At 36.3% G+C, this 55,932-nt stretch carries 68 protein-coding genes and 3 pseudogenes (2 of these 71 running past the window's edge); 20 read left to right on the top strand and 51 right to left on the bottom strand.

The window, feature by feature from the left end:
* A protein-coding gene (gene yqiS, locus QRY57_RS20625) for a phosphate butyryltransferase (protein WP_026590001.1) crosses the window boundary here: on the bottom strand, window positions 1–705 show its 5' portion. It extends 195 nt beyond the left edge of the window; only the first 705 of its 900 coding nucleotides appear in the window; it begins with the start codon at window positions 703–705; its stop codon lies beyond the left edge, outside the window.
* 195 nt (window positions 706–900) lie between these two features.
* Window positions 901–2,973 carry a sigma-54 interaction domain-containing protein gene (locus QRY57_RS20630; RefSeq protein WP_090687446.1) on the bottom strand — a complete coding sequence of 691 codons (2,073 nt, stop codon included), beginning with the start codon at window positions 2,971–2,973 and terminating at the stop codon, window positions 901–903.
* A gap of 138 nt (window positions 2,974–3,111) precedes the next feature.
* Between QRY57_RS20630 and QRY57_RS20635 the strand changes: the two genes are divergently transcribed.
* Window positions 3,112–3,345: a DUF2627 domain-containing protein gene (locus QRY57_RS20635; RefSeq protein ID WP_026589999.1), complete on the top strand. Its 234-nt coding sequence runs from the start codon at window positions 3,112–3,114 to the stop codon at window positions 3,343–3,345.
* Between the two features lie 38 nt (window positions 3,346–3,383).
* Here QRY57_RS20635 and QRY57_RS20640 read toward each other — a convergent pair whose 3' ends face one another.
* Window positions 3,384–4,112, bottom strand: a complete 729-nt coding sequence (locus tag QRY57_RS20640) for a glycerophosphodiester phosphodiesterase (RefSeq protein ID WP_286015993.1) — start codon at window positions 4,110–4,112, stop codon at window positions 3,384–3,386.
* A gap of 50 nt (window positions 4,113–4,162) precedes the next feature.
* On the opposite strand from QRY57_RS20640, the gene QRY57_RS20645 reads away from it, so the two are divergent.
* Window positions 4,163–4,309 (top strand): YycC family protein, encoded by a 147-nt coding sequence (locus QRY57_RS20645; RefSeq protein ID WP_286015994.1) that lies wholly within the window; start codon window positions 4,163–4,165, stop codon window positions 4,307–4,309.
* 322 nt (window positions 4,310–4,631) lie between these two features.
* On the opposite strand, the gene spo0A is transcribed toward QRY57_RS20645, so the two are convergent.
* The 14 genes from spo0A to accB all read right to left on the bottom strand — a co-directional run bounded on the left by spo0A (window position 4,632) and on the right by accB (window position 19,229).
* Complete coding sequence (gene spo0A, locus QRY57_RS20650; protein WP_026589997.1) at window positions 4,632–5,426, bottom strand: sporulation transcription factor Spo0A; 795 nt, start codon at window positions 5,424–5,426, stop codon at window positions 4,632–4,634.
* Between the two features lie 293 nt (window positions 5,427–5,719).
* Window positions 5,720–7,021, bottom strand: a complete 1,302-nt coding sequence (gene spoIVB / locus QRY57_RS20655; RefSeq protein ID WP_026589996.1) for a SpoIVB peptidase — start codon at window positions 7,019–7,021, stop codon at window positions 5,720–5,722.
* Between the two features lie 117 nt (window positions 7,022–7,138).
* Window positions 7,139–8,878, bottom strand: a complete 1,740-nt coding sequence (recN, locus tag QRY57_RS20660; protein ID WP_286015995.1) for a DNA repair protein RecN — start codon at window positions 8,876–8,878, stop codon at window positions 7,139–7,141.
* A gap of 263 nt (window positions 8,879–9,141) precedes the next feature.
* Window positions 9,142–9,591, bottom strand: a complete 450-nt coding sequence (gene argR, locus QRY57_RS20665) for an arginine repressor ArgR (protein WP_017150893.1) — start codon at window positions 9,589–9,591, stop codon at window positions 9,142–9,144.
* Between the two features lie 142 nt (window positions 9,592–9,733).
* Window positions 9,734–10,573: a TlyA family RNA methyltransferase gene (locus QRY57_RS20670; RefSeq protein WP_208018206.1), complete on the bottom strand. Its 840-nt coding sequence runs from the start codon at window positions 10,571–10,573 to the stop codon at window positions 9,734–9,736.
* A gap of 3 nt (window positions 10,574–10,576) precedes the next feature.
* Window positions 10,577–12,469 (bottom strand): 1-deoxy-D-xylulose-5-phosphate synthase, encoded by a 1,893-nt coding sequence (gene dxs, locus QRY57_RS20675; RefSeq protein ID WP_026589993.1) that lies wholly within the window; start codon window positions 12,467–12,469, stop codon window positions 10,577–10,579.
* A 365-nt stretch (window positions 12,470–12,834) separates the two neighbouring features.
* Window positions 12,835–13,728 carry a polyprenyl synthetase family protein gene (locus tag QRY57_RS20680; protein ID WP_286015996.1) on the bottom strand — a complete coding sequence of 298 codons (894 nt, stop codon included), beginning with the start codon at window positions 13,726–13,728 and terminating at the stop codon, window positions 12,835–12,837.
* Window positions 13,728–13,958, bottom strand: a complete 231-nt coding sequence (xseB, locus tag QRY57_RS20685) for an exodeoxyribonuclease VII small subunit (protein ID WP_026589991.1) — start codon at window positions 13,956–13,958, stop codon at window positions 13,728–13,730. The genes QRY57_RS20680 and xseB overlap by 1 nt, the downstream gene beginning before the upstream one ends.
* The gene (xseA, locus tag QRY57_RS20690; protein ID WP_286015997.1) at window positions 13,948–15,306 is read right to left on the bottom strand and encodes an exodeoxyribonuclease VII large subunit; all 1,359 of its coding nucleotides are present in this window, start codon (window positions 15,304–15,306) and stop codon (window positions 13,948–13,950) included. The genes xseB and xseA overlap by 11 nt, the downstream gene beginning before the upstream one ends.
* Window positions 15,307–15,332: 26 nt before the next feature.
* Window positions 15,333–16,193, bottom strand: coding sequence for a bifunctional methylenetetrahydrofolate dehydrogenase/methenyltetrahydrofolate cyclohydrolase FolD (folD, locus tag QRY57_RS20695; protein ID WP_208018203.1), 861 nt, complete (start codon window positions 16,191–16,193; stop codon window positions 15,333–15,335).
* A 23-nt stretch (window positions 16,194–16,216) separates the two neighbouring features.
* Window positions 16,217–16,609, bottom strand: a complete 393-nt coding sequence (gene nusB, locus QRY57_RS20700; protein ID WP_026589988.1) for a N utilization substance protein NusB — start codon at window positions 16,607–16,609, stop codon at window positions 16,217–16,219.
* Between the two features lie 346 nt (window positions 16,610–16,955).
* On the bottom strand, window positions 16,956–17,348 hold the full coding sequence (locus QRY57_RS20705; RefSeq protein ID WP_026589987.1) for an Asp23/Gls24 family envelope stress response protein: 393 nt from the start codon (window positions 17,346–17,348) through the stop codon (window positions 16,956–16,958).
* Between the two features lie 23 nt (window positions 17,349–17,371).
* Window positions 17,372–18,724: an acetyl-CoA carboxylase biotin carboxylase subunit gene (gene accC / locus QRY57_RS20710; protein ID WP_026589986.1), complete on the bottom strand. Its 1,353-nt coding sequence runs from the start codon at window positions 18,722–18,724 to the stop codon at window positions 17,372–17,374.
* Window positions 18,725–18,740: 16 nt separating this feature from the next.
* Complete coding sequence (gene accB / locus QRY57_RS20715; RefSeq protein ID WP_026589985.1) at window positions 18,741–19,229, bottom strand: acetyl-CoA carboxylase biotin carboxyl carrier protein; 489 nt, start codon at window positions 19,227–19,229, stop codon at window positions 18,741–18,743.
* A gap of 591 nt (window positions 19,230–19,820) precedes the next feature.
* Here accB and QRY57_RS20720 point away from each other — a divergent pair.
* The gene (locus QRY57_RS20720) at window positions 19,821–20,018 is read left to right on the top strand and encodes a DNA recombination protein RecO (RefSeq protein ID WP_286015998.1); all 198 of its coding nucleotides are present in this window, start codon (window positions 19,821–19,823) and stop codon (window positions 20,016–20,018) included.
* Between the two features lie 38 nt (window positions 20,019–20,056).
* Here the strand turns inward: QRY57_RS20720 and QRY57_RS20725 are convergent, their stop codons facing one another.
* The 9 genes from QRY57_RS20725 to QRY57_RS20765 are packed head-to-tail and all read right to left on the bottom strand — an operon-like array spanning window position 20,057 to window position 25,547.
* On the bottom strand, window positions 20,057–20,683 hold the full coding sequence (locus QRY57_RS20725) for a SpoIIIAH-like family protein (RefSeq protein WP_286015999.1): 627 nt from the start codon (window positions 20,681–20,683) through the stop codon (window positions 20,057–20,059).
* Window positions 20,684–20,695: 12 nt separating this feature from the next.
* Window positions 20,696–21,361 (bottom strand): stage III sporulation protein AG, encoded by a 666-nt coding sequence (spoIIIAG, locus tag QRY57_RS20730; RefSeq protein ID WP_286016000.1) that lies wholly within the window; start codon window positions 21,359–21,361, stop codon window positions 20,696–20,698.
* Window positions 21,351–21,983 (bottom strand): stage III sporulation protein AF, encoded by a 633-nt coding sequence (spoIIIAF, locus tag QRY57_RS20735; RefSeq protein WP_286016001.1) that lies wholly within the window; start codon window positions 21,981–21,983, stop codon window positions 21,351–21,353. Before spoIIIAF ends, spoIIIAG begins: the two co-directional genes overlap by 11 nt.
* A 12-nt stretch (window positions 21,984–21,995) precedes the next feature.
* Window positions 21,996–23,168, bottom strand: coding sequence for a stage III sporulation protein AE (gene spoIIIAE, locus QRY57_RS20740; protein ID WP_026589981.1), 1,173 nt, complete (start codon window positions 23,166–23,168; stop codon window positions 21,996–21,998).
* A 10-nt stretch (window positions 23,169–23,178) separates the two neighbouring features.
* Window positions 23,179–23,562 (bottom strand): stage III sporulation protein AD, encoded by a 384-nt coding sequence (gene spoIIIAD, locus QRY57_RS20745; protein ID WP_081810938.1) that lies wholly within the window; start codon window positions 23,560–23,562, stop codon window positions 23,179–23,181.
* Window positions 23,563–23,585: 23 nt separating this feature from the next.
* On the bottom strand, window positions 23,586–23,789 hold the full coding sequence (spoIIIAC, locus tag QRY57_RS20750; protein ID WP_000020914.1) for a stage III sporulation protein AC: 204 nt from the start codon (window positions 23,787–23,789) through the stop codon (window positions 23,586–23,588).
* A 13-nt stretch (window positions 23,790–23,802) separates the two neighbouring features.
* Window positions 23,803–24,318, bottom strand: coding sequence for a stage III sporulation protein SpoIIIAB (gene spoIIIAB / locus QRY57_RS20755; protein WP_090687459.1), 516 nt, complete (start codon window positions 24,316–24,318; stop codon window positions 23,803–23,805).
* Entirely contained in the window at window positions 24,312–25,238 is a 927-nt protein-coding gene (gene spoIIIAA / locus QRY57_RS20760) for a stage III sporulation protein AA (RefSeq protein WP_286016002.1), read from the bottom strand. The genes spoIIIAB and spoIIIAA overlap by 7 nt, the downstream gene beginning before the upstream one ends.
* Window positions 25,239–25,265: 27 nt before the next feature.
* Entirely contained in the window at window positions 25,266–25,547 is a 282-nt protein-coding gene (locus QRY57_RS20765) for a YqhV family protein (RefSeq protein WP_026589977.1), read from the bottom strand.
* 196 nt (window positions 25,548–25,743) lie between these two features.
* Between QRY57_RS20765 and QRY57_RS20770 the strand changes: the two are divergent.
* Window positions 25,744–26,290: pseudogene (locus QRY57_RS20770) on the top strand (GNAT family N-acetyltransferase).
* Window positions 26,291–26,343: 53 nt separating this feature from the next.
* Window positions 26,344–26,655 (top strand): hypothetical protein, encoded by a 312-nt coding sequence (locus QRY57_RS20775; protein ID WP_286017915.1) that lies wholly within the window; start codon window positions 26,344–26,346, stop codon window positions 26,653–26,655.
* 37 nt (window positions 26,656–26,692) lie between these two features.
* Here QRY57_RS20775 and efp read toward each other — a convergent pair whose 3' ends face one another.
* The 4 genes from efp to QRY57_RS20795 all read right to left on the bottom strand — a co-directional run bounded on the left by efp (window position 26,693) and on the right by QRY57_RS20795 (window position 29,316).
* A complete protein-coding gene (gene efp / locus QRY57_RS20780) occupies window positions 26,693–27,250 on the bottom strand; it encodes an elongation factor P (protein WP_026589975.1) in 558 nt (185 codons plus the stop codon).
* Between the two features lie 20 nt (window positions 27,251–27,270).
* On the bottom strand, window positions 27,271–28,332 hold the full coding sequence (gene pepQ, locus QRY57_RS20785) for a Xaa-Pro dipeptidase (RefSeq protein ID WP_286016003.1): 1,062 nt from the start codon (window positions 28,330–28,332) through the stop codon (window positions 27,271–27,273).
* Between the two features lie 5 nt (window positions 28,333–28,337).
* A complete protein-coding gene (gene aroQ / locus QRY57_RS20790) occupies window positions 28,338–28,778 on the bottom strand; it encodes a type II 3-dehydroquinate dehydratase (RefSeq protein WP_026589973.1) in 441 nt (146 codons plus the stop codon).
* Between the two features lie 73 nt (window positions 28,779–28,851).
* The gene (locus tag QRY57_RS20795) at window positions 28,852–29,316 is read right to left on the bottom strand and encodes a YqhR family membrane protein (protein ID WP_026589972.1); all 465 of its coding nucleotides are present in this window, start codon (window positions 29,314–29,316) and stop codon (window positions 28,852–28,854) included.
* A 243-nt stretch (window positions 29,317–29,559) separates the two neighbouring features.
* On the opposite strand from QRY57_RS20795, the gene QRY57_RS20800 reads away from it, so the two are divergent.
* The gene (locus QRY57_RS20800; RefSeq protein ID WP_286016004.1) at window positions 29,560–30,480 is read left to right on the top strand and encodes a DUF1385 domain-containing protein; all 921 of its coding nucleotides are present in this window, start codon (window positions 29,560–29,562) and stop codon (window positions 30,478–30,480) included.
* Window positions 30,481–30,562: 82 nt separating this feature from the next.
* Window positions 30,563–30,964, top strand: coding sequence for an SA1362 family protein (locus tag QRY57_RS20805; RefSeq protein WP_026589970.1), 402 nt, complete (start codon window positions 30,563–30,565; stop codon window positions 30,962–30,964).
* Between the two features lie 16 nt (window positions 30,965–30,980).
* Here the strand turns inward: QRY57_RS20805 and QRY57_RS20810 are convergent, their stop codons facing one another.
* The 3 genes and pseudogenes from QRY57_RS20810 to QRY57_RS20820 all read right to left on the bottom strand — a co-directional run.
* Window positions 30,981–31,637 carry an HAD family hydrolase gene (locus QRY57_RS20810; RefSeq protein WP_035414365.1) on the bottom strand — a complete coding sequence of 219 codons (657 nt, stop codon included), beginning with the start codon at window positions 31,635–31,637 and terminating at the stop codon, window positions 30,981–30,983.
* Window positions 31,638–31,741: 104 nt separating this feature from the next.
* Window positions 31,742–32,170, bottom strand: coding sequence for a transcriptional regulator MntR (gene mntR, locus QRY57_RS20815; RefSeq protein WP_016116280.1), 429 nt, complete (start codon window positions 32,168–32,170; stop codon window positions 31,742–31,744).
* A gap of 193 nt (window positions 32,171–32,363) precedes the next feature.
* Window positions 32,364–32,669: pseudogene (locus QRY57_RS20820) on the bottom strand (spore photoproduct lyase family protein); the annotation flags it as partial.
* Window positions 32,670–32,903: 234 nt separating this feature from the next.
* Between QRY57_RS20820 and QRY57_RS20825 the strand changes: the two are divergent.
* On the top strand, window positions 32,904–33,746 hold the full coding sequence (locus QRY57_RS20825) for a hypothetical protein (RefSeq protein ID WP_286016005.1): 843 nt from the start codon (window positions 32,904–32,906) through the stop codon (window positions 33,744–33,746).
* 29 nt (window positions 33,747–33,775) lie between these two features.
* Here the strand turns inward: QRY57_RS20825 and QRY57_RS20830 are convergent, their stop codons facing one another.
* The gene (locus tag QRY57_RS20830; protein ID WP_026589966.1) at window positions 33,776–34,612 is read right to left on the bottom strand and encodes a lipoate--protein ligase family protein; all 837 of its coding nucleotides are present in this window, start codon (window positions 34,610–34,612) and stop codon (window positions 33,776–33,778) included.
* A 170-nt stretch (window positions 34,613–34,782) separates the two neighbouring features.
* Here QRY57_RS20830 and QRY57_RS20835 point away from each other — a divergent pair, with 170 nt between their 5' ends.
* Window positions 34,783–35,166 carry a rhodanese-like domain-containing protein gene (locus QRY57_RS20835; RefSeq protein WP_026589965.1) on the top strand — a complete coding sequence of 128 codons (384 nt, stop codon included), beginning with the start codon at window positions 34,783–34,785 and terminating at the stop codon, window positions 35,164–35,166.
* A 29-nt stretch (window positions 35,167–35,195) separates the two neighbouring features.
* Here QRY57_RS20835 and QRY57_RS20840 read toward each other — a convergent pair whose 3' ends face one another.
* Window positions 35,196–35,741 carry a DNA polymerase III subunit delta gene (locus tag QRY57_RS20840; RefSeq protein ID WP_286017916.1) on the bottom strand — a complete coding sequence of 182 codons (546 nt, stop codon included), beginning with the start codon at window positions 35,739–35,741 and terminating at the stop codon, window positions 35,196–35,198.
* Between the two features lie 330 nt (window positions 35,742–36,071).
* Between QRY57_RS20840 and QRY57_RS20845 the strand changes: the two genes are divergently transcribed.
* The 6 genes from QRY57_RS20845 (at window position 36,072) to QRY57_RS20870 (ending at window position 40,499) form a co-directional block, all read left to right on the top strand.
* On the top strand, window positions 36,072–37,049 hold the full coding sequence (locus tag QRY57_RS20845) for a LacI family DNA-binding transcriptional regulator (RefSeq protein ID WP_026589963.1): 978 nt from the start codon (window positions 36,072–36,074) through the stop codon (window positions 37,047–37,049).
* Window positions 37,050–37,142: 93 nt separating this feature from the next.
* Entirely contained in the window at window positions 37,143–37,724 is a 582-nt protein-coding gene (locus tag QRY57_RS20850; RefSeq protein WP_286016006.1) for a TetR/AcrR family transcriptional regulator, read from the top strand.
* A gap of 72 nt (window positions 37,725–37,796) precedes the next feature.
* The gene (locus QRY57_RS20855) at window positions 37,797–38,129 is read left to right on the top strand and encodes a DMT family transporter (protein WP_026589961.1); all 333 of its coding nucleotides are present in this window, start codon (window positions 37,797–37,799) and stop codon (window positions 38,127–38,129) included.
* Between the two features lies 1 nt (window position 38,130).
* Window positions 38,131–38,445 carry a DMT family transporter gene (locus QRY57_RS20860; RefSeq protein ID WP_286016007.1) on the top strand — a complete coding sequence of 105 codons (315 nt, stop codon included), beginning with the start codon at window positions 38,131–38,133 and terminating at the stop codon, window positions 38,443–38,445.
* A 15-nt stretch (window positions 38,446–38,460) separates the two neighbouring features.
* Complete coding sequence (locus tag QRY57_RS20865) at window positions 38,461–38,715, top strand: DUF3975 family protein (RefSeq protein WP_286016008.1); 255 nt, start codon at window positions 38,461–38,463, stop codon at window positions 38,713–38,715.
* 554 nt (window positions 38,716–39,269) lie between these two features.
* The gene (locus QRY57_RS20870; protein WP_098019289.1) at window positions 39,270–40,499 is read left to right on the top strand and encodes an IS110 family RNA-guided transposase; all 1,230 of its coding nucleotides are present in this window, start codon (window positions 39,270–39,272) and stop codon (window positions 40,497–40,499) included.
* A gap of 546 nt (window positions 40,500–41,045) precedes the next feature.
* Here the strand turns inward: QRY57_RS20870 and QRY57_RS20875 are convergent.
* The 5 genes from QRY57_RS20875 to gcvT form a co-directional block, all read right to left on the bottom strand.
* A complete protein-coding gene (locus QRY57_RS20875) occupies window positions 41,046–41,237 on the bottom strand; it encodes a hypothetical protein (RefSeq protein ID WP_026589958.1) in 192 nt (63 codons plus the stop codon).
* Window positions 41,238–41,307: 70 nt separating this feature from the next.
* Window positions 41,308–41,532, bottom strand: a complete 225-nt coding sequence (locus QRY57_RS20880) for a DUF3929 family protein (RefSeq protein WP_286016009.1) — start codon at window positions 41,530–41,532, stop codon at window positions 41,308–41,310.
* Window positions 41,533–41,800: 268 nt separating this feature from the next.
* On the bottom strand, window positions 41,801–43,276 hold the full coding sequence (gcvPB, locus tag QRY57_RS20885) for an aminomethyl-transferring glycine dehydrogenase subunit 2 (protein ID WP_286016010.1): 1,476 nt from the start codon (window positions 43,274–43,276) through the stop codon (window positions 41,801–41,803).
* Window positions 43,273–44,616, bottom strand: a complete 1,344-nt coding sequence (gene gcvPA / locus QRY57_RS20890) for an aminomethyl-transferring glycine dehydrogenase subunit 1 (RefSeq protein WP_208018189.1) — start codon at window positions 44,614–44,616, stop codon at window positions 43,273–43,275. The genes gcvPB and gcvPA overlap by 4 nt, the downstream gene beginning before the upstream one ends.
* Window positions 44,617–44,636: 20 nt before the next feature.
* The gene (gene gcvT / locus QRY57_RS20895) at window positions 44,637–45,737 is read right to left on the bottom strand and encodes a glycine cleavage system aminomethyltransferase GcvT (protein WP_026589954.1); all 1,101 of its coding nucleotides are present in this window, start codon (window positions 45,735–45,737) and stop codon (window positions 44,637–44,639) included.
* Window positions 45,738–46,086: 349 nt separating this feature from the next.
* Between gcvT and QRY57_RS20900 the strand changes: the two genes are divergently transcribed.
* Window positions 46,087–47,769: a DEAD/DEAH box helicase gene (locus QRY57_RS20900; protein WP_286016011.1), complete on the top strand. Its 1,683-nt coding sequence runs from the start codon at window positions 46,087–46,089 to the stop codon at window positions 47,767–47,769.
* Window positions 47,756–48,568: a YqhG family protein gene (locus QRY57_RS20905; protein WP_286016012.1), complete on the top strand. Its 813-nt coding sequence runs from the start codon at window positions 47,756–47,758 to the stop codon at window positions 48,566–48,568. Before QRY57_RS20900 ends, QRY57_RS20905 begins: the two co-directional genes overlap by 14 nt.
* A gap of 13 nt (window positions 48,569–48,581) precedes the next feature.
* Here QRY57_RS20905 and QRY57_RS20910 read toward each other — a convergent pair whose 3' ends face one another.
* Window positions 48,582–48,728, bottom strand: coding sequence for a hypothetical protein (locus QRY57_RS20910; RefSeq protein WP_000064866.1), 147 nt, complete (start codon window positions 48,726–48,728; stop codon window positions 48,582–48,584).
* A 91-nt stretch (window positions 48,729–48,819) separates the two neighbouring features.
* A complete protein-coding gene (locus QRY57_RS20915; RefSeq protein WP_026589951.1) occupies window positions 48,820–49,047 on the bottom strand; it encodes a hypothetical protein in 228 nt (75 codons plus the stop codon).
* An 84-nt stretch (window positions 49,048–49,131) separates the two neighbouring features.
* Here QRY57_RS20915 and QRY57_RS27035 point away from each other — a divergent pair, with 84 nt between their 5' ends.
* Both QRY57_RS27035 and QRY57_RS20920 read left to right on the top strand, forming a co-directional pair.
* Window positions 49,132–49,239, top strand: coding sequence for a GTP pyrophosphokinase (locus tag QRY57_RS27035; protein WP_307802265.1), 108 nt, complete (start codon window positions 49,132–49,134; stop codon window positions 49,237–49,239).
* 354 nt (window positions 49,240–49,593) lie between these two features.
* Complete coding sequence (locus QRY57_RS20920; protein ID WP_026589950.1) at window positions 49,594–50,226, top strand: VC0807 family protein; 633 nt, start codon at window positions 49,594–49,596, stop codon at window positions 50,224–50,226.
* 166 nt (window positions 50,227–50,392) lie between these two features.
* Here the strand turns inward: QRY57_RS20920 and QRY57_RS20925 are convergent, their stop codons facing one another.
* From QRY57_RS20925 to comGA, 9 genes and pseudogenes are all read right to left on the bottom strand, one after another.
* Window positions 50,393–50,593 (bottom strand): YqzE family protein, encoded by a 201-nt coding sequence (locus QRY57_RS20925; protein ID WP_026589949.1) that lies wholly within the window; start codon window positions 50,591–50,593, stop codon window positions 50,393–50,395.
* A 35-nt stretch (window positions 50,594–50,628) separates the two neighbouring features.
* The gene (locus tag QRY57_RS20930; protein ID WP_286016013.1) at window positions 50,629–51,126 is read right to left on the bottom strand and encodes a shikimate kinase; all 498 of its coding nucleotides are present in this window, start codon (window positions 51,124–51,126) and stop codon (window positions 50,629–50,631) included.
* A gap of 156 nt (window positions 51,127–51,282) precedes the next feature.
* Complete coding sequence (comGG, locus tag QRY57_RS20935; protein ID WP_208018185.1) at window positions 51,283–51,669, bottom strand: competence type IV pilus minor pilin ComGG; 387 nt, start codon at window positions 51,667–51,669, stop codon at window positions 51,283–51,285.
* The gene (gene comGF / locus QRY57_RS20940; RefSeq protein WP_286016014.1) at window positions 51,666–52,127 is read right to left on the bottom strand and encodes a competence type IV pilus minor pilin ComGF; all 462 of its coding nucleotides are present in this window, start codon (window positions 52,125–52,127) and stop codon (window positions 51,666–51,668) included. Before comGF ends, comGG begins: the two co-directional genes overlap by 4 nt.
* Window positions 52,114–52,473: a competence type IV pilus minor pilin ComGE gene (comGE, locus tag QRY57_RS20945; protein WP_231503886.1), complete on the bottom strand. Its 360-nt coding sequence runs from the start codon at window positions 52,471–52,473 to the stop codon at window positions 52,114–52,116. The genes comGF and comGE overlap by 14 nt, the downstream gene beginning before the upstream one ends.
* A pseudogene (comGD, locus tag QRY57_RS20950) lies at window positions 52,412–52,855 on the bottom strand (competence type IV pilus minor pilin ComGD); the annotation flags it as partial. The gene comGE and the pseudogene comGD, both read right to left, overlap by 62 nt.
* Complete coding sequence (gene comGC, locus QRY57_RS20955; RefSeq protein ID WP_026589944.1) at window positions 52,852–53,154, bottom strand: competence type IV pilus major pilin ComGC; 303 nt, start codon at window positions 53,152–53,154, stop codon at window positions 52,852–52,854. The pseudogene comGD and the gene comGC, both read right to left, overlap by 4 nt.
* Window positions 53,155–53,166: 12 nt before the next feature.
* Window positions 53,167–54,207 carry a competence type IV pilus assembly protein ComGB gene (comGB, locus tag QRY57_RS20960; RefSeq protein WP_286016015.1) on the bottom strand — a complete coding sequence of 347 codons (1,041 nt, stop codon included), beginning with the start codon at window positions 54,205–54,207 and terminating at the stop codon, window positions 53,167–53,169.
* The gene (gene comGA, locus QRY57_RS20965; protein ID WP_208018181.1) at window positions 54,194–55,237 is read right to left on the bottom strand and encodes a competence type IV pilus ATPase ComGA; all 1,044 of its coding nucleotides are present in this window, start codon (window positions 55,235–55,237) and stop codon (window positions 54,194–54,196) included. The genes comGB and comGA overlap by 14 nt, the downstream gene beginning before the upstream one ends.
* A 204-nt stretch (window positions 55,238–55,441) precedes the next feature.
* Here comGA and QRY57_RS20970 point away from each other — a divergent pair, with 204 nt between their 5' ends.
* A protein-coding gene (locus QRY57_RS20970; protein WP_286016016.1) for a helix-turn-helix transcriptional regulator crosses the window boundary here: on the top strand, window positions 55,442–55,932 show its 5' portion. Its footprint extends 205 nt past the window's final position; only the first 491 of its 696 coding nucleotides appear in the window; the start codon lies at window positions 55,442–55,444; its stop codon lies off the right edge, out of view.

A 55,932-nucleotide genomic window follows, 5' to 3' on the forward strand; every position in this document is an offset into this window, starting at 1 on the left:
ACCTGCTACATCACTTACAATGCCTTTGTGTTCTGCTGCAATTTGTGATACAGCATTATCTAAAGCAAGTGGTCCATCAACGACACAATTTTTAATTTGTCCACGACGATTCATTTGTGTCAACATTGCTGCATCAATTGTTGCCTGCATTGCTGGATTAATAACTTCCACCGCTGCAACTGGAGCCACTTTCGGTAATTCAATTCCTATTGCCCGGGCAACTTCAACAGTATTTTGTATAATAGCAGCTTTTTGCTGTACATCAGGTGCAATATTCATCGCTGCATCTGTGACGAAAATAAAGCGATCATAATTTGGAACTTCAAATGCCGCTACATGCGATAATACGCTACCTTTGCGAAGTCCCCACTCTTTATTTAATACTGCTTTTAAAATACTTGCTGTTGGGATGTTCCCCTTCATAAGCACATCGGCTTCACCATTTCTTACTGCCTTAACAGAAAGTTCCGCAGCCTCGATATTTGATGATGCTGCAATCACTTGAACATGGTCTGAAGCTTGTAATCCATGCTCTTGTAACATACCCATAATTATTTCTTGATTTCCATATAGACGAAATTGAGCTAACTGTAATTGTATTGCTTTAACTACTGCCTCAATTACTTCATGATCTTCAGCTACTGCCACTGCCACAGTTTTTCTTGGCTTTCCGGCTGCTTGATCAATTAGGTTTTGCAACTTCATATTTTGTAATCAACCCTTTCCGTCGTCCCTCGTCTATTTAATAAGCAAATACCGTGCCAACTTTTTAAAGTGGTCATACCAATTATGAAAACGTATACAAAATGCAGTAAAATCAGTACTTTGAAAAATCACATAATATTCTGTCTTAAAATGTCGTTTTTTATATACCATGCAATAAATTGCATGGTACGCAATTTATTGCATGCTATTTTTTGCATGGTCATACTTTTCTAACTTATAATATAAATTTCGAACTGAAATTCCTAACGCTTTTGCCGTCTTTGTTTTATTCCCTTCAAATTCCTCTAAATATTCATGTATAATATTCCCTTCAAATTCTGTTACTAAGTGTTCAAGAGACCTTTCTTCTAATTTAGGTAGCAAACTAGTCCCCTTTACCTCCACTTGATCTCCCTTATGCAAAGAAGGTAAATGATGCACCTCAATATACATTTCATTATAGTTCATAAAAATAATGGCCCGTCCCAAAATATTTTCAAGCTCTCTCACATTCCCAGGCCAATCATACGATTGCAAATATTCAATAGCCGCTTCTGTTAACCCTTCTACATTACGGCCATAATCTTGGTTAATTTTTTGAATCAATCGTTCTGATATAACAGGAATATCTTCCTTCCGCTGACGAAGAGAAGGAATTTGGATCGGAATTTTATTTAAGCGATAATATAAGTCTTCTCGAAACTCACCTTCCAAAATTGCTTTTTCTAAATTTACATGTGTGGCTGCAATAACCCGAACATTAATAGGAATCGGTTTTGTCCCTCCCACCTTCACAATCTCTTTCTCCTGTAAAACACGCAGTAATTTCGCTTGTGTACTTGCAGAAACTTCTCCAATCTCATCTAAAAAAATACTCCCATTGTTCGCTTCTTCAAAAAAGCCACGTTTACCGCCTCTTCTCGCACCAGAAAATGCTCCTTCTTCATAACCAAAAAGTTCACTTTCTAATAGCGTTTCTGAAATAGCAGCACAGTTCACACGCACAAATTTATTGTACTTCCGATTACTCCCATTATGAATAGCATGCGCAAATAACTCTTTTCCAGTTCCTGACTCCCCTCGGAGCAATACAGTTGCCGGTGTATTCGCTCCAAGTTTTGCTTGTTCAATTGCGGCCATCGTTTCATCAGACGTCCCCACAATATCCTCAAAAGAATATTTTGCTTCGAGCGTTCGAATAATTTGTCTTGCCCGATTTAATTCATGCGTTAACTTTTGAATTTCTGACACATCACGAATAACACCAACGCTGCCCTTCAATATACCATCAACAATAACCGGTGCCACATTTACAACTACATCTCGTTTTTTCTGTCCAATCTTCATATGTATCCCCCGAACAGCTCTACGCGTCCGAAGTACTTTCATATGCATACTCTCGCCTTCTACAATATCAGTCGTCGCCGGTTTCCCAATAATGTCATCCTCGTTTAGACCGGTTAATTTTGTATAAGCAGGATTAATTACAAGACCTCTCCCCTTCTCATCTACAACAGAAATCGCTTCCTCAGACGAATGAATGATCGCTTCTAATAATGTTTGAATTTCTTTTAAATCTGTAACCTCTTCCGCCAAGTCTACAACTTCTGTAATATCTTTAAAAATTGCAAATGCCCCTTGAACCTCTCCGTCTTCTTTCAAAATAGGAATACGCGTTGTAATAATCTTCTTTCCATTCCCTAATGTCAATTCATGATTCACTTCTATTTGTTTCGTTCGTATAATGCGAAGTAATTTACTAGTCGGGATTACTTCGAAAATGTATTTCCCTACCGCTTCCCCGGACTTATAACCTGTTATACGTTCTGCACTTTTATTAAATAATTTTACATACCCTTCTGAATCAATCACGATCATTCCATCATGAGTGGAATTTAAAATTAAATTCCCTTGCTGCGTTTGTTCTTTTAATTTTTCAATTAGCTCTTCCTTCTCATGTGCCAACCTCGTAACAATCTTCGCAATATCTCCTGGTATCAAAAGGGTGTTTTCTCGTTTGCTTTCTAAAAGAACTTTATGTAATTGATAATCCCCTGTCATATCAAACATCACATCAATATCAGTTGCCAAAAAGGGCTCTATATTCGTTCCAATTGCAATATGTCGTTCTTTTGCAAGTTGCAATCCTTTCGCCTTTGGATTTATATCAATCATCCCTATAATCTCAAATATATTTGAACTCTGTAGCAAGCTCAAAATCGTACTTCCACCTTCGCCCGCTCCAATAATTAACACTTTTTGTTTCACACATTACACTTCCCCTCGAAGTATCTCTGCAAAATTTTGCACACCCTTATCTTACTCGTTCAGCCTCCTCTTGACAAACCCCCTTTTTATATAACATCATTTAATATATACAAAATTATCTGAAAAGGAGCATTACCTATGCAGCGTTACTTCGCTCTTCTCTTAGCACTTATTCCCATTTCATTAGCAGTGCTAGGGATAAAACTAATGAGAGATACTGTATTCGGTATCCTTTTATCTCCCATTCCTGTATTGTGGTTGCAATTTTTAATAGGTGTATTCTGCTTTGCAATCGGTTTTTATATCTTTGGCGGCTTCGTATTATACCGCGATCGTAAGCGAAATAAAGTTCAAGCCCGTTTTCGAAGATAAGTAAACATAAAAAATGAGACCTTCTTTCATTAAGGGTCTCATTTTTTCACTTGCAATAGTACTCTAGCAGTTTCTGGATAATCAGTAATAATTGCTGATATATTCATATCAAAATATTTACGCATGACCGTCTCATCATTTATCGTATACGGACGAACATCAACTCCACATTCCATTGTTAATTCAGCAATCGCATCAGGAAGGTAACGATAATTCGGATGAATAGCAGTAGCACCCATTTTTTGCGCATACGCCCACGGACTATGTAAACCTTCCCGATATAAAATAGCCGTTTGAATATCCGGGGCCATCATATGACACATCTTCATACTGTAATGATTAAAAGAAGAGAAAATGATTCGATCTTCTAAGGCAAACTTTCGTACAAGTGTTATAACCTCTTCTTCTAAACCATGATATGGAATTTTATTATTTTTTAATTCAATGTTAAGCAACAATGAATTAGATTGTAGCCATTCTAGCACTTCCTCCAGTAAAGGAATTTTGCAGAACCCTACTTTTTCAGAAAACTTGTAACTGGCATCTAACTTCCGTAAATCTTCATATAAATAATTTCGAACAGCACCCTTACCGTTCGTTGTACGATTGACCGTTTCATCATGAATAACAACGATTTTTTTGTCTTTTGTAAACTGTACATCCAATTCAATACCATCTGCTCGAAATGATTCCGCAGCTTCAAACGAAATCATTGTATTTTCTGGATACGTCCCCGTTGCACCTCTGTGAGCAAATACAAGAGTCATCCTCTCTCCCCCAATCTTATGCTATACTATACGAAAAAGGAGGTACTTCTATGAGACCATTACAAATTTCTCCAGACACTGCAATTCGCCTATCAAAAGCTCTAGGTGTTCCACTTGAACAAATTATGCATATGCCACAGCATATTTTAATTCAAAAGTTAGTTGAATTAGAAAAACAAAATAAAGATGAAGAATAATATAGTCCTGTTTTGCAGGGCTTTTTATTATAATACACTGTATTTTTCTCATTCGATTATATCATGTGAGAATTATTCAACAAATACCGTTGTAACTCACCCTACTTTTAATCATATAGACTAAAATACGAGAACTCACTGTTTATAACGTTTTTTAACTCCTCAAACACAAAAGATATACACTCTTCAACTTATCAAACTCTAATTCAAATGCAATCAAAAAACACCGCCTTTCATTAGTTTGATTTACAAGCCAATAAAAGACGGTGTTTGCTATATTACATTATCAATAAGTACAAAAAATCCTTTGCTATGTCTATCCTTAGCTAGCCTTATGTTCAAGCCTTAACTTATCTGCTACCATCGCGATAAATTCTGAATTCGTAGGTTTTGCTTTTGACATCGATACAGTATAACCAAATAAGGACGAGATTGAATCAATATTCCCACGACTCCACGCCACTTCAATTGCATGGCGGATTGCGCGTTCTACACGACTTGCTGTCGTATTATATTTTTTTGCAATATCCGGGTATAAAACTTTCGTAATAGAGCCAAGAAGCTCGATATCGTTATATACCATAGAGATCGCCTCTCGCAAATACATGTATCCTTTAATATGAGCTGGTACACCAATTTCATGAATAATGCTGGTAATACTCGCATCTAGATTCTTCGGTTTTCCATCTACTGTTGTTGCAGATCGGAAAGATGGTAGTGGACGTTTAATTGTAGTATTCGTTTTACCGCTTACTTGACGAATATGGCTCGTTAAATTTTCCATATCAAATGGCTTTAAGATAAAATAAGAAGCACCTAAATCAACTGCTTTTTTCGTTACATCCTCTTGTCCAAATGCTGTTAACATAATAACATTCGGCTGCCTTAGTCGTTCAATATGCCGCATTTTCTCTAATACCGCTAAACCATCTAAATGCGGCATAATAATATCCAAAACGAGTACATCTGGTTGTTTCTCTTTCAGTAAATTTAAACACTCTTGACCATTATAAGCGATCCCAATTACTTCCATATCATCTTGGGCAGCAACATAACTTTCTAACATTGATACTAGTTCCTTATTATCATCCACAAGACACACTTTAATTTTCTCCACAGCTTTTCCTCCCTTACCGAATCGATTCTCCCGACATGTGTAAGCTTCTAGGCTACATGAATTGTTCGACAATTGTGTGAAATTTCCCTTTTAAAGTTTCTTAATTTCCGATAAAATCACAAAAAAATATGTTTATCGTTCATTTATTTTCTTTCTTTACACATTCCATCATAGGTTTACAACGAAACGTTCACTCTTTTGTTTTATTTTACAACAAAAAGCAGCTCTTGCGGAGCTTTTACAAAATTTCAATGAATTTCTCAAAAAAAAAAAAAAAAGCAAACTGATGTTAGTCAGCTTGCTTTTTTCTCTTGCTCATAAATATTAATTCCTGCTTCATGTAACATCCATTCAATATGAACACCATACCCCGAAGTCGGATCATTCACAAATACATGTGTAACAGCACCAATCATTTTTCCATTTTGAACAATTGGGCTACCACTCATCCCTTGAACAATACCACCTGTTTTGGCCAACAAACGTTTATCTGTAACTTTTACAACCATTCCTTTTGTCGCTGGGAACTTTTGTGGTACCGTGCTTACGATTTCGATATCAAATGCCTCTACTTTGTCTTGATCGATAACTGTTAATATTTTTGCCGGTCCTTCTTTCACTTGATGAGATAAAGCAATTGGCATCGCCTCATCCATTATGCCATTTTTTATGCCTGTATTTAATTTACCAAAAATACCAAACGGACTATTTGTTGTAATATTACCAATTACTTCACGATCCGGTGAAAACCTTGCTAATTTTTCTCCTGGATTTCCATGACTACCGCGTTCGATAGAAGTAACTGTCGAACGAACAATCTGTCCGTCTTCTACTTGAATTGGTTTTTTCGTATCATTATCAGAAATAACATGCCCAAGTGCTCCATATTTCATGGAATCCGGATGAACAAACGTCATTGTTCCAATACCAGCAGCTGAATCACGAATATATAAACCAATTCGGTAAGACGACTCACCATTACCTTTTTCTGGTGTTAGTTTTGTACGAATATACTTACCATCTCGTAATAAAACAAGATTAATCGGTTCACCTGTTTGTCCACTGTCATGGATAAAAGGTGCCACATCACTCATTTTTTCAATTGTTTTTCCATTAATTTCAGTAATCATATCCCCAACTTGTACACCAGCCACTTCTCCAGGTGATACTTTACCTCTCTCTGTTTGAATTAAATGATGCCCAACAACAAGTACACCTTTTGTATTCAATTTTACTCCAATTGATTGGCCGCCTGGAATCACTTTAAAATCTTTCAATACTTTAACATTTACTTTTTTCACTGGAAAACCAGCAAGTTGAAAAACCATATCCGCTTCACCAGTTTGATGCGAATTTACCACAAGTCCGGATTTCTGTTCTTTATTTGAACTCACTGTAAAAACACTATGATTTGTCGATGAAGCCTGGAAAACTGGAAATGATGTTATTTCTGATTGTTGTCCCTCAAAAATAACAAGTTGCTTTGGGGATGAAATAAACGTACGAAGCGGTTTAAAACATCCGATAAAAACTAATGAAACAAGGAGACAAAGACCTATTATTTTTCGAAATTGCTCTAATTTCAATTTGTTCACTCTCCTCGCTCCTACCCACATTCAGCCTAACGACTTCATCTTTTAATTTCTCCTTGCAACGCTCTGTTTATAACCGGAAGAATTAAGAAATCATCATTTGAGCAAAAAAGCTATCCATTATTGGATAGCCTCTGCTGTCTGTTTAAAACGATGTGCTTGCATAAGTAACTCTTTAGCATGTTCCGTCGTTAAATCGGTAATTTCCACGCCAGAAATCATTCGAGCGATCTCCGTTACCTTATCCTCTGTACTTAATACAGCAACTGATGTAATCGTCCGATCATTTGCAACTTGTTTACGGATAAATAAATGTGAATCCGCCATCGATGCTACTTGAGGTAAGTGCGTAATACAAAGTACTTGTGAGTTTACAGATACACGATAAATTTTTTCCGCGATCGCTTGTGCTACCCGGCCACTCACTCCCGTATCTACTTCATCAAAAATGACAGATGCAACACCTTGGTGCTTAGAAAAAATACTTTTCAAAGCTAAAATAATACGGGATAATTCTCCACCAGAAGCTACTTTTGAAAGTTGTTTTAATGGTTCACCTGGATTTGTTGAAATATAAAATTCCACATGATCATATCCATCCATCGTACATTTCACTGGTATCCCGTCTACAAGCGGATCATCAATACTTCCTTCCCTTTTCGCAATCCTCACTTCAAATTTCGTTTTTTCCATATAGAGTTCTTTTAATTCTTGGTGGATTGCGTTCGTAAGGTGATCTGCCAGCTGATGACGCATATCACTCAACATCGTTGCTTCCTTTAAAACTACATTTTCTACTTCTTTTAATTTCTTTTTCGTCGTTTCAATATGTATATCTTTATTTTCAATTGTAAAAATTTCTTGTTCTATTTTATCAGCATACGCCAAAATCTCTTCTACAGTATTTCCATACTTTCTCTTTAACATACGAATTTCATTTAAACGTGTTTCAATTTCATCTAAGCGATTCGGATCATATTCCATCATATCTAACTTTTCCCGAAGCTGATAGGCAACCTCTTCTAACAAGTAATAACTATTAGCAATCGAATCATGATTCTCTTGATATGCCTCATCTAGGTGTGTAATACTTTCCATTTGTCCCATTGCATTTCGTACATGATCGAGCCCACCGCCATCTTCACTTAATGAACGGTATGCATCACCAAGCGCTTTATAAATTTTTTCGAAATTGGAGATTTTTAATCTCTCTTCCGTCAATTCATGTTCTTCATCAACCTTCAAATCTGCTTTACGAATTTCTTCATGCTGGAATTGAATTAAATCTAATCGATGTGCCATCTGTTGTTCATTCTCTGTTAGAGATTTGAGATGCCTCTTCAACTGCTCATACTCAGCGTATACACCTTGATATATTTCTAATTGGTTCACGATACGATCCCCATCAAAATGATCGAGCATAAACAAATGACGTTCCTCATTCATCAAATCTTGTGTTTCATGTTGTCCATGAATATCGACAAGTGTTTTCCCAATCTCTTTTAATATACTCAATGTAACAAGCTTACCATTTACACGACATACACTTTTCCCGTTCGCAGCAATATCCCGTTTTAAAATGATCATTCCATCTTCAATTTCAATATCTAGCTCTTCAGCTTTCGCAATACATGGATGCTTGTCATCCTCTATATAAAATAAACCTTCGATTTCAGCTTTCTCTGTTCCGTACCTAACAAACTCTGCTGAACCACGGCCACCAACAAGTAAGCTAATTGCATCAATAATAATTGATTTACCGGCACCTGTTTCACCACTCAAAACTGTTAAACCTTTTTGAAAAGAAATATTTAATGACTCAATAATAGCAAAGTTTCTAATCGATAATTCCGATAACAATGCTCCATTCACCTCGTTATAAACTAATCCTCTACTAAGGGCTTCCGCTGAGCACTTTTCGCTCAAGTAGTTATTACATGTATCATTTACTCTTCTAGCCCGCTCCATTGTACCAAACATTTGTTTTACGGGTCAATCCATCGATTCCCTAACTTCATTCTAACAAACACTATATTCCACTTTACATTTATCTATTTTTCCCATAACAAAAAAATATCTTGTTTACTTTTTGCTTAAAGCAAAAAATAAACAAGATTCTTTCTTTACAGCATATTTAAGAAACGATCTGATACAAAACCTGTATCTTCAGGCGTACGACAAATGATTAAGCAAGTATCGTCACCACAAATGGTTCCGATAATCTCATCCCATTCTAAATGATCAATAAGTGCTCCGAGCGCGTGCGCGTTACCAGGTAATGTTTTTAACACAAGCATATGTCCTGCTGTGTCTAACTTTACAAACGAATCGACGAGATTACGTTTTAATTTTTGCAACGGATTGAATCGTTGATCTGCTGGCAAGCTATATTTATAGCGACCATCATGTAATGGCACTTTCACTAAGTGCAACTCTTTAATGTCACGTGACACAGTTGCTTGCGTTACATTAAAGCCTTCATTACGTAAAATATCAACTAGTTCATCTTGCGTTTCGATTTCTTTATTCGCGATAATTTCTCTAATTTTAATATGGCGCTGACCTTTATTCATACATTTGCACCTCACACTATCTCTTACCATAGTTTAAACATTGGTATACTTCACTTATTTATGTTAACTTATAATCGTTTACTTGTACATAATTGTTTTTACAATCATTATACAATTCCAACAAAAAGAGGAACAACAATCGTTATTCCTCTTTCCCTTTTTGTTTTAAGACCTCATGAGCTGCTGTTACAACTTGCTCTACAGAAACTAGGGAATGATTTTCACCACTCTCACGCTCACCATGCCACGTTAAATGAATTAAAAACTCAATATTCCCGTCTCCACCCGTAATTGGAGAGAATGTTAAATTTTCAACATCATATCCTTCTTTTATTGCGAAATCAATGATCATTTCTACGACAGCTTCATGAACTTTACGATCGCGAACAATACCTTTCTTCCCAACCTGCTCTCTTCCGGCTTCAAATTGTGGTTTAATTAAAGCCGCAACATCACCATTTGGAGTCAATATTGTTTTTAAGACTGGCAAAATTAATTTTAATGATATAAATGAAACATCAATGCTAGCAAATTGCGGTAATCCACGCTCTAAATCGGTCGGTGTTACATAACGAAAATTCGTTCGTTCCATGACAACAACTCGCTCATCTTGACGAAGCTTCCAAGCGAGTTGATTGTACCCTACATCTAAAGCGTAAGATAACTTCGCACCGTTTTGCAGCGCACAATCTGTAAAGCCACCAGTTGATGAACCAATATCTAACATAATTTTATCTTGTAAATCAAGGTGAAAAGTCTCTAATGCCTTCTCTAACTTATAACCGCCACGGCTCACATATGGCATGACTTGTCCTTTTACCGTAATCGGTGTATCTTGTGGTATTTTTTCCCCTGGCTTATCGAGTCTCATTTCATTTGCATATACTAGTCCTGCCATAACAGCGCGTTTTGCCTTTTCGCGTGTTTCTATAAGCCCTCGTTCTACTAATAGTACATCTACTCTTTCTTTTTTTACACTCATTTGTTACGCCCTTTTTTGTTTTGATGGAATCATTGTATGAATACGGTCCACAACAGCATCTGTCGTTAAACCAATTTCTTCTAACAGCTTTGTAACACTACCGTGTTCAATGAAATAATCTGGAATACCCATTCGTTCAATTAAAGCACTATGATATCCATGCTCAGTAGCAAATTCTGCTACACCTGTACCAAATCCACCGATTAAACAAGCCTCTTCAATTGTTAAAATCGGCATATTTTTTCCTAAGAGTTCATGTAAATACGTTTCATCCATTGGCTTAATAAAACGAGCATTCACAACTTTCACTGAAACTCCAGCTTTTTCAAGACGCTCCGCTGCTTCCATTGCCATTGGAATCGTTGTACCAAATGTTAAAATTGCTGCTTGCGTACCTTCTTTTAATGTTTCCCATGTACCAATTGGAATCGCTTTGAATTCTTCATCCATTTGAACTCCAAGTCCATTTCCACGAGGATAACGCAGAGCAATTGGACCATCTTCATATTGCATCGCTGTATATACTAAATGCTGACCTTCATTTTCATCTTTCGGCATCATGAGTACCAAGTTCGGTAAATGACGTAAAAATGCGATATCAAATACACCTTGATGCGTTTCACCATCTGCCCCAACTAGTCCTGCACGGTCAATTCCAATAAAGACATTTAAATTTTGACGACATATATCATGAACAACTTGGTCATATGCACGCTGTAAGAAAGTTGAATATATTGCTAAGAACGGCTTCATTCCTTGCGTTGCCATCCCAGCGGCCATCGTTGTTGCATGTTGCTCAGCAATTCCAACATCAATCATACGATTTGGAAACTCTTTATGAAACTTTTCAAGCTTAGAACCAACTGGCATCGCTGGTGTAATCGCAACGATACGCTCATCCGTTCTTGCAAGCTTATGAACCGTATCACTTACAACAGAACTCCATGCTGGTGCAACTTCCTTCGGTTTCACAAAATCTCCCGATTCAATTTTATATGGCCCTGTTCCATGCCAAGTCCCAATGACATCACTCTCGGCAGGTTTATAACCTTTTCCTTTTTTCGTAATGACATGAACAAGCACTGGCCCTTTTGTTTTCTTTGCATATTGAAGCGTTTCAAACAAGTTTTCATAACTATGCCCGTCAACAGGACCTAAATATGTAAACCCTAACTCTTCAAAAAAGACACCTGATACAAGTAAATATTTTAAGCTATCTTTTACTTTTTCTGCCGTTGCTGCAACCTTCCCGCCAACTGCTGGAATCTTCTTAAGTAAATACTCGAGTTCATCTTTCACCCACTGGTATTTCCCAGCGGTACGTAAGCGACCAAGTACATTATGAAGTGCACCAACATTCGGCGCAATCGACATTTCATTATCATTAAGAATAACAATCATATCTGTTTTTTCATGTCCGATATGGTTTAACGCTTCTAAAGCCATTCCGCCCGTTAAAGCGCCATCCCCTATGATTGGTATAACACATTCTTTCGTTTTCTTTAAATCGCGCGCCAGAGCCATTCCCATCGCAGCAGATAATGAAGTTGAACTATGGCCTGTTTCCCATACATCATGCTCACTCTCGCAACGTTTTGGGAAACCACATAGACCTTTATATTGTCTTAATGTACCAAACTCTTTTGCACGCCCTGTTAAAATTTTATGCACATAGGATTGATGTCCTACATCCCATAAAAATTTATCGTTTGGACTATCAAATAATTTATGCAGAGCAATTGTGAGTTCTACTACACCTAAGTTAGGAGCAATATGTCCACCTGTTTGAGAAAGCTCTTCAATTAAAAACTTCCGAATATCCTCACTCAGTGCCTCTAGTTCGCTGATAGACATATCTTTCAAAAAACTAGGGTTTTGAATTTGCGTTAGATCCACATGGATCACTCACTTTCGTTTCATAATCTGTCAACATGTCAAATATTATAAAAAATATTTGTACAACACAAGAAATTCTTTACTGGTTTTCCTATTACACTCTATTCTACCCTACTTTAGCAAACAATTTTCCATCCTTCTCTACCTTCTAAGAAAGTGAATTATCCCTTTCTATTAAGAAGTGATTCGATTCAAAGGATTATTGATTGCAGCTTCTCTATACGATGAAAAAAGAGCCGCTAACACAAAGTGATAACGGCAACGTAATCTAAATATATTTTTGCCAATAACAAAAAAAGAAAAACCTTTTTCTACATTTATACCACAAAATGAAGAATGACTCAACAAATGAAAACGCTTCTATATTAGTTATTACGCTTTGCTATTAAATCACAAATGGATAATAAATATTCATCTTGTAATCGTAAAGATGCTATCGTATCTTTCGCTTTAGCAATTGTTTCTTCTAAGATACATTTTGCTTCATCTATCGTAAACAACGTAGTATATGTACTTTTTTCATTGGAAACATCACTACCTATTGGTTTTCCAATCTCTTCTTCTGTTCCTTCTACATCTAAAATATCATCGCGAATTTGAAAAGCCAGACCGATATATTTTGCAAATGCAAGTAGTTTTTCTTCTTGCTCTCTAGTTGCTCCTGCAAGTATAGCTCCCGCAAGTACAGCATACTCTAATAAACGCCCTGTTTTATGCCTATGAATATATTCTAATTCTCTAAGCAACAGTTGCTTTCCTTCCGCCTCCATATCCGCTACCTGTCCGGCAACCATTCCTTCTGGTCCAGCTGCTTTGGCAAGTTCAAGCGCAAGCCTTAGTTTTGTTTCTGCAGAAACATCTTGATGATCATACGCTGACACTACTTGGAAAGCATATGTTAATAAGCCATCTCCTGCTAAAACAGCCATCGCTTCACCAAACACTTTATGATTTGTTGGTTTTCCTCGTCTTAAATCATCGTCATCCATACATGGTAAATCATCATGAATTAACGAATACGTATGAATCATTTCAAGAGCACAAGCTGCTCCTATGCCCAGTTCTCTTTCTTTTCCAAAAGCTTGCAACGTTGCAAATAAAAGTAACGGACGAAGACGTTTTCCACCCGCTTCCAATGAGTATGTCATCGCTTCACGAAGTACATTTGGACATTGTAATTGATTTGCATAGCGTACAAGCTGCCCCTCGACGAAAGTTTTACTTTCTTTCACAAAAGCATCAAAAGCTACATATGCCACTATGCTTCATCTCCTACAGCCGTAAATGGGCTAAGTTCTCCATCTTCTCCCAGGATAACCGCCATTTGTTCTTGTACATCTTTCAACTTCTCATCACATAGCTTAGACAACTCCATACCTTCTTTAAAATATGAGATTGCCTCTTCTAAAGGAACATCACCTTGTTCGAGCTTAGAAACGAGATGTTCAAGCTGAGAAATTGCTTCTTCAAAGCTTAATTTATTTTCCATTGTTTAATTCACGCTCCTCTACGCCCGATACGTTACAATCTAAAACACCATCTTGTAATTGTACTGAAACAACGTCACCAAGACCGACATCTTTCACACTTTTTAACACTTGCTTTTTCTCGCTATACACAAGTCCATAACCTCTCATCATTACTTTCAGCGGACTTAATGCTTCTAGTTTTTGAGCCGCCCCCATAAATGCAAATTCTTTCGTTTGCAGTAATGTTTGCATTTCGCGTTGTAATTGCTTCTGCAATGTTTGTATTCTTGTCTTTGTTTGTAAAATCTTTTGAGAGGGATGATGCTTCTCCAAATAAAATGAAAGTTGTTTTAACTGATTTATCTTTTTCTCTATATAACGTTCTTTGGCTAAAATAAGCTGCTCAAGAGTGCGATCTAACTGTTCTTCTTTTTGTTCATACACTTGCTTTGGATAACGAAACGCATACGATTTTTGAAGTATTTGCAACTGTTCTTGCTTTTTATGTAACGTTTCTCGCATTGCTCTTTGCAGACGAAGGGTTCGTTGTAACACTTTCTCTTGTAATTCAAGTATATTAGGTACTGCAAGTTCTGCTGCTGCTGTTGGAGTTGGTGCACGTAAATCTGCTACAAAATCTGCAATTGTAAAGTCTGTTTCATGTCCAACTGCTGAGATGATTGGAATTTCACTTGTAAAAATCGCCCGTGCAACCATTTCTTCATTAAAGGCCCATAGCTCTTCAATAGAGCCGCCTCCACGCCCGACAATTAATACATCTATCTCCCGCATATCGTTCGCTGTTTGAATCGCTTGTACAATTGAAGGAGCCGCAAACTCCCCTTGTACAAGTACAGGAAATACAATCACATTGCCAATTGGATAACGACGTTTAATCGTTGTTATAATATCACGAATCGCTGCTCCCGTTGGTGATGTGATGACACCAATTGTTTTTGCATATGCAGGAATTGGCTGTTTATATACTTGTGAAAACAACCCTTCTTCCTCTAGTCTTACCTTTAATTGTTCATAAGCTAAATGAAGATTACCAACTCCATCAGGCTGCATGTCATTAACATAAATTTGATATGAACCACTTGCTTCATAGACAGAGATTTTCCCTTTTACAAGTACCTTCATTCCATCTTCTGGTCTAAACTTTATATTACGATTATGCCCCGCAAACATAACCGCTGCTATCCTTGCATTTTCATCCTTTAATGTGAAATACATATGGCCACGGCTATGATATTTAAAGTTTGAAATTTCTCCTTTTAACCAAACAGACTGTAAATGCGGGTCATACTCTATTTTTGTTTTTATATAGCGTGTTAATGCTGTAACGGTTAAATATTGCTTTTCCATCTCTCTCTCCTCATAGCCGATTCAAATTATTTACAAACAACCCCTGCACGTTTTGCAGATTCAACTGTATTATGAAGAAGCATTGTAATTGTCATTGGACCGACTCCTTTTGGTACTGGTGTAATATAGCCTGCGATATCCAGTACATTATCAAAGTCAACATCACCGCATAGTTTTCCTGTCTCTAGACGATTAACACCAACATCAATTACAACTGCGCCTTCTTTTATATAGTCAGCAGTTACCATTTTTGGTCTTCCAACAGCTACAATTAAAATATCCGCTAACTTTGATAATTCTTTTATATTTTTCGTTTTGGAGTGACAATATGTTACAGTCGCATTTTCATTTAAAAATAACTGTCCCACTGGTTTTCCAACAATATTACTTCTTCCAATTACAACAACATGTTTTCCTGTAATATCAAGATTTGTTTCTTTTACTAATTCAACAATACCATGCGGTGTACATGGAAGAAATGTATCTTGGCCTGTCATCATACGACCAACGCAGATTGGATGGAATCCATCTACATCCTTTTCAGGTGAGATTCTTTCAATGATAGCTTTTTCTTCAATATGTTTCGGTAAAGGTAGTTGCACTAATATTCCATTAATACGGTCATCTTCATTTAAGCGATCGATTTCAGCTAACAAACGCTCTTCTGTAATTGTATCTGGAAACTCAATTAGCTCTGAATAAATTCCAACTTGTTCACAGCCCTTTTCTTTTCCTTTTACATAGGAACGAGACGCTGGATCTTCTCCAACTAAAATAACAGCTAATCCTGGTACAATCCCTTGTTCTTTCAACTTCACAACTTCTTCTTTTAATTGTGCTCGTTTTTTCTCCGCAACTTCATTGCCTTTGATGATTACTGCTACCATTTTAAGATTCCCCCTTAAAGAAATTACAGTGTGTCTTTTATATTAGATAAAACGCCGTTTATAAAACGACGAGATTCCTCATCCCCAAATGTTTTGGCAATCTCAATTGCCTCGTTAATTGTTACATTATGCGGAATTTCTTCCATGTACTTCATTTCATACACAGCTAGACGTAAAATACTGCGATCCACAATACTAATACGTTCTAATTTCCACTTCTTTAAATTTTGACGAATTGCTTCATCAATCGCTTCTTTATGTTCTACAAAACCAACAACAAGTGATTCTAAAAACTCGTTTGTTTCTTCGCCTTCTTCTAGCGTATTTTCCACCGCTACTTTCGGCTCTAATTCACCAGTAATATCCATTTGATATAATGCTTGCATGGCTCTTTCTCTAGCCGTCCTACGTTTCATTGTAACTCTCCTTTATACTTCAAGTCTTTCCTTATGTTTTGTTATATTATTATAATTTATAAGCCGTCAATTTACTTACCCTTACAGTTTTCATTGATTTTTCAACTTTATAATACAATGATAATACCACAATTTATCGTTTCATACACGAGTTATAAGGCTGAAAAATAATAAAAAGATTAACTTCAAGTTCCATATCATATCACAATGTACGTTTTTTTAAAAAACGCATCATTTCTTACTTATTTTTTCTATTTTTGAAATAGTATAATAATTAGAGGGTTTTGTGTGTGAAGAAATGAAACAAGAAAAAAAGGTGCCTTTTTGACGAGGCACCTTTTCATTTTTACACTGGCTCGATTTCTGTTTTTTGCGTTTCGAATGTTACACCAACAATGTGAACATTCACTTCTTTTGGCTCAAGACCCGTCATTGTAAAGAGCGCTTGACGAATATTATCTTGAATTTTTTGTGCAACAACTGGAATTGCTACACCAAAATACATAACAACATAAACGTCAACAATAATATCTTCGTTTACTAATTCAACCTTTACGCCTTTACCATGATTTTTCTTTCCTAACTTTTCAACAACATCTGTAGCAAAGTTACCGCGCATTGCGGCTACTCCATCTACTTCAGCAGCTGCAATACCTGCAATTACCTCAATTACTTCTGGTGCAATTTCTACTTTTCCAAGGGTTGTATCTTGACCCATATCTAACATATGTTCAGCCATGAAAAAAACCTCCTTTAAATGTATCACTGCGTCACAAGTTCATGCTCTTCCAAAAATTTCGTATTAAATTCCCCTTTTATAAAATCAGGATGATCTAGCAATTGTAAATGGAATGGGATTGTCGTATGTACGCCTTCAATGACAAATTCACTAAGCGCTCGTTTCATTTTTGCAATTGCTTCTTCACGTGTTTTTCCGTGAACAATTAATTTCGCAATCATCGAATCATAAAAAGGTGGAATTGAATAACCAGGATAAACAGCTGAATCGACGCGAATACCAAATCCTCCTGGTGGTAAGTACATTTCTACTTTCCCTGGAGATGGCATAAAGTTTTTGGCAGGATTTTCCGCATTAATTCGACATTCAATTGCCCATCCACTAAATTGTACTTCTTCTTGCTGTAGCGATAGCTTTTCTCCTGAAGCAACACGAATTTGTTCTTTAATTAAGTCCATCCCTGTTACCATCTCTGTAACCGGATGTTCTACTTGAATTCGTGTGTTCATTTCCATAAAATAAAAGCTTTTCGTTTTATATTCATAAATAAACTCAACCGTACCAGCACCTGTATAATCAACCGCTACCGCTGCTTTTACCGCTGCTTCACCCATTTTCTCGCGAATATTCGCATCAAGAGCAGGAGAAGGGCTTTCTTCTAATAATTTTTGCAAACGGCGCTGAATTGTACAATCACGCTCTCCTAAATGAATCGCATTGCCATGTGCATCTGCCATTATTTGAATCTCAACATGGCGGAAATCTTCAACGTACTTTTCTAAGTATACACCAGGGTTCCCAAAAGCGGTACTAGCTTCTTGCTGTGTAATTTGAATCCCCTTTACAAGCTCCTCTTCATGACGCGCAACGCGAATACCTTTTCCACCGCCACCTGCAGTTGCTTTAATAATAACGGGATATCCAATTTGCTTTGCAAGCTCGATCGCTTCTTCTATGTTTTTTATAATTCCTTGTGAACCCGGTACAATTGGAACTCCTGCTTCTTTCATTGTATCACGAGCAACGTCTTTTGTACCCATTTTTGAAATTGCTTCGGGGCTAGGTCCGATAAAAATCAAATTACATTCACGGCATAGTTCTGCAAAATCAGCATTTTCAGCTAAAAATCCATAACCAGGGTGAATTGCATCACAACCTGTTAATTTTGCAACGCTTATAATATTCGTCAAATTTAAATAGCTTTCTTTTGATACCGTTGGCCCAACACAATACGCTTCATCTGCAATTTTCACATGAAGTGATTCTTTGTCCGCCTCTGAATAAATAGCAACTGTTTCAATATTCATCTCTTTACAAGCACGAATAATTCGTACAGCAATTTCCCCACGATTAGCTATCAATACTTTTTTTATCATCACAAAGACTCCCTTATTACGCTTTTACAAGAAATAGCGGTTGTCCATATTCAACAAGTTGTCCATTGTTGACAAGAATTTCAACAATTTCTCCATTTACCTCTGCTTCAATTTCATTAAAAAGTTTCATCGCTTCAACAATGCAAACGACTGTCCCTTCTGAAACACGATCTCCAACACTTACATACGGAGGTGTATCAGGAGAAGAAGAAGCATAGAATGTACCTACCATCGGTGATACGATTTTATGTAAATTCTCATCTTGAACGGCTTTCTTCTCTTCCTGCTTCGGTGCTTCTACTTGCGCCGCCGCTACCGCAGTTTCAATTTCTACAGCCTGTGTTTGTAGCGCTTGCTTCATAACTGGAGCAGTTTGCACAGAAACCACTTCATTACCGCGCTTTTTCATTTTAATTGTCGTGCCATCTTTTTTGTATTCAAATTCATCAATGTTAGAGCTATCAATTAATTTAATTAGTTCACGAACTTCTTGAATTTTAAACATGTAAAATCCACTCCCATACACTTGTTTGTCTCGTTTTTACAGCTACCAACATATATAAAACTGTTTCGGTTGTAAAAATACGATGATTCTACTAGAAAGCTTATTCCTATGACACTTACTAGATAAAAATATTTGTTATTCTCATTTTACGATAAATATTTTCAACATTCCAACTTTATATTTCTTTACAATAAATCGAAACTCCTGTAAGAATATTATTTCACGAAATGATTTATTACCTAGTAATAATACCAAGTTTCACTCAAAATTGGCAAGACCACTTCAGAAAAAACATGTTTTTTCTTTATTAAAACTACGAAATACAAAGCATATTTCTACTAATACATTTTGATTCTCCAACATATAAATCGCTACTACGAGGAACAAAGAAGGACCTGATCGCTTCTATGCACAGAAGAATTTTCTCCCTCAAAAAAGGTTTCTTTTTCATTTTTATGTACCCCTGCATTTGTTGATTTATCAATACATATTTTTACCAAATATTATTTTTTTATTTACAAGCCGTTCATCCTTCCTTCATATACGAATAGTATATTCAAAGTAAAATATCTTGTAGTGAGGTGCAGAAATATGATATGGCTCATCTTGTTCGTTCCAGCTGTATTGATATGGCTCATCGTCGTCTTCACTCATGTAAAATATGGAAATAGTAATCATCATTACCACGAACCTTTAATTTTTTACTCGCAGCGCATTTCTCCTTTTCCTATAGAAAAGATTGAAACAACACAAAAAGGTGACATAGAAAAAAGCTATCGAAAGCGATAGCTTTTTCTATTATTCTTGCTATTGATATATCATACATTTTATTTAACTGGGTCAAACTTGACACCTACATCTTTTAATCCCGCCTCAGCTCGAACAAGTTGGATAATCTTATTCGCTTCTTTCTGAGAATGCTTTGCAGCTTTTACTGTTACTTTAATATCATTTCCATCTGCTCTTACTAGCGCATCATTATAACCGCCTTGTGATTTAATAACTGTTTCAAGCAAACCTTCTTTTGTCTGCATCTTATCGATTGCGTTTAATTCATCTTTTGCTTTACTTATTTCTTCAGCGGAAGATTTTTCTGATTTCATAACATCTTGCAATTTTTCTTTTTGTGCACTACGCTGATCCTCTAATTGCATACGTAAGGCTGTAAAATTCTCATCACTTGATTGTACTGATACATTGCTTTCTTTTTTATTTGTTTCTTTTTTACTTGTCTCTTTTTTACCATCCTCTTTTTTATCTGTTTCTTTATTGGATGTTTCTTTTGTTGCTTCTTTCGTCACTTCTTTTTCAACACCTTGCTTTTCTTGTCCAACCTTTTCACCCGCTGTTGGTGTTGCAGTGTTCATCTTCTCAGGCGTTGTTACATAATAAACAGATAACACAACAACTAAACTTAGCATTGTTAATAACCAAACTGTTTGTTTTTTTAACACTTTATTTCCTCCCTAACTCTTTTTTGGTAGTACCGCAACGCGGTGTGATGGCACATCAAGCATACGTGTCACCGCTTCCTTCACCATCGCTTTAATTTGTATATTATCCACTCCTTTTGCTACAACAAGAACGCCTCGCACTTTCGGTTTCTCTGTTCGTAGTACAATTGGAGTTTCTTTATCACCTTCGCGTATAATCACTGTTTTTTCATCAGTAGATTCATCTTCAACTTGCCTTTTACCTCCAGTTTTATCTGTTTCACCTGTTGTTTGTGATCGTTTTACAATATTTTTTTCTAGTATTTTTTCTTCAGATGAATCCAAATTCACTTCAATAGACACATCTTTAACCCCTGTTATATCTTCTAATGCCGTTTTCAATTCTTGTTCATACGCTTTTTCATATTTTTCTACAGCTGACATATTATCGCTCTTTTTTTGCCCAAAGGTCGGTACATCTTTTTCGGTCTCTTGACTTGTCTTTTCTTTAAACACAGGTACTTCTTCTTTTTTAGGTTGAAAAAAATTACTAGAAAACATAAGCAACATTCCAAGTATAAGTAGGACAAGTAAAAACTTCGGTGTTACCTTTTTCCCCTTCTCCTTATCGTCTTTTTCGTCCCCTTTTAATAAGTTGCGAAAAAATGAGAATTTCGAATTTTTATCTTTATTGTCCATTTACTCTACCTGTCCTCCCTTCCATTTGAACTTGGATTTGTTTACCCTCTAGTTGCCACCTGCTTGAAAAAAACTCTTTCATTTCTATGTTTGTTTCTTCCGAAGTTTCTCGTGGTTCTTTCGTATTAATTTCAACTGGTTTTACTGTTTCAATTGCATCGCTTTTTTTCGGCTCCATTTCTTTTAATGTCACAATAACAGATTGAATATCCTTTGCTGTTTTTACTTCTTCTTTCGTTTCTGCTGCGATTACTTTTATTTCAGACACTGTCACGCCATACTTTTTCTCAAATTCTTTCCCAACTTCTTTTTTCATTTTGACAGCCATCTCTTCTAAACTATATGCACGTGTGAGGGCTTGTATTTCTTTTTTCTTTGTGTCAATTGAATTTTTTATTGATCCATCTGCTACGTATTTTTCTTGATTAAAATTTGTAATCACTTCATTTACATCTGTTTGCAATAATTTAAATAGCGGCGTTAAGATCAATACAACTAACAATAGACCCACAACAAACTTGACATACTTTTGCAAATTCGAGTTAGGAAGGATAAGATGAAGCATTGTCGCTAAGAGTAAAAATACGATAATATTTCGAATCCACTCTGTAATAAATTGCATATCTGTCACCTCCTATCGCATCATGAGAGTAATGTTCCCCGCAGCAATAATGATGGTAATGCTTAAAAAAAACATAAAAGATACGATAGATAAACAGGCAAATACATAAATAATACTTTTCCCAATAATGTCTAAACATTTAATAATAGCCCCTCCACCAACCGGCTGTAGTACCGCTGCAGCAAATTTATAAATAAATGCAATACAAAAGATTTGAATGGCTGGAAAAGCTGCAATTAAACATAAAATAATAAGCCCAATAATCCCTACCGTATTCTTTAACAATCCAGAAGCACTAATAACCGTATCTGCCGCTTCTGTGAACATCCGCCCTACCACTGGAATAAAGTTCCCTGTTACAAACTTCGCAGTTTTAACAGCAATGCCATCAGCAACTGCTGTTGCTGTCCCTTGCACAGATAATACCCCTAGAAAAATTGTTAGAAAGATACCAATGATCCCCACACTTACATTTTGCAAGAGCTTGGACAATTTCGTAACTTTATATTGATCACTCATTGTACTTACAATGCTTAAAATGGTCGCGAGTAATAAAAGTGGAAGTACAATATAGTTCATAAGTAGCCCACTTGTATTCATTAAAAAAATGATAATCGGATGGAAGAATGATACCGATACAACCCCGCCTCCTGTCGCTATGAGCGCTAAAAGAATAGGAAGTAGCGCCAATATGAAATCTACCATCGTTTGAATCGTTTCTCGCGCATATGTCATTACTACATAAAAACTATTTAAAGCAAAAATAATTAGTACCATGTATACAACTGCATCTGCAATTTTACTCACACTACTCTTTGAAAAAGCGGATTGTAACGACTGTAATAATGCACTAAAAATTGTGAGCATAATAAGCGTTCCAAGCAGCTTTCCATTTGCAATAAGCTCATGAAATAAATATTTTAATAGCCCTGTCATCCATTCTTTTATCGAAAATTCCTTTTCGCCCTTTACAAATTCCATAAAGCTTCCCTTTTGGCTTTCTGGTAAATAGCCTCCATATTTCGTGACAAGCCCGTCCCAATACTGCTTCACATCTTCTATCCCAAGCTTATCCAATTGCTGATCTACGACGTTTTTTTCTATAGGAGAAGCTTGTACAACAATTGGTAAAGAAAAGAAAAGGAAGCAAGCAAACAGCAGCTTTTTTCCAAGCCTTCGCAACATTCACTCCTCCTTATCCGGTAGGTAAGAAACCGAGAATGGTTTCAATGACAACCGTTAAAATCGGAATCGCCATAACAAGAATTAAAATTTTTCCCGCTAGTTCAATTTTTGATGCGATTGCACCTTGACCAGCATCTTTTGTAATTTGTGCTCCAAACTCGGCGATGTAGGCAATTCCAATAATCTTCAGCAGCGTCTCTACATAGACATTGCTCACTTTCGCCTCACTTGCAACTCTCTCAATCATTTTTAAAATGGAATGAATTTGATCAATTAGTAGCAGAAACATTACACTCGCAATGAACACAATAAATAAAGAAGTAATACTAGATTTATGTTGATTTAGCACAGCTGCTAAAAATGTCGCAACGAGGCCCAATCCGACAATTTGCAAGATTTCGATTCGAACCGCCCCCTTTACTGGAAAAGAAAGACACTTTTAATCTTGTCAAACAAAGTATTAATTAAAAATGCAACATGAAATAAAATAACGACAAAACCGACAAGAATCACCCAGTTTGCAATATCCTCCCGCTTTAACTCTTTTAGTACTGTATGAATGAAAGCTAAAACAATGCCGATTCCGGCGATTTGAAATATTAATCCAACATCGATGGACATCGCCCTTCCCCCCCTATAGCAGTAAAATTACGATAAGTAGCCCTGCTAATACACCCAAACTCTTTATCATCTTTTCATATTGAAGTTGTAGCGCTTTCGCTTCACCTTCTTCTCTTTCTAAATGTGTAATACATAAGCGAATATGTTTTTGCTGCGATTCACGGTCATGCTGTCCTAATGTTTCACCAAATTGTTGTAAAATCTCATATTCAGTTTGTTTAAATGCAGTGAGTTTCCAATTTTCTTGCAAACTATCAAGCCAAGCATCTCTAACTGTTTGCTCACCGCTATCTAATCGCTTTGAAAAACTTTGAAATATCCAATTTAAAGGCTTGGGCATTTGTTTAACTAAACGCTCTGCCGCTTCTGATAAAGGCGTATGTCCATACATGATTTCAGCTTCTAGCGATTGCAGTGCTGCCTTTAAAAGCCTAAGTTGACGTGGGCGTTCACTATACCTCTTAGCGTACGATAAACCAAAAAAAGTGGTAACCGCTACAATTAACACCGCACCAAAGATTTTTACCATACACTTTGAACCTTCCCTCGTTTTTGAACCGGTTTTCCATCTTTATCCTTTACTTGAGCAACTGTTCCAGGCCCCTTTGCTTTCGATAGTTCAATAAAGCGATCAAACACACCAAGTTCCATCACACCCTTTAAAGATGGCCTTTTCATTACATCATCAAAAGAAAATCCGTGAGCACTTATAAAAAGCTGAACACCTGCATGGACCGCCTCCATAATTGCTTCACTATCTTCTATACGCCCAATTTCATCCACTATTAATATATCCGGGCTCATGGAACGAATCATCATCATCATTCCTTCTGCTTTCGGGCATGCATCCAATACATCAACACGCGGACCAAATTCATATTGCGGAATCCCTTTTACACATCCGGCAATTTCCGAACGCTCATCAACAATCCCAACTTTACAAGATGGAATTTCATGAGAACGAACCCCTTGGCTCATACAACGTGCAACATCCCTTAGAAGTGTCGTTTTCCCTGTTTGTGGCGGCCCAATTACCATCGTATTTAGCCAACGTGTATCATACAAATAGGGCAGAAGCGGCTCAGCAATTCCAATTTTTTGACGTGCAATCCGAATATTAAATGACGACACATCCCGAATCATTTTCACTGCACTTTTCTCAGTAATTACTTTTCCAGCTAAGCCAATTCTGTGTCCACCGCGCAAGGTAACATATCCGCGCTTCAACTCCTCTTCCATCGTATAAATGGAATATTGACTCAGCTTATTCAACAAGTAGATAGCATCCTCTGCTGTAACAATATAGTCAGAAAAGAACACATCTCCATGTGCAATACACTCAAGTGGCCTTCCGATTCGAACTCGGATTTCTTCTAACTTGCTATATTGTTCACAGCCCTCAATGAACTGTCTCATCGTTTTTGGTAAAACCTCTAATACTTCTTTCATAGAATTCTCCCCACCATACTTGACTTACTATTTCAACACCGCAATAAAAATGCAGCCTATTCCAAGAGCGAGAAAAAAAAGCTTTAAAAAAGAAATCTCACTCGCAACGCTCGCAATTCCAATTGACATCGTTAAAATTAATACAGTCGGTCCAACAAATGCCAACATACCATTTATAAACAATGCTTTTTTTGCATCATTCACATAGAGCATAAGCAAAGCGGCGAATATTTCCGCGCTACCTGAAAACAACCGAAGCAAACCCATGACAAGCACGGATGTTTCCATTGCCGCCAGCCACTGTTTCATTCTCCCACCCTCTCTCCTAACAATTCCTTTACAAATAGCTGACAAAATCTTTAGGCTGAAAGATCATATTTGTACAACCATATGCAGAGGTTGTCTATTTCAGAAGTAAAAACATATTTTCTGTATTAAATTCCATAAAATTCCGAATATTCACATCTACTTATGTTATACTAAATGCAAGAAGGAGGGAGGGGGAATGCAACACGTAACATTAGTACCACTGGATTTACAATATGCAGAGATCCTTTTTACTTTATCAGGTGATGCACATGTGAAGGACCCCTAGGAATAAATGTAGATACCCCCGAGGATACAAAAGCATTTATTCGTTTTGCAATGAAAGAAGAACGAAAAGGGAAATCTCTATCCAGAATAATTATCAATGAAAAAAAGAAATAATTGGCATTACTTCTCTCAAACATATTGATCACCAAAAAAAGATATCTCATATTGGTAGTTGGCTCGGTTATCCTTATTGGGGGCAAGGTTACAATGAGGCTGCTAAAAAAGAAATATTTAAAATTGCATTTGAAGAATTAGATCTTATATATGTATTTTCCGGTGCAAAAACGGCGAATGTTCGTTCTTTAAAAGCGTAGGAAAAGTTACCTTATATTTCATTACATATGGAGGAGCAATTCCCAAAGGAACACGCTTTATTAGAAAAAGAAACAAAAGTTCCTTGTGTACTACATGCCGTATCTCGAAAAAAATTTTTAAGGTGGTTACAACAAAATGATTGATGCTGATAAGGAAGTTACTTTTTAAAAATAGAGAGGTGATTAAAATGAACCTTATGCGTGCTCTTTACATAATTATATTGGAAGTAATCGGTATTTTTTTATTTTCTAAAATAGTAGATTGGTCATTTATGGAGGTATTCTTCCTAAGTAGTCTGAGTATATTTGGAGTTTCTTGGCTCACTACTTTAAATATGAACCGCAATGCGAATATGGATCACGCAGTATATAAGGGATTGACTGGCGTAGAGACAGGAGAAATAAGGTCATTTCAGATCAATTGGAATCCTTTCACATTCGGAACATCCATTCTTGTAGTGATTAGCCTTATTATAAGCGTTATTTATTACTTACCTTATTTCATATAGAAAAAGCACCCGTGATCATCACGAGTGCTTTTTCTAACTATGCACGAGAAACGTATTTACCTTCACCTGTGTTGATGATCAGCATTTCGCCTTCGTTAATGAAGATTGGTACTTGTACAACAAGACCAGTTTCTAATGTAGCTGGTTTTGTTACGTTAGAAGCTGTGTCACCTTTAATACCTGGCTCTGTTTCAACAACTTTTAACTCTACAGTATTCGGAAGTTCAACCCCAAGTACTTCGCCTTGGTATGTCATAATAGCTACTTCCATATTTTCTTTTAAGAATTTTAGCTCGCGCTCGATTTGAGTTTCACCAAGTTCGATTTGCTCATAAGTTCCGTTATCCATGAATACGTGAGACTCACCGCTCGCGTATAAGTATTGCATACGACGGTTTTCGATATGTGCTTTTTCTACTTTTTCACCTGCACGGAATGTTTTTTCTTGAACAGAACCTGTGCGAAGGTTACGTAATTTAGAACGAACGAATGCAGCACCTTTACCTGGCTTTACGTGTTGGAAATCTAGAACTTGCCAAAGGCCATTGTCCACTGAAATTGTTAAACCTGTACGAAAATCATTTACTGAAATCATGCAAAAAATCCTCCTGTGTATTACAAAATAATAAGTTCTTTCGGAGACTTCGTGATCACTTCATTACCTTCGCTTGTTATGATGATATCGTCCTCGATACGCACACCACCAACACCCGGAATATAAATACCTGGCTCTACTGTTACAGCCATACCAGGCTCAAGTACCGTTTCAGAGCGAAACGCTAAACCTGGTGCTTCATGAATCTCAAGACCCACTCCATGACCAGTAGAATGTCCAAAATATTCACCGTATCCTTTTTCCGTTATGTAGTCACGTGTTAATGCATCTGCTTCACGACCAGTTAAACCAGCTTTAATGCCGTTTACACCACGGATTTGCGCTTCTAAAACGACATTATAAATTTCTTTTAATTTATCAGATGGTTCGCCGACTGCAATCGTACGTGTAATATCAGAGCAATATCCTTTATAATAAGCACCGAAGTCTAATGTTACGAAATCTCCTTTTTCTATCACTTTTTCAGATGCCACACCATGCGGCAATGCTGAACGAAGTCCTGAAGCAACGATAATATCAAACGAAGAAGATGTTGCTCCTTGTTTTCTCATGAAAAATTCAAGTTCATTTGACACTTCAATTTCAGATACGCCTGGGCGAATGAATGATAGAATATGTTCAAAGGCAGCATCTGCAATCTGTGCAGCTTCCTTTAATATCTTAATCTCTGAATCCGTCTTAATCAAGCGTAACTTTTCTACAAGCCCAGAAGTTGGAACAAATTCCGCTTCAACAGCTTCTTTATGTGCTGTATAAGAGCTATATGTAAGATCATCTTGCTCAAAGCCAAGCTTTTGAATCCCCAAGTCTTTCACTTGTTTCGCAACTTCATCCAGAATTAGTCCTGTATGTTGTACAATCTCATAACCAACAGCTTGTTTACTAGCTTGCTCTACATAGCGGAAATCTGTAATAAATAAAGCACGATCGTTAGAAATAAGTACAACACCAGCTGTCCCTGTAAAGTTCGTCATATATCTACGACTATATTCATTCGTTAATAAAATACCATCAATACCAGCTTCATCAAATGCACTTCTTAACTTCGTGATCTTTTCCATCAGTTTTATGCCTCCCTAAGTTTCTCCATTAATGCAAATAACGCTAACTTATAGCCATAAAAACCAAATCCAACAATTTGTCCTGTAGTGGCAGCTGCCGTCACAGATTCATGGCGAAACGATTCGCGCTGGTGTATGTTGGAAATATGTACTTCAATAACCGGAATCGAAATGCTCGCAATCGCATCCCGAATCGCATAGCTATAATGCGTAAATGCTCCTGGATTTAGAATGATTCCTTCATATATGTCATCAGCCTCATGAATGATGTCAATAAGAACACCTTCATGATTCGATTGAAAACATTCTAACTCCACTCCCAATTTCTCTGCTTCTTGCTTCATCTCTGTTTCAAGTGTCGCTAACGTTCCTTTCCCATATACATTCACCTCTCGGACACCAAGGCGATTTAGATTAGGACCGTTAACGAGGAGTAATCTTTTCATATTTGTAAACTCCTTAATATAAAAATGTCTATACAACATTTTAACACAGGAGTCACTTATTTGAATAGTTTGTCTACTCTGCCCCTTCCCCTTGATTCATGTTGTTTGCTTCAAACGAAACAGAATATGTGATAAATACACCATATAAAATAAAAATACATATCGTTGTGACAATTGTTTCTTTTGGTAAATGAAGTGCATTTTTTATAACAGGTGCAATAGAACCTAGCCCCAAAAATAAAATACTCCACCAAAAGAAACCATAAATGATCCCAGGTAGTATCCCTTCAAATCTTTTAAAAAGAACCTTATAGAGAAAGGCCACCAAAATAGAGAGAATCCCAATACAGACAATACCTAATACATTTCCCCAAACGCCTTCTTTCCATGATCCAAACGCAAATGGTAAAAGCAAATAGTTTGGTCCAGCTTCTGTAAATGAAAAAACATGAAGAAAATACCATATACTTCCCCAAAAAAAACCGCCAAACAAACCAATCTGTACAAATTTATTTATTCCTGATTGTTCTTGCTTCACATCAACACCTCCGCTTACTAGTATGTCCGAAACTATTTTGAAGCATGTTTAAATCATGCGAATTTTGTCTATAAAAAGAATAAGAAATGTCTGGCTCCTGCAACAATTTTTCTTGTCAGCAGCTTGTGTTTGTCGATAAAATAAAGGAAACTCGGTGATTGTCAAATCTCACAATGACAGAACCAAGTGTGACAATTGCCTCTTTTCTACATAAGAGAGAAACAAATACAGGTTGGTGTTAACATGGCAGAGGAGACAAAACAAATATACGGTGGGCAAGCGGTCATAGAAGGAGTTATGTTTGGTGGTAGAGAATATACTGTTACAGCGGTTCGTCGTAAAGATAAATCAATCGAATTTTATCGACTACGACGCGTGCAGAATAAAGTATTATCTACGCTAAAGAAGATTCCATTTCTACGTGGTATCGCCGCTATCATTGATGCAAGTGCTAATGGAGCAAAGCACTTAAACTTTGCTTCAGAACGATTTGACGTTCATCCTGAAGACGATGAACAGCTTGTAAACAAACAAGAAGAACAATCCAAATTAACGATGATATTAGGAGTAGCCGCAGTCGGTGTCTTATCGTTCATATTCGGTAAAGTTATTTTCACAGCAGTTCCCGCACTTTTAGCAGAATTGACAAGACCATTTTTCCCATCTCACACTGGGCAAATTATTGTCGAAAGCATCATTAAGCTCATCCTTTTACTGAGCTATATATATGTTGTGTCCCTAACTCCGATCATTAAGCGTGTGTTTCAATATCACGGTGCGGAACACAAGGTTATCAACGCTTATGAAAACAATCTTCCGCTGACAGTAGCAAATGTCCAAAAACAAACTCGCCTTCATTATCGTTGTGGTAGTAGTTTCATTATATTTACAGTCATTATCGGAATGTTTGTCTACTTTCTTGTTCCAACTGATCCGCTTTGGGTCAGAGTCGTAAACCGAATTCTATTAATTCCAGTTGTTCTAGGTATTTCTTTTGAAGTCTTACAGTTTACAAATCGATTACGAGATATTCCAATCTTACGTGTATTAGGATACCCAGGATTATGGCTGCAACTATTAACAACAAAAGAACCAGAAGATGATCAAGTTGAAGTTGCGATTGCATCCTTTGAAGAATTATTACGTTTGGAGAAAAAACAATAATCATTTTTTAAAATGGTACTCAACTCCTTTCCTTGTCGCTAATATACTAATTTTAATATATGTTATTTAGGAGGTGTTCCCTATGAACGGTCGTTCGTTTACGTTCGCTTTATTCGTACTTATTATTGGGCTAGCAATATTTGGTCTCGTATCATCTGCAATTACTGATCCATATGGAATGGTTAAAAACATTGTCATCATGTTACTTGTTGTTGGTGTCTTTTATGTATTATATAAAATGTTTACAAACTCCAGCGGTTCCGCCAATTCGCAAAACTCTTATAAGCGTGCTGCGAAACAATCGAACCGAAAATACGGAAAACAAAATGTAGCACCCCTAAGCAATTCTTTATTAAAACGAAATGCTTCTGATGACAAAGTTAAGAAAAGCAATTCATCATTGTTAAAGCGGAAGCGAAAACAATCCCATTTAACCGTGATTGAGGGTAAAAAAAATAAAAAGAAAGACCGCGCTTCCTTTTAGGAAATGCGGTCTTTTTTCATTTATGCTCTCTCACATATTGAAGCACTTCTGTTAAACTCTTTTCTTTCATACTCCCTAAGCGAAGATGGTGATTTTCAAACTGCAAAGTCTTTGTAACTTCATTAGGAACAACGACACATTTTAATTCCGCTGCAATCGCTGCTTTCAAGCCATTTACTGAATCCTCAAACACAACAGCTTCTGATGCATCAACTTTCAATTCTTCAATAGCTGCCTTATACAGTGCTGGATCTGGTTTTACTTTCTCAACATCTTCTTTTGTTTTAATAACTTCAAAATACTCTCGAATCCCTAAATCTTCTAAAAATCCGATAACCCACTTTCTTGAAGAACTAGAAGCTAAACCAATTTTTACTCCAAGACTTTTTGCTTCTTCTAAATATTCTTTCACACCATCACGAACGACTGGTATTTTCATTTTCTCTTGATGTAACGCCGAAACTTTTTCTTTTAGCAATTTTTTATTAAATTGCTCTTTCAATTGTTGTTCAATATATGTATAAAGTACTTCATCTGTTGTTCCAATACATTTCGCAAACTCTTCTAGAGGTAACTCACCACCATATTCGTGAATCACTTCCTGAAAAGATTGGAACCAAATTGTCTCTGTATCTACAATTAATCCATCAAAGTCAAAAATAATTGCTTTCATTCCTATCCCACCTTTTACAAAATAATTTTTCACATCTCTATATATTCAATTTAAATAAAGGAATTTCCTTTTCTAAACAAAAAAGGAAACGCACTTCGTTCCCTTTACTTTCCCTGCTCTTCATTTGCTTTTTGAACGCCGCGAAGTGTTTCAATTCGAAGCTCATCTTGCTCAAAATATTGTACTAAATCACCAATGCGGTCAATAGCTTCCCAACTTAAATGATGTTCAATTCCTTCTACATCATTATAAATCTTACTTTCATCCACACCGATAATACGCATAAATTGTTCTAATAACTCATGACGATATACAAGACGCTCCCCGATTTTTTTCCCTTTTGATGTTAATACAAGCCCTCTATATTTTTCATAAATTAGATACTCATCTTTATCTAATTTTTGTACCATTTTCGTTACAGAGGATGGATGTACACTAAGCGCTTCAGCAATATCAGACACGCGGGCATATCCCTTTTCATCAATCAACAAATAAATTTGTTCAATATAATCTTCCATACTAGGGGTAGGCATCGGTTTCCTCCATCCAATTTCATTTTATATTTTCCGCACGAAGCAATCAATAAAATGATACACCAGAAAGGGTATCATGACAAGAGTCGAACCGATCAAATGCCCTGAAACAAAAAAAGAATCTGTATATATATAAATTCTTCTATACGGAATATTGAATTTCAGTATTTGGAAAATATTTGTGAATACATCCCCTTATTGTCTCCTCTAACCTCACTACAAAGCGAAAACGTGTTTTTCCATTATGCTTTGCATCCAACAAATGATCCACATGCGAATATTTCGTAATGAAACGAAGACGATCTTATTCACTCTATCCAATACACTCAATCGTTTTCGCATTACGATATTTCTGCAAATCATTCTCTTCAGGTAAATCACGAATCTGATTATGGGATGTTGTCTCTCAAATTTCTAGACCCATCCATGTAAACTTATCATATAATTACTCAAGTGCCTGTATTTCAAAATAAACAACCTTTGGCATAAATAGCTTTATATAACTTTCCCCCCCTGCTTTTAGTATGAGCAACAGTACACTAATAACGCTGTTTTTCTTCTGTCTAATTTTACAAACTGAAAAATTTCATAAAGAAAAAAAGAAAAATACAAAATAATTAACGTAAATTGTTGACGTGATGCTTTTATTATCGGTATCATAAATCTTCGTGAGCAATTATTTTTCGTTATACGATTTTTTTATTATTACTGAATTTTTGAGAGGAGAAATTTGATGTCACTTAAGAAGAAAACGCAAGTACGCACCGGCAAAATGGTTCGTGAACTAATGTTAGCAGACGAAGATGTAAATGCTTCGCTAATTATGGTATATAGTGAAAACGGTGTAAACGCAGAAATTAAAATCGAGGGCTTAACGCCGAAATGTAACGAAGAATTATTTTTGAGCGGAAACGTGGATTGGAACAAGAGTGTCATTTATAAAATTGTTGATTTCACTGGAAACGCTGAAGTTGGTAAAGTTACATTAACAGCAATGAACAAAAATAATGTTTCTCTAGAAATTGAACGCGTTATGTGGAGCAAAGAAAATAAAGAAGCTGCAGAACAAGAAATAACACCAGTAGAAGCTGCGCCAAAGAAGGAAGTAGTCGTAGAGGCACCAAAGGTAGTTACAGCGTCACCTAAACCTATTACACGTGTTGAAGAACCTGTTGCAACGCCGAAACCTATTCCGGCACCAGCACCTAAACCAGTGCGTTCAGAAACAGTTGTAGCGCCACCTAAACCAGCACCTATAAAAAATGAAGCACCTACTCCAGTCGCAAAGAAAGAAACAGTTACGGTTATGCCTACAAAGCCGAAACAAACAACTGCGGCTGAAACAAACTCAAAACTACAAGAAAATTATGTAAAGCTTGTGAAAAAGACAATTGAAGTATGTCAAGATTACGAGCTTGGCATCGATATAGATGATTCTATTGAAAATTTAAAAGAAGAATTACAAAGCCAAGGTATTAGCGTTACTTTTGATAAAGAAATTATGGATGTCGTAAATCGCCTTCGTTCTTTACAAGAAAAAGGGATTAAAGTAGAAAAAGTACTGAATTTATTATAAAAAATAAGGAGGTGGCAAATGCCACCTCCTTATTTTTTATAATTCCACTCATCGCTCTCATATTTTTCTTTTGCTAATGTTTGCACTTCTTGAAGCTGTTCTTCCGTTAGTTCATACGGGACTAGCTCTACATCTAAGCCTTTTTCAAATCCAACTTGGAACGCTTCAATCAACTGTTCAATCGTAAATGTACGGTCTGTTAATTCATTGATTGCGACCGCTTTAGAAGAAAACATGCTCTTCATACGCTCTTTCACTCGCTCATTTGGGAATAAAAATAAATCATACAGCTCATCTAAATCAATTTCTAACGGAATAGATCCATGCTGTAGGATAACTCCTTTTTGGCGCGTTTGTGCACTTCCAGCAATTTTCCGGCCTTCTACAACAATTTCATACCAAGACGGAGCGTCAAAACATACACCTGAACGTGGATTTTTTAAATTTTCACGATCCGCTTCTGTTTTTGGAACCGCATAGTACGCTTCTAATCCTAGCGCCTTAAAACCTTCAAGTAGCCCCTGAGAAATTACGCGATACGCTTCTGTAACTGTTCTAGGCATATTCGGATGATCTTCAGAGACAATAACACTGTACGTTAATTCCTTATCGTGCAATACTCCCCTACCACCTGTTTGACGGCGAACAAATCCATATTCCTTCTCTTTTACTACATCCATATTGATATCTTTTTCTACACGTTGAAAATACCCCACTGTTAATGTTGGCACTTCCCATTCATAAAAACGAATTGTTGGTGGCATTTTCTTTTCACTTTGCCAATTTAATAAACATTCATCTAACGCCATATTGAATGCCGGTGAACATTGACCAGAGTTAATATAGCACCATTTTTCTTTTCCCATCCTGCACCTCATGTAACCAATTATTTTTCACAATATCTAGTCTAACAAATTCGACAAAATTTGTGAAAGAATACGAAATTTCCTCTTCTCACCGAACGAACCTGTTGCATAAATACATACGGGCATTATAATATTGAAAGTAGGATAAGAAAAAAGGGAGCGATAGAATCGTGTCAACAAACTTAATTATTATACTAGCCGTAGTTCTAGCATTCATCGGCTACTCTGTATGGATGTTTTTCTATCAGAAGAAATTGATTAAAACACTTTCAGAAGAAGAATTTCGCGCTGGCTACCGTAAAGCACAGCTTATCGATATTCGTGAAGCAGATGAATTTAACGCTGGTCATATTTTAGGTGCTCGTAACATTCCGCTATCACAAATCCGTATGCGTTACAAAGAGCTACGTAAAGACCAACCTGTTTATTTATACTGTCAAAGTGGATTCCGTACAGGACGTGCGGCTCAATATCTAAAAAAACAGGGTTACAAAGATTTCTACCAATTACAAGGTGGATTTAAATCTTGGACAGGCAGAATTAAAAAGAAATAATATTTTGAAGAACTAGCATGACTCATCAGCTAGTTCTTTTCTTCCATGTTGTTCGCAATATATGCTAAGTTTTGTTTTACTATTTCTTCATTTCTTAATTCTACATTGCGATATAACAATTGATATTCTAATCCTTTCTCTTTCCATATGAGCGTTGCAAATTCTTCCCCTTGTTCAAATTCATCCCTATTTTTAAAATAAGCAGTTGCCCCATTATTCAACTTCATCTGTTCCTGAAATCGATTTTGTTCTACAATATACGGAAAACTATAGGAAAAGTTAGCAACTGTTAATTCTATATAATCTTTTCTTCTTTTTTCCTGTTGTTTATATTTAATCGTTAAGACCGCGTTCTTCTTGCCAATTGTTCTTACTTCTCCTTTTACACCACTCATAACATCGTACGGCAAATATGTCGGAACTTTAAATGCTTCCGAAAAATATTTTTTTGTATCCTTTAACGAAATGGGACCAGATACAAGATCTACAGCTCCATCCGCATTTCCCACAAATTGTTTTTCCTCTTTCGCTGTTTGTTGGAATGAACATGAACTCAGTAACATACTAGAAAACACGAAACAAATGATTCTTTTTTTCAATTTGTTTCCGCCCCTTCATCCCGCTCCTTTTTCGAACAAAGCGTTAATATGTTGTTCATATTCGCTCCACCTGTCAACTCTCCCTTTGAAAACTTTCCCCGTTTATCTCACAGATTTTGACACAGCATTTTTATTTAGACAAAAAAAGACTTCCTGCTACTCTTACGCCCAAAATAAAAAGGTGACGCGAATAACAGTAGGTCTTTTATAACATAGATTGTGAAAAGCTTTTCAGGTCAAGCTTTTCCCATTATTTTTTTCCATTCCTATCTATTTGCCTATATAATGAACGAAGAGGTGATACATATGGCAAATATAAAACAAATTGCGAAAATCGCTGGGGTATCTATCACGACGGTTTCGCGCGTGCTAAATGACCATCCCTACGTCAGCGATGAAAAGCGAAAACGCGTTTTAGATGCGGTTGAAGAATTAAATTATGCAAAAAATATAAATGCAGTTCATTTATTAAGAGGAAAAACATTTACAGTGGGGGTAATGCTTCCTTTTATCAACTTACCCTATTTCAGTACCATTATTGAAGGGATTGGAAATGAAGCATTGGCTGCGGGCTATCATATTAATCTTTGTCAAACCAACTATGATAGTAAGGAGGAACTTCGTGTTCTAGAAATGATGAAAATGAAGCAATTTGATGGCATGATTATTTGCTCACGTACAAGCTCATGGGAGACAATTGAACCTTATGCAAAATTTGCTCCTATTATTTCTTGTGAAAAGATGATGCATCCACTTATTTCATCTGTTTATGTTAATCATTATGAAGGATTTCGCATTGGTACAGAATACTTATTACACAAAGGACATAGTCACATCGGTGTTTGTCTAGCTCGTGAAAATAGTGCCAACACAATGCAAAGAAAACAAGCATTTTTTGATGCACTCCATTCATCTGGAAAAATGGTACATAAAAACTGGATGTTCTATCAATGCTACACGATGAAAGACGGTTCCAAAGTTATGCAAAACATATTAAAAATGAAGGAACGTCCAACTGCTATCTTTGCTGCAAACGATCAAGTTGCAGCTGGTTTATTAACGGAAGCAAAAAAACAAGGTCTACGCGTTCCAGATGATATCGCAATACTAGGATTTGATAACCACGAAGTTTCTGAAGCACTAGAAATTACAACTATTGAACATCCGGGATTAAGTATGGGATTTCATGCATTTTCAATGTTTTATAAACAAATACAAAATGAACAAATGACCATTGATTCAAAAGAGCTCTCTTTCCGATTAATTGAGCGTCAAACCGTGTAAAGAGTACCAAATTAGGTGCTCTTTTTAGAGTTTTCCTTATTGACTTTATTTTTTCTTTCTTTTATACTCAAACTAACGAACGGTAGGTAGGGGATGAAGATGACAGCAAACCGCATTAAAGCTGTAGCACTTTCTCATTTCGCACGCTATGGCTATGAAGGGACTTCATTAGCAAATATTGCTCAAGAGGTCGGGATTAAAAAACCATCAATTTACGCACACTTTAAAGGAAAAGAAGAATTATATTTCACCTGCTTAGAAGCAGCCTTGCAAAAAGATTTACAATGCTTTACAGATGATATGGAAAATTTTTCAGAATCATCTACTGAAGCATTACTTGTAAACTTATTGAAAGGTTACGCAAAGCGATTTGGTGAAAGTGAAGAATCAATGTTTTGGTTACGCACTTCTTATTTTCCGCCGGATGCATTTCGCGAACAAATTATTGAAAAAGCAAATGCTCACATTGAAAACATCAGAGAACTTTTATTTCCTGTATTCAAACGAGCAAACGAACAAGGTGAACTGTATAACATTGAAATAAAAGACGCTTTAGAGGCTTATTTATGCTTAATTGACGGTCTTATGGTCGAACTACTATTCGCAGGTTTAAATCGCTTTAAGACCCGCTTAAACGCCTCTTGGAAAGTATTTTGGAATGGTCTTTCAAAATGACGGATTGCTTACTTAGCAATGCGTCGTTTTTCAGCCCTTTGCCTAACGACTGGTAGGAAGGAGAAATAATATATGGCATGGATTTATGTAATTTTAGCTGGCATTATTGAAATTTTTTGGGTGATTGGACTAAAGCACGCAACAACACCAATTGAATGGATCGGTGTTGCTCTTTTAATCGCAATAAGTTTCGTCCTATTGTTTAAAGCTTATAAAGATTTACCTGTAGGAACTGTATATGCTGTGTTTACAGGAATCGGGGCTGGCGGAATCGTTCTTACAGAGATTTTTATTTTCGGAGAACCTTTTTCAATTATAAAAGTTTTATTAATTGGTTTAATTTTCTTTGGAGTAATTGGTTTAAAACGAGTAACAGGTGAACAAGAAGAGAAGGAGGCTGCATAAAATGGCATGGGTATTTTTAATTATTGCTGGTATTTGTGAGATTGTTGGTGTACTGTTTATGAAAGTAGCCACTGAAAAGAAAGGCTGGGCACCAAAACTTATTTTAATTGCTAACTTCGGCGTAAGCTTCTTCTTCTTATCACTAGCAATGAACTCGTTACCGATGGGAACAGCTTACGCGATTTGGACTGGAATTGGGACTGCCGGAAGTGCGCTGCTAGGCATTCTTTTATTCCACGAATCAGCTGATTGGCGTCGCCTTGCCTTTTTAAGCTGCATTTTATGCGGGGCAGTTGGCTTAAAATTAATGAGCTAACGTGGGGTGATCGTCATGTGGAAAGCAAAAGGAAAACAAATCCTAACTGGGATTATACTCGGAATCGTTATTCTACTGCAAATAAGCTTTCATATTATAGAATGGCTATTTCATAAAGCAATTGCTGTTCTTACATTCCTTCCGAACATGGCGCTTGAAATTGCATCCATCGTTTGGTCGATAATTGCCTCTATTACAATTCTTATCATTTGGAGTATCGCCAAGATTTGGGGCAAATTAAGTAAAAAAGACAGTTCTTCCGAAAAGTGAAGTGACTGTCTTTTTTCATCTTTAATGATTCCTATATTTTGGATTTTTAAAGAAATTCGATACAATAAGGCATAGTATTCCAAGAATAAAAACACTAGTACCGATAATATTATTCACCTTTTTAAACATATCAATATCCGAGTAAAAATCAAGCATACTAAGATTTAAGGAAAGAACAATGCAGATTTCATTAATATTCTCCCTCGTATATTATTTTTTAGTTACTCTTTCAAGCGACGATTTAACACAATGTTCTCTTGGACGTCTGAGGATATTCCTAGATAATGAAAGTAAGGATCATTTGGGACAATTCTCCCTCTCCCTGTAGGCTTTAACTACATTAAAAGACTGTTTCCCAGTGTTCGCTTTATTCTTCCTACTCACAGGCTGTTCTCCTTAATTCAAACCTAGCTGTTAGTAGCGCTAGGGCGGCTTTTGAAGCAAGGGTAAGTTCTTATACACGAGGATGTTGGTCAGCGTTCACACTAGGGATATCCCCAGACGTCCAAGAAAGAGATTTTCCAATGATTCTAAAAGAAAGGAGGAACTCTCTCATGAAACTATTTGTTGGTTTAGATGTGAGCTCTCAAGATGCAAAAGTTTGTTTTTTAAATGGTGAAGGTGATCGATTAGAATCGTTCACCATTACAAATGACTTACCTGGAGCCATAATATTAAAAGAAAAAATTCTGAACACAGCTTCCAAATTAACCTGTGAAGTGATTAAGATTGGCTTAGAATCTACGTCGATTTATAGCTACCATCCAGCTATGTTTCTTCACAATGATAAGGAGCTAAGAACCTACGGTTCTCAAGTGTTTATGATTAATCCAAAACAAATTGCAAACTTTAAGAAAAGTTATCCAGAGATGGATAAAACAGATGCCATTGATGCATTTGTCATTGCAGACTATGTTCGTTTTGGACGTCATACGATGTCGATTGTGAAGGAAGAGCAATACATTGCCTTACAACAGTTAACTCGTTCTCGTTATCAACTCGTACATGCCTTAACAAAAGAAAAACAACATTTTCTTCAACACTTAGGATTAAAGTGTAGTCAATTTACACAAGACGTTGGGTCCTCTGTCTTCGGAAATGCCATGATGGAATTATTCTTAGAACGATTCAGCTTAGAAGAACTCGCTCAAATGCCCTTACAAGATCTCGCTCTTTTTCTTCAGGAAAAAGGAAAAAATCGTTTTGGTAATCCAGAAGAAATAGCAAAATCCATTCAAAAAGCTGTCAGAGGATCCTATCGTTTAAGTAAAGTGGTAGAAGATTCTATTGACCTTCTACTAAGCACCTCCATCCAGATTATGCGCACGTATCAAGCTCAAATTAAAGAGATTGAGAAAGGTATAGAAAGTTTGATGTCATCGCTACCTCAAACGCTTGAAAGCATTCCAGGTATAGGTCCTGTATTCGCAGCCGGTATTGTGGCTGAAATTGGTCAAATTGAACGCTTTACCGATGAAACACGAATCGCCAAATACGCAGGTCTATTCTGGAAGAAATATCAGTCTGGTCGCTTTACTGCAGAAAACACGTCATTAACACGATCAGGGAATCAGTATCTACGTTATTACTTAGTTGAAGCCGCCAACTCTGTAAGGCGTCATGTCCCTGAATATCGTGACTATTATGCGAAAAAATCTGCCGAAGTACCTAAGCATAAGCACAAACGAGCCCTCGCATTAACCGCAAGAAAATTTGTTCGTTTGGTGGATGCGCTACTACGCAACAACCAAATTTACACGCCCGGAAGGAGCGTTGATAGATGATGTCTACTGACATTCTTCCTTCTTCTATATTCCATTAATTTACAAATTATTAATGGTCTAGTTTCGTATTGCCTTTTTTAAGCTGAAATAACAAATTAAGTGTTTAAATTACTAGAATCATTACTTGACATCACACCACAGGTCTTTTAACCTCTGTTTCCTCATTACATGTCTCTTCCCCATTTTTTCAAATCTAACTATATCTTCACTCCTTTAGGGCATACTACACAAAAAGGAGCTGATTATATGCAAAATTCCATACATAAACATATCCTATTGTTATTTTTCTTATTTCTTTTCTTTGTTATATGTTTCAGCCTCATATTACATGCGCCAAAAGATATGCCGAGCACCGTTTCTGTTTATAAGTTACTTCTGTGTTATTTCTCTTATTGAAAAAAGGTGTCTTATAATGAGACACCTTTTTATAAAATCCCATCCAAAAACAACGCATATACATATAATTACATCAGCTATAGTAACAAACTCCTTATTTTGGACAAGAAAAAAAGACCAACAATTCCCTGTTGGTCTTCCATATATGTATCACTTCTCAAAGCGATCTAACATTTCGTCTCTCATCCCAAAACTAACAACCGCAATTCCTATGTACATAAAAATAAGAAATGCCGGATGCACCGCATTGTACCAGCTGCTATCAACAATTAAATATACCGTTAATGCCACAACAAGTACAAACGCTAAAATAAACATATAAAAGTGTCTTGTACTACCCATAATAAGCTCCTCTCTTCTCACTTCACCATTCAACAGTATATTTTATCGAATAATTCGATATGACTCAAGGTTAACTTTCTCTTATATAATCAAGTTCTACCTTTACAATGTCATCACAAGCTATTGAAATAATTGTTCCTTGTTTATCAATCGCCGTCACTTCTTCGTTATCCATTACACGATGTGCTACACGTTCTAACATTTTCCCATGATCTCGATAACAAAATTCCTTTATATCTTTAATCGTTTTACCGTTTTCTAAATGATACACCATCCTGTAACACTTATAGCCCATTTCCTCACCCCAAATTGTTCGTTTTTTCACATATACATAAAAATGAGTTATGTCTCTCTCATTACGCCCTCTTAATTTCAATAAAATTCTAACAAAAATACACAATTTTATCAAACCGACTTTTTCAACAAAAAAGCCTAAAAAACACCTTTCCTCTACACTGTTACATAAAACATAAAAATTCTTTACATTATTTTCATAATTTCTGCACAAATTCTCCACAAAAAAAGAACCCGCGTATAGCGAGTTCTTTTCATTTCACATGTACTCAAACTTGTACAGGAGTTGGCTTTTGATAACGTAACACTGGTTTACGAGCAGCCATTGTTTCATCAAGACGTTTAATTACCGTTGTATGTGGTGCTTCTTGTACAACTTCTGGATTTTCTTCTGCTTCTTTTGCGATTTGAATCATCTTATCAATGAATCCATCTAATGTTTCTTTTGATTCTGTTTCTGTTGGCTCAATCATAATACATTCTTCCACGTTTAACGGGAAGTAAATTGTTGGTGGATGGTAGCCAAAATCAAGCAGACGTTTTGCGATATCTAACGTACGTACGCCAAGTTTCTTTTGACGACGTCCTGATAATACAAATTCATGCTTACAATGTCTATCAAATGGAAGATCGTAGAATGGTGCTAATCTTCTCATCATATAGTTTGCATTTAATACAGCATATTCTGTTACTGCACGTAGACCATCTGGACCCATAGAACGAATATACGTATAAGCACGAACGTTGATACCAAAGTTTCCATAGAATGGTTTCACGCGTCCAATCGCTTGTGGACGATCGTAGTTAAAGTGATAGCCATTTTCTGTTTTCTCTAAAATTGGTTTTGGTAAGAACGGAATTAAATCTGCTTTTACACCTACTGGGCCAGAGCCCGGGCCACCGCCACCATGTGGACCTGTAAATGTTTTATGAAGGTTTAAATGCACAACGTCAAATCCCATATCGCCAGGACGTGCTTGGCTTAATACTGCATTTAAGTTCGCACCATCATAATACAATTTACCCCCCGCATTATGAACGATTTCTGCCATTTCTAAAATATTTTCTTCAAATAAACCAAGTGTATTTGGATTTGTTAACATAAGTGCTGCTGTCTCTTCATTCACAACACGTTTTAAATCTTCTAAGTCAACAAGGCCATTTTCATTTGATTTAACTGTAATTGTTTCAAAACCTGCTACTGTTGCAGATGCTGGGTTTGTTCCATGCGCAGAGTCAGGAACAATAACTTTTGTACGGTTATAATCACCATTTGCTTCATGATATGCACGGATTAGCATTAATCCTGTCCATTCCCCATGTGCACCAGCTGCTGGTTGAAGTGTAACAGTATCCATTCCTGTGATTTCAATTAAATGTTCTTGTAAGTCATACATTAATTCCATTGCACCTTGCACTGTTTTTTCATCTTGAAGCGGATGAATGTGTGCAAATCCTGGGAAACGTGCCACGTTTTCGTTAATTTTTGGATTGTACTTCATCGTACAAGATCCTAATGGATAGAATCCAGAATCAACACCGTGATTACGGTTTGAAAGCGCTGTGTAATGACGCATAATGTCTAGTTCAGATACTTCTGGAAGCTCTGCATCTTCTGAACGAATATAATCGCTCTCAAACACATCTTCTAATTTCACTTCTTCTACATCTAATTGGGGTAAGCTATATCCTACGCGTCCTTTTCTACTCATTTCAAAAATAAGTGCTTGGTCTTGGTTCTTCATTGGATAGCCCCCATTTCGTTTACAAGTGTGTCAATTTCTTCTTTTGTACGAAGTTCTGTTACAGCTAGTAGCATATGATTCTCTAATTCTTTATAATCACGGCCTAGGTCGTAACCACCGATAATATTCTTTTGTACTAATGCATCATTTACTTCTTGTACTGGACGTTTGCAATCTACAACAAACTCATTGAAGAATGGTCCGGCAAATATTACAGTAAATCCTTTTTCTTCAAATTGACGTTTTGCATATTGTGCCTTCGAAATGTTTTGGCGTGCCATTTCTTTCACACCTTGTCTTCCAAGCGCTGTCATTGCAACAGATGCCGCTAATGCATTTAGTGCTTGGTTTGAACAAATGTTAGATGTCGCTTTATCACGACGAATATGTTGCTCACGAGCTTGTAATGTTAATACGAAGCCACGTTTGCCATCTGAATCCACAGTTTGTCCTACAAGACGTCCTGGAATTTTACGCATAAATGTTTTCGTTGTTGCAAAATAACCGCAGTGTGGTCCACCAAACTGTGTTGGGATACCAAATGGTTGTGCATCACCGATGACAATATCAGCACCCAATTTCCCTGGTGGTGTTAAAGCACCTAATGATAATGGGTTTGAAGAAACGATAAATAATGATTTTTGCTGATGAACGATTTTTTCAATATCAGCTAATTTTTCCACTTGTCCGAAGAAGTTTGGATATTGAACAATTACACAAGCTACTGTATCGTCCACTTCACTTTGTAATACGTCTAAATCTGTTACACCGTCTTTATAATCAATTTCAACAACTTCAAGATGTTGACCTTTTGCATATGTTTCAAGTACCGCTCTTGATTCTGGATGAACTGCTTTAGAAACAAGAATTCTCTTTTTACGAGTATGACCTGCAGCTAGCATCGCCGCTTCTGCTAATGCCGTACCTCCGTCATACATAGAGGAGTTTGCTACATCCATTCCTGTTAATTCACAAATCATTGTTTGAAATTCAAAAATTGCTTGTAATTCTCCTTGTGAAATCTCAGGTTGGTATGGCGTATATGCTGTATAAAATTCTGAACGAGAAAGAACATGATCAACAATTACTGGAGCATAATGATCGTATACACCTGCTCCTAAGAAAGATGCATATTCTTTTAAGTTGGCATTTTTACGAGCCATATCAGACAGTTCTTTTAAAAGTTCTGGTTCTGACTTTGCTTGTTTAATGTTTAAATCCCCTTTGAAACGAACACTTTCTGGAATATCAGAAAATAATTCATCGATCGTTTGAACACCGATCGTTTGTAACATTTCTTTTTTGTCTTCTTCTGTCATTGGAAGATAACGATGCAACATGAAATCTACCCCTCTCCCCGTTACTTTGAACGTTTGTAAAATGGTGTTGGAACAACTACTGCTTTAACACGTTTATTACGAATCTCAATTTCTACTTCCGTATCAACTGCTGCGTATTTTACATCAACTAATGCTAAACCAATACTTTTCTTTAACGTTGGAGATTGTGTACCACTTGTAACTTCCCCGATTTTTTCTTCGCCTACATATACAGGATAATGTGTACGAGGAATACCGCGTTCAATTACTTCGATGCCGACTAATTTACGAGGTGCACCGTTTTCTTTGTATTCTTTTAATGTTTCTTTTCCAAAGAAATCTACTTCCTTGTTTGTTTTTACTGCAAAGCCAATTCCAGCTTCAATTGGTGTAATATCTTTTGATAGTTCTTGACCATAAAGTGGAAGCGTTGCTTCAAAACGAAGTGTATCACGAGCTCCTAAACCACATGGTTTTAAGCCGTCTTCTTCTCCAACTTCAAGAAGTTTCTCCCAAAGTTTTGCAGCGTCTTCACTCTTGCAGTAAATTTCAAATCCATCTTCACCTGTATAACCAGTGCGAGATACAAGTGCAGGGGTACCGTCTACAAGAACTTCGTTTTTAAATTTAAAGAACTTAATCTCTTTTAAATCTTCTGACACAACTTTTTGTAAAATGCCTTCTGCTTTTGGTCCTTGAATTGCAAGCTGTGCAATTTCACTAGAAACATTGACTACCTTCGTATCGCCAATTACATGACTTGCTAACCATTCGTAATCTTTCTCGATATTCGATGCGTTGATTACTAATAAATAGTCTTCTTCACCACGCTTGTAGATTAATAAATCATCTACAGTGCCACCATTTTCGTAACACATTGCTGTATATTGTGCTCCTCCTACCTTTAAGGTAGAAACATCATTTGTAACAACACGTTGTAAAAATGCTAAACTATCTGTACCTGTGACTTCAACTTCTCCCATGTGAGACACATCAAACAGACCCGCTGCTGTACGAACAGCCTCGTGCTCTTCTTTAATGCTTGAAAATTGAACTGGTAATTCCCAACCACCAAAGTCGATTGTTTTCCCACCATACTTCGCGTAAACATCAAATAGCGGTGTACGTTGTAATGTAATCATGTTCTTTCCCCCTTATGCTGTCTATGACAAATCATTAAAAGTTGGCTTCCCGTATCTAAACATTTTTTATTCAGAAAAGATGGGATATACGGAATCTCAATGTATTTTTTTATGAAAGCGTAAATAAAAAAGTACTTTCTTGGATAAAATACGAAAGATTCCACACATTTCACACCATTATCCTAACATTTTTCGATCTATTTCATCAATATTCTAGCATAAAAAATAATTTGGAATTTTTTAATCTTACACTTACGAAAATGACTTCACCTAAAAATGCTAGAAATTAACGTTCTGGTGAAGGGTATAACAATAACCGTTTTAGTTTACAGAAGGTGGGAGAGTTTTAATGAATGTCGATATTTCCGTAGATCGGACTTGGAAAAATAATTTTTTAAAACGAATTGATGAGGACGGCCCTTGGACAAATTGGGAACTGTATAATTTAGCTTATGAAACAGAAAGATCGTTGCTTGTCCCTACATTTGATGGCCTGCAAGCACCAAAATATTTATCCCACTTCACACCGCTTCCTCATCAGTTGGAAGTCGCACAAACTGTGATTGAACAAATGAATGGAAAGGCAATACTAGCAGATGAGGTTGGACTTGGAAAAACAATTGAAGCGGGTCTGATTTTAAAAGAATATATGGTGCGAGGTCTTGTAAAAAAAGTATTAATACTCGTTCCTGCTTCCCTTGTTTCACAGTGGGCATATGAGTTGAATACAAAATTTTTTATCCCCGCTGTTGCTCAGAGGAAAAGTTATTCATGGGAGCAAGCTGATGTTATTGTTTCATCAATTGATACAGCAAAACGTTCACCTCATCGCGACATCGTTTTAAACTTAGAATATGACCTTATTATTATTGATGAAGCACACAAACTTAAAAATAACAAAACAAAAAACTATGAATTTGCACAACGACTGAAAAAGAAGTTTTGCTTATTACTAACTGCAACACCTGTTCAAAACAAAATTGATGAAATTTTCAATCTCGTTTCCTTATTAAAACCAGGACATTTAGGCAATCAATCTAACTTCGAAGAATATTATGCATCGAAAAATCGCTCAGCAGAGTCAGATGAAGATTTAAAAGCGCTCATTAATAAAGTGATGGTAAGAAATCGGCGAAATGGTACAGGTATCGAATGGCCGAAAAGGCATGTTCGCACAATATTTATTGATTTTAATGAGGAAGAGCAAGCGTTATATAATGCAATTGAAAATTGGAAAGGACAAGACGCTTTTACCTCTGCCTTTTCATCATTAACTTTGAAACGAGAAGTATGTAGTAGCCGTGAAGCAGTTTATTATTCACTCAAAAAACACGTGGAAAAAAGGCAAAAAGAAAATGTGAATTATATATCAGACCCATATATCGATGTTTTAATGGACAAAATCAACCATATTCCTTTTAATTCAAAAGCGAATCAAGCACTAGAGCTTATAAAAGAAATTAATGATAAAGTCGTCATCTTTACAGAATACAGAGCAACGCAAATGTATTTACAATGGTTTTTAAAACAGCATGGTATTTCATCGGTTCCCTTTCGAGGTGGATTCAAACGAGGAAAAAAAGATTGGATGAAAGAACTCTTCCAAAATCATGCGCAAGTGTTAATCGCAACTGAAGCAGGCGGTGAAGGGATTAACCTACAATTTTGTAGCCATATGATTAACTATGACTTGCCTTGGAATCCGATGCGGCTTGAACAGCGGATTGGACGTATTCATAGGCTTGGTCAAAAAAATGATGTTCATATTTATAACTTAGCAACGAAACATACAGTTGAAGAACATATTTTAAAACTTCTATATGAAAAAATTAATTTATTTGAGCGGGTCATCGGTGAACTTGATGAGATTTTAACAAGGATCAACATGAAAAATATCGATGCACATATTCAAGAAATTTTTGCAGGGTCAAAGAGCGAAGGAGAAATTCGAATCAAGATGGAAAATTTAACATCTATCATCGACTTCGCGAAGAGAAACGAAGCTGAGGTGCAAGGTTATGCAGCAACATGAAATTCATAATTACTTATGGGATTTTTTCGAAGCAAACGACTGTGAGATTTCCCAGCGTTCCCCTCATCTACTAGATGTACAATTAACAATTGAGATGGATAAACTATTGATGAATCGACCTTTTTATTGGCATTACCTCGAGAAAACAGGTGGTATCCCAAATCCGATGAAACTTACTCTCATTACAAACCCAGAGAGTGACGGTGAGGAAGGTGAGCTTATTCACTATGGCTCCCCTCGTCTACATCAAATTTTTCAAACAACAAAAGAACTCGGTTCATACATACGCTTATTCGAAGAAGTGAATTTAGGTAGTACAACTCATACACCACTTCACCCATGGCTTGGCGTCAATGTAAAAGTATGTTATCAATGCGATCGAAAGAAAGACATGCTTCATTCCATCGGGATTCATCTTATTTCTGGAACGATGATTACAAACTTTCATGAAACATTAGCGAAAATTCGGCTCACGCCAAAAATACCGGATTTCAGTTTTACACTCACTCCAATTATTAAACCGCAAAGTGGACTACAGCGAATAGAAGATGCATTAAAAAACTTCATCACAGCAGATGATCATACATGGGCTGAAGAAGCACGGGTACGTTGGAACCATGATTTATCGCTTCTTAATCGCTTTTATGAGGAAAGTGAAGAGCTTCCCGAAAGCTACGAAATAGAAAAGCAAGCCTTACAAGAACAATACGAACCGCGGATTACAATGCAAATTATAAATGGCGGACTCTTCTATGTAACCGCTAAACATTTTTTTCATGAGAAAAGCCCCTTCATATGAGAAGGAGCTTTTCTTATATTTTCCCATTATACTTCCGGCCATCATTATGTTCTTGTTGCTGTTTTTCTGTCATTCGCTTTTGATATTCCCTATCTTTTGCACTCACATGGTTTGCATCTGTTGGAAGATTCTTTTTTGAACGTCCTACGCCATTACTCATTTTTTTCACCCCTTATGTTTTTCAAATTCATTCTTATTGTCAGCTAGTGGTGCAATCCTTATACAAAAATAAGAGAAGCTTTTCGCTCCTCTTATTCCTTCACATATTTTTGAAACATATCGTGTAAGCCTTGATTTACAAGATAAGAGATCTGTTCGTCAGATTTATGCGGATAACGATCACGCAACCTGATAGATGCTTTCACCATTAAATTTTCTAATACAGAACGGCCACCTTCACCATAAATAATTTCAGCATATTCTACAAGCCTTCCATCTTCTATTGTTGCTGGATTATGATTGAAGAAAAATTTACTCATTGTCTCCACCTCTCTCTTTGATAACGTTTACATTTATATAGATTATTTATGTTATTTATTTCACAATATTGTATGCATGTATAGATGATTAGTTTCATTATAAAACAACATGACGATAGGAATAACTTAAGTTTTCGTCAATTTTGTGAACAAACCCTTAAAAATGAAAGCGTTTTAATTATTATATACTAAAAAAGATTACCACGCTAGGGGCAATCTTTTTTATTTCTACTAAATTATGACTTTTGCTTCATTTCGTACACGCTCAAAACGTTTCCGAAACATTAACCTACCACTTGTATACAAGTTCTCAAATTAAAATCACCACCGCGAAGAAGGGAAGATGATTTCACGTGTTTGCTTCTCTTTCTGTTTTTACTTGGCATGAGGTAGGAATAAACTCTAATTACTTCTATGCATCGCTAAATCCTCTCTTTCAACTAAAAAGAAGTGGGATATCGTTTATTAACTTTAATTATCAACTAATCCTGTACAATATTCAGAAATTATATTGTAAAATATATCTATTACTTAAGGAGGTCTATAATGAATCAAAATAAGAAAGCCATATTCGATATTGTCTTTTACCTCGTCTTCCCTTTTGTCATTTGGAAATTTGCAAAAGCACATATTGATCCTTATTATGCAATGCTTATTTCCTCGGTACCGGGAATTCTTTATACACTGTACTGCTTTAAGAAAGAAAAACAGTTCAACGTTACAGGGTTCTTTATTTTGATCACCCTCATTGCTAACACGACAGTAGACATACTATCTGGCTCTGCTGCGCGAATGCTTTGGAACGACGCATATTATCATATCGTACTCGGCTGCATTGTCATCTGTACAATCTTTATTAAAAAACCGCTCATGTTATATTTCGCTGCTGATATCGCAGTCTTGCAAGGACATGACCGAGATAAGAGTCGCGCTCTTTACCGTGACAAACGTATATATCCGGCCTTGAAATATTTAACACTATTTTTCGGTCTCCAATTCATTTTAAAAAGCTTTTTAAAAATCTATTTCATTTCTGTTTTTGGTGTAGAAGGATATGGTGAAATGCGAGCAATCATGACCGCTGTTGGCTGGGGGATCTCCATATGTATTGGAATAGGATTTGTATGGGTTAATAATAAAATATACGCAGTAACTGAACAAACAGAATCTACACAATAAGTTGGAAACTATCAAAAGAAATAATAAAAATTCCCCAGTGCAATATTGCACTGGGGAATTTTTATTAGGCTTCTCTGTCGAATCAATGACAAGTATACACCCATCGCCAAAATTGTCCTATACCGCCCTAGTATATTTACTAGTGGTAAATCATTTCACTCATTTATTAACTTGATTGCTTTCTTTTCTTCTTTACGTTTTGATAAAACAAAGCAGCACTAAGTGGTATCATACCAAACCATCTGTTTAAAAATGGCGCTTTTTCAGAGCGGCGTTGTTGTTTTTTCTGCTTTCGATCCTCTTTTGGAGCATCCATATATGATACAAATTGTTGCGTTACAAAACGCACATAATCATTAGTAGACATATTATCACCTCTACTTGATTAGTATGTCCATTTTTTTATTCATTAATCTTTTTCTCTAGTTCTTCCATAATCTCTTTCACACTTTTATTTGTTGTATCAATATGTATATCTGCTTCTTCATAATATACTCGGCGTTTTTCAAACTTCTCTACAAACGCCTCTATATTCTCTTTTTGAAATAATGGACGCGTTGTATCCCCGCGAAGACGTTCTGCAATAACATACGGATCACAATATAAATACACAATCGTTCCATTCTCTTTCATCCACTGACGATTCTCAGCTTGCTCAACGATCCCTCCACCACTTGTAATAATTAAGTCACTCGTCGGTAAAGAGCGCAGCGTTTCGCTTTCATATTTGCGGAAAGAGCCCTCCCCTTCTTCCGCAAATATATCGCGAATCACCTTCCCTTGCTTCTCTTCAATTTTTTGATCTGTATCTACAACTGGAATATGCAATTTCTCACTTAGCATTCTCCCAATTGTTGTTTTTCCGGCTCCCATATAGCCTGTTATATATATGGCCCTCATTTTGTTACCTCTTTTCTACCAAGTTGGTCCTTGTTTAATTATTTGTATTATAACGAAAGATGAGCTGATGTGGTTTATTTTATATACTACTTGCACAAATTACTAAAAAAACGTTTTGTCCTCAATCTTGTATCAAGAACAAAACGTACTTGTAATTCAACTTCCATTTCCTCGCTCTTCCGCCCAATTCATAACCTTTCTATTTGTTTTATCGTACTGAAAGTTCACCTTATAAGAACGGCGCTCTTTCGTCATACACTGCAAGGTAACAAAGATAATGTCATTCTCAAATACATATCTCCCACTCACTTCACCATTTTCATATTGAAAGGCAAACACATCATTTTGTTCTTTCTCCTGCAAATCTGCCTTTATTGAGATGATCGCTTGATCCGTAATCTCTTCTAATAAAAATTTCTGCTGCGCCTCTTTATAAAATCTTTGATCAGATTGCAACATATTTATCTCATATATAAAGAATGAAAACAGTAAGAAAAGGAGAATTAATGTACTGGGCAAAGCAAAACCATCTTGATTTCTCATGACTTCATCTCAGGGAGTGTGTATCGCGTTACTACCCCATGATACTTTTTTCCACTTATATCTTGCACATGTATGGATAGCATATATGGTGTTAAGTCATAAGAAACTGAACTTACCTTTTGTAATATAATTTCCCTTCCTAGTGTATTTACTTTTCTCACAATATTATTTCCTAACATTTCATATGTGATATTATCACCATTACTCATTTGAAAAAGTATTATATTTCCTTCATCCCCTAACTGAACATTACTCCTAAGTTGAAATTCTCGAAACTCTAATTGTACTTGCTCCATGAACACATCCCATTCCCAACTGTTTATCTGCTTCGAATATGGTTTCTCAATAAATAAACTATGAAGGCGCGGCACAAGAAGAAAGAAAATAGATAAAAACAATAAACATAACATCATTTCTAATAAAGTAAACCCCGCTTCTATCTTTTTATTTTTTAACATGGCGACATTGTTCTATTCTCCTTTGTTTCGTATCTCTCCAAATTGTACAAGCCTCTTCTCCTCGCAAATATGTCACATACATAACGCCATCTATCATCTCCTCTTTTTGCTGCTTCAACTGATTTTGATGCATATATAATGCCGCTTCCCTTTTCAGCAATACATATGCTTTATATCGAAGTTGAATATTTTTTCTTTCTTGCATGATGAGAAGTGTTTGGGGAAGCACTAGCGACACAGCCAACATCAATAAACTTAACGATACGATCATTTCGATCATAACTGACCCTTTTTGGCACTTCACGATAGGTAAATCTCCCTCTTCCAAGTTGAAATACAATTTCATAAGTGCGTGCACGATAAAAAAGTAGAATTGTACCACCTTGGTTTATATTTCCGTTTGCATTATAAGTCATTGGGTTCGGAAAAGTATTTAAATCAACCTTTATATCACGTTCATATTCCCGGAGCATAAGGGCACGTGCATCTCCTGATTCCCAAATACTGTACATATGTTTCTCAGGGACCCACCGCAACATATACAGATTCCGGTGGTTTATAGCTAACTGCTGCATATACAAAATATCTTGTGAGAATTGTCTAAAAAAACGTTCGACCTTTTGCCTCTCATATAACGGAGCAACGTTAAAATAAGTAACAATGCTTAATATAGAAATGATAGATAAGACGAGAAGCATCTCTAAAAATGTAAAGCCATTTTGTTTCACGATTTACCAACCGATACTGTACCGTCCTCACTGGAGATACTAATTGGCTCCCCTTTTGGACACGTTGTAGAAGTAATGTATTTTTCGTTTATTAAATCATCTATTGTTGGTATCTTATTCTTTTCTAACTGGTACGCTTGTACTTGCGCTTCAACAGACTTCACATAAGCGTCACAACCTTTTCCTTGTACAGAAGAACGTTGTTTAATGACATTTGGAATAATTAATAACAGCAATACCGAGATAACAACCATCACTAATAACATTTCTAAAAGAGTAAATCCTTTTTCATTCTTCATGTAAACTACCTCCTAAATAGAATTCATCATTTGAAACATCGGCATAATCATCGCTAAATACATAAGAACAACAATTATGCCAATACATGTAAACAAAAGCGGCTGAATAATAACTAAAATACGTTGAATCTTTCCTTCCATTTTTTCAATCGTTAATTCACTATAATCGCCTAATTCTGTCGCTAAGTTTCCGTTTGCTTGTCCATGCGCAATAACGTAAGACAGTTCACGCTCATAATAACTGCTCTTCATAATAATAGAATCCAACTGTTCCCCCGCAATTAACAACTCTTCAATCCGAGTGGCTTCACATTGAAAAAACGAATGATGTTTTTGTTCCATCATTAATGTTAGAGCTTCAAGTACTGATAATCCTCCTTGTAGTAAGCCGCTTAATTGAACAGAGAAATAATGAGAATTTGTTAAAATAAGAAATGTATTTATAAGGGGAATACGCACTATAATATTTACCCTTTGAATCGGAGGAAGCTTTCGTAGATAAAACACGTATACACATACTCCAAGTGCAATAACAAGAAAAAATCCGCTCATTATACATGGGAGTATTTGGATAAAATTAATAATCTGATCAGTAAAAGAAGCAGAGGTTGCACGTAAAGAACTGTACAATGTCTCAAATTGAGGAAGCAAAACAAGGTTAAATACAGCAAGAATTCCTAGTAAAAAAAGAGATAAAAAAATCGGATAACGGAGAACTTTCATCATATCCTTTTGATGCTTCTCCTTTCTATGAAGGAGTACACTTCCTTGCTTTAAAGCAAAAGAAACATCACCGTGTTGCTGCGCATAAAATAAATAACTTAATATGTCTGGATGAAACATCATTTGATGAAAAGCATCGTGTAAACTTTGTCCATTTTTTAATTCTTCGATAATATGCTGCAGTTGTAGCCGTTTTGTAGAGGACAATTGAAACTGTAAAAATTCTAGCGCTTGTAAGAGAGGATAGCCTTTTTCTAACAATTCTCCAAGTCTTCTTAATAACAAGACTTGTTCATGTAATCGCCATCCTTTTCGCTCAAACATAAACATCCTCTTCTAAAAAACCTAGGGCATATCCTTTTCTTATACATGATTGCAATGTTTCATAATGATAAGTTACACGCTCTCCATTTGCTTCACGAATAGCCTGTTTCAATTCATGGCCATATAACAACTCGTAAATACTAGCTTGCCGTACCTGCCTCATCGCTTTACATAATGGCGAACATTTTCCTTTGCAAAATGGACACTTCAATTCCACAAGACGCTGCGCTGCCACCGCAAGCAATGATTGTTCAATTTCTTGCCTCGTAATCCCATAATCCATCAAACGTAGCACAGCCCCTTTTGCATCGTTTGTATGCAACGTTGTCATTACTAAATGACCTGTTAAACTCGCACGCACAGCTACTTTTGCTGTTTCTTCATCACGAATTTCACCGACTAAAATAATATCAGGATCATGGCGCAGAATCGCTTTTAAACCTGTTGTATATGTGATACCGGCCTTTTCATTAATTTGAATTTGTAATAAACCATCCTTTCGCTTTTCGATTGGATCCTCAAGTGTAACAATACGCCGCGTTTGTCCCTTTTTCGCTACCTCTAGCAAAGCATACATTGTCGTCGTTTTTCCAGATCCTGTCGGACCAGTAAACACGAGTAATCCATGAGAATGATGTAAAAAAGAGAGAAGTGTTTTTGCCGAACTTGGAAATAAAGAGAGATGGGAAAGTGGTTGAATCGATGCTTGCAAATGCAAACGAATAACGAGACTTTCTAAATTCATAGTTGGCAGTGTAGAGAGACGCAGGTGAACTTCTTGTCCATCAATTTGTAAATACAATGATCCATTTTGTGGCTTACGTCTTTCCCCTATATCCATAGACGCTAAAAATTTAAAATGTGAAACAAGTCTTTCCCCAAATTCTTTTCTAATACAACGCTTCGTTACCAAATCTTTTCCAATACGCAATTGTATGACTGCATCTTCTTGCCGCGGCACAATATGTAAATCAGATGCCTGTAATGCACATGCTTCCTTCATAATTGTATTGGCAAAATGTTCAACACCATTCATCGTTATCCCTCCTCACAATGTATATATCACAAAGGAATATATAAGAAAAATCGTAACTTTACCTTTTTCTCTACTAGAAAAAGGTAAAATATGTTTGTGAAATTATGAACAATTTCTGAATTATTGACTAAAATCACCTATATGCAACTTTATCTGTATTATAATGTTAATATCTTGGATAAAGTGATAAAGGTGGAGATCCTCATGGAACAAGCTTTAAAAATTACAGGTGTACTATCTGATCCAACTCGTTATTATATTTATAAATACATTTCTCAAAAGCATAGTTACGTAACTGTACAAGAAATTGCAGATGAATTTAATATCCATCCAAACGTAGCACGTCTACATTTATCAAAATTAGAAGATGTTAATATGTTGAAATCTGAAACGAAGAAAACAGGCAAAGGCGGAAGACCAAGCAGATTATATGTATTGTCTGAAGACTTAATTCAATTGCAATTCCCATTTCGTGATTATCAATTATTAGCGAAAATCACTTTTAATTCATTACTAAGCCTCGGTGCGGCCGGTGAAAAGGCACTATATGAAACGGGCAAACAATTTGGTAAAGAATTGATGGAACAACACATGCAGCGTTTAAATGTTAATAAAGATTCATTAACATTAGAAGACAAAGTTCAAATTGCAAAAGAAGCGTTATCAACTGCTGGCTTATCCCCTTCCTTTGAATT

Source organism: Bacillus arachidis, assembly GCF_030285945.1.
GTDB classification, from domain to species: Bacteria; Bacillota; Bacilli; order Bacillales; family Bacillaceae_G; genus Bacillus_A; species Bacillus_A arachidis.

What these genes read in the sequence shown, in the direction of transcription:
- spoIIIAG (WP_286016000.1), bottom strand. Translation starts at nt 21,361, where the DNA reads ATGGACAATAAAGATAAAAATTCGAAATTCTCATTTTTTCGCAACTTA.
- QRY57_RS27035 (WP_307802265.1), top strand. Translation starts at nt 49,132, where the DNA reads ATGATTAGTTTCATTATAAAACAACATGACGATAGGAATAACTTAAGT.
- QRY57_RS20825 (WP_286016005.1), top strand. Translation starts at nt 32,904, where the DNA reads ATGTCACTTAAGAAGAAAACGCAAGTACGCACCGGCAAAATGGTTCGT.
- QRY57_RS20875 (WP_026589958.1), bottom strand. Translation starts at nt 41,237, where the DNA reads ATGGGTAGTACAAGACACTTTTATATGTTTATTTTAGCGTTTGTACTT.
- gcvPB (WP_286016010.1), bottom strand. Translation starts at nt 43,276, where the DNA reads ATGAAGAACCAAGACCAAGCACTTATTTTTGAAATGAGTAGAAAAGGA.
- QRY57_RS20800 (WP_286016004.1), top strand. Translation starts at nt 29,560, where the DNA reads ATGGCAGAGGAGACAAAACAAATATACGGTGGGCAAGCGGTCATAGAA.
- comGC (WP_026589944.1), bottom strand. Translation starts at nt 53,154, where the DNA reads ATGAAGAATGAAAAAGGATTTACTCTTTTAGAAATGTTATTAGTGATG.
- QRY57_RS20645 (WP_286015994.1), top strand. Translation starts at nt 4,163, where the DNA reads ATGAGACCATTACAAATTTCTCCAGACACTGCAATTCGCCTATCAAAA.
- QRY57_RS20845 (WP_026589963.1), top strand. Translation starts at nt 36,072, where the DNA reads ATGGCAAATATAAAACAAATTGCGAAAATCGCTGGGGTATCTATCACG.
- gcvPA (WP_208018189.1), bottom strand. Translation starts at nt 44,616, where the DNA reads ATGTTGCATCGTTATCTTCCAATGACAGAAGAAGACAAAAAAGAAATG.
- QRY57_RS20640 (WP_286015993.1), bottom strand. Translation starts at nt 4,112, where the DNA reads ATGACTCTTGTATTTGCTCACAGAGGTGCAACGGGGACGTATCCAGAA.
- QRY57_RS20905 (WP_286016012.1), top strand. Translation starts at nt 47,756, where the DNA reads ATGCAGCAACATGAAATTCATAATTACTTATGGGATTTTTTCGAAGCA.
- mntR (WP_016116280.1), bottom strand. Translation starts at nt 32,170, where the DNA reads ATGCCTACCCCTAGTATGGAAGATTATATTGAACAAATTTATTTGTTG.
- xseA (WP_286015997.1), bottom strand. Translation starts at nt 15,306, where the DNA reads ATGGAAAAGCAATATTTAACCGTTACAGCATTAACACGCTATATAAAA.
- spoIIIAB (WP_090687459.1), bottom strand. Translation starts at nt 24,318, where the DNA reads ATGGTAAAAATCTTTGGTGCGGTGTTAATTGTAGCGGTTACCACTTTT.
- QRY57_RS20865 (WP_286016008.1), top strand. Translation starts at nt 38,461, where the DNA reads ATGTGGAAAGCAAAAGGAAAACAAATCCTAACTGGGATTATACTCGGA.
- accB (WP_026589985.1), bottom strand. Translation starts at nt 19,229, where the DNA reads ATGTTTAAAATTCAAGAAGTTCGTGAACTAATTAAATTAATTGATAGC.
- folD (WP_208018203.1), bottom strand. Translation starts at nt 16,193, where the DNA reads ATGGTAGCAGTAATCATCAAAGGCAATGAAGTTGCGGAGAAAAAACGA.
- QRY57_RS20850 (WP_286016006.1), top strand. Translation starts at nt 37,143, where the DNA reads ATGAAGATGACAGCAAACCGCATTAAAGCTGTAGCACTTTCTCATTTC.
- efp (WP_026589975.1), bottom strand. Translation starts at nt 27,250, where the DNA reads ATGATTTCAGTAAATGATTTTCGTACAGGTTTAACAATTTCAGTGGAC.
- QRY57_RS20910 (WP_000064866.1), bottom strand. Translation starts at nt 48,728, where the DNA reads ATGAGTAATGGCGTAGGACGTTCAAAAAAGAATCTTCCAACAGATGCA.
- QRY57_RS20765 (WP_026589977.1), bottom strand. Translation starts at nt 25,547, where the DNA reads ATGAAACAGTGGCTGGCGGCAATGGAAACATCCGTGCTTGTCATGGGT.
- QRY57_RS20915 (WP_026589951.1), bottom strand. Translation starts at nt 49,047, where the DNA reads ATGAGTAAATTTTTCTTCAATCATAATCCAGCAACAATAGAAGATGGA.
- spoIIIAF (WP_286016001.1), bottom strand. Translation starts at nt 21,983, where the DNA reads ATGCAATTTATTACAGAGTGGATTCGAAATATTATCGTATTTTTACTC.
- QRY57_RS20720 (WP_286015998.1), top strand. Translation starts at nt 19,821, where the DNA reads ATGATATGGCTCATCTTGTTCGTTCCAGCTGTATTGATATGGCTCATC.
- nusB (WP_026589988.1), bottom strand. Translation starts at nt 16,609, where the DNA reads ATGAAACGTAGGACGGCTAGAGAAAGAGCCATGCAAGCATTATATCAA.
- QRY57_RS20860 (WP_286016007.1), top strand. Translation starts at nt 38,131, where the DNA reads ATGGCATGGGTATTTTTAATTATTGCTGGTATTTGTGAGATTGTTGGT.
- comGG (WP_208018185.1), bottom strand. Translation starts at nt 51,669, where the DNA reads ATGAGAAATCAAGATGGTTTTGCTTTGCCCAGTACATTAATTCTCCTT.
- QRY57_RS20900 (WP_286016011.1), top strand. Translation starts at nt 46,087, where the DNA reads ATGAATGTCGATATTTCCGTAGATCGGACTTGGAAAAATAATTTTTTA.
- QRY57_RS20920 (WP_026589950.1), top strand. Translation starts at nt 49,594, where the DNA reads ATGAATCAAAATAAGAAAGCCATATTCGATATTGTCTTTTACCTCGTC.
- pepQ (WP_286016003.1), bottom strand. Translation starts at nt 28,332, where the DNA reads ATGGAAAAGATCACGAAGTTAAGAAGTGCATTTGATGAAGCTGGTATT.
- spoIIIAE (WP_026589981.1), bottom strand. Translation starts at nt 23,168, where the DNA reads ATGTTGCGAAGGCTTGGAAAAAAGCTGCTGTTTGCTTGCTTCCTTTTC.
- QRY57_RS20810 (WP_035414365.1), bottom strand. Translation starts at nt 31,637, where the DNA reads ATGAAAGCAATTATTTTTGACTTTGATGGATTAATTGTAGATACAGAG.
- QRY57_RS20870 (WP_098019289.1), top strand. Translation starts at nt 39,270, where the DNA reads ATGAAACTATTTGTTGGTTTAGATGTGAGCTCTCAAGATGCAAAAGTT.
- gcvT (WP_026589954.1), bottom strand. Translation starts at nt 45,737, where the DNA reads ATGATTACATTACAACGTACACCGCTATTTGATGTTTACGCGAAGTAT.
- QRY57_RS20775 (WP_286017915.1), top strand. Translation starts at nt 26,344, where the DNA reads ATGCGTGCTCTTTACATAATTATATTGGAAGTAATCGGTATTTTTTTA.
- comGA (WP_208018181.1), bottom strand. Translation starts at nt 55,237, where the DNA reads ATGAATGGTGTTGAACATTTTGCCAATACAATTATGAAGGAAGCATGT.
- QRY57_RS20930 (WP_286016013.1), bottom strand. Translation starts at nt 51,126, where the DNA reads ATGAGGGCCATATATATAACAGGCTATATGGGAGCCGGAAAAACAACA.
- QRY57_RS20705 (WP_026589987.1), bottom strand. Translation starts at nt 17,348, where the DNA reads ATGGCTGAACATATGTTAGATATGGGTCAAGATACAACCCTTGGAAAA.
- comGF (WP_286016014.1), bottom strand. Translation starts at nt 52,127, where the DNA reads ATGTTAAAAAATAAAAAGATAGAAGCGGGGTTTACTTTATTAGAAATG.
- accC (WP_026589986.1), bottom strand. Translation starts at nt 18,724, where the DNA reads ATGATAAAAAAAGTATTGATAGCTAATCGTGGGGAAATTGCTGTACGA.
- QRY57_RS20855 (WP_026589961.1), top strand. Translation starts at nt 37,797, where the DNA reads ATGGCATGGATTTATGTAATTTTAGCTGGCATTATTGAAATTTTTTGG.
- comGE (WP_231503886.1), bottom strand. Translation starts at nt 52,473, where the DNA reads ATGAAATTGTATTTCAACTTGGAAGAGGGAGATTTACCTATCGTGAAG.
- argR (WP_017150893.1), bottom strand. Translation starts at nt 9,591, where the DNA reads ATGAATAAAGGTCAGCGCCATATTAAAATTAGAGAAATTATCGCGAAT.
- QRY57_RS20830 (WP_026589966.1), bottom strand. Translation starts at nt 34,612, where the DNA reads ATGGGAAAAGAAAAATGGTGCTATATTAACTCTGGTCAATGTTCACCG.
- spoIIIAC (WP_000020914.1), bottom strand. Translation starts at nt 23,789, where the DNA reads ATGTCCATCGATGTTGGATTAATATTTCAAATCGCCGGAATCGGCATT.
- QRY57_RS20805 (WP_026589970.1), top strand. Translation starts at nt 30,563, where the DNA reads ATGAACGGTCGTTCGTTTACGTTCGCTTTATTCGTACTTATTATTGGG.
- QRY57_RS20670 (WP_208018206.1), bottom strand. Translation starts at nt 10,573, where the DNA reads ATGAGTGTAAAAAAAGAAAGAGTAGATGTACTATTAGTAGAACGAGGG.
- aroQ (WP_026589973.1), bottom strand. Translation starts at nt 28,778, where the DNA reads ATGAAAAGATTACTCCTCGTTAACGGTCCTAATCTAAATCGCCTTGGT.
- QRY57_RS20635 (WP_026589999.1), top strand. Translation starts at nt 3,112, where the DNA reads ATGCAGCGTTACTTCGCTCTTCTCTTAGCACTTATTCCCATTTCATTA.
- QRY57_RS20880 (WP_286016009.1), bottom strand. Translation starts at nt 41,532, where the DNA reads ATGGGCTATAAGTGTTACAGGATGGTGTATCATTTAGAAAACGGTAAA.
- comGB (WP_286016015.1), bottom strand. Translation starts at nt 54,207, where the DNA reads ATGTTTATGTTTGAGCGAAAAGGATGGCGATTACATGAACAAGTCTTG.
- QRY57_RS20925 (WP_026589949.1), bottom strand. Translation starts at nt 50,593, where the DNA reads ATGTCTACTAATGATTATGTGCGTTTTGTAACGCAACAATTTGTATCA.
- xseB (WP_026589991.1), bottom strand. Translation starts at nt 13,958, where the DNA reads ATGGAAAATAAATTAAGCTTTGAAGAAGCAATTTCTCAGCTTGAACAT.
- spoIIIAA (WP_286016002.1), bottom strand. Translation starts at nt 25,238, where the DNA reads ATGAAAGAAGTATTAGAGGTTTTACCAAAAACGATGAGACAGTTCATT.